This is a genomic window from Falsiroseomonas sp. E2-1-a20, from assembly GCF_051433195.1.
GTDB lineage: Bacteria > Pseudomonadota > Alphaproteobacteria > Acetobacterales > Acetobacteraceae > Falsiroseomonas.
The window spans coordinates 1-52,985 of the sequence record NZ_JBHMFT010000013.1 but is presented as its reverse complement, the minus strand read 5'-3'; the positions used below and the strand labels follow the sequence as shown (position 1 = coordinate 52,985).

Genomic DNA, 52,985 nt, shown 5'->3' with positions numbered 1-52,985 from the left:
CCAAGCTGGTGATCGAGATCGGCGGCGGCCCCGGCCCCGGGCCTGGCCCCGGCCCGGTGCCGGTGCCGGAGCCGGCGTCCCTGGCGCTGTTCGGCCTCGGCCTCGCAGCCCTGGGCGCGGCCCGCCGGCGCCGCCGGCGCGACTGACCGACAGCCGGCCGAGGAACCGCGGCGGGGATGCCCCGCCCGGTTCCGAGGCCGCGGTCCAACCCCGCACTTGCCCGGGGCGCCGCTTGCCGCTGTGATGCGGCACGCGCACAGCCCCGGAGTTCCCCATGCCCCCCCGCTACGTCGTCGATCCCATGCCCGCGCAGATCAGCGCGGAGGTCGTGGCCCTGCTGGAGCAGGCGGAGACCGCCACCGTCGGCCATTGGCGCCATTGGGGCTTCGTCAACCGCGGCATCCAGGGCCTGCTGCGCCGCCGCGTCGCCGGCACCGCCGTGACGGTGCAGATCCCCGGCGCCGATTCGACGCTGCTGCACCACGCGCTGGGCCTGCTGCGGCCGGGCGATATCCTGGTGGTGGACCGCCTGGGCGATGACCGGCATGCCTGCTGGGGCGGCGGCGTGACCGTCGCGGCCAAGGCCGCCGGCGCCCGCGCCGGCATCGTCGACGGCGCCTGCACCGATGTGGAGGAGGTGGAGGCGAGCGATTTCCCGCTGTGGTGCCGCGGCCTGGCCCCCATCACCACGCGCATCTACGACCTGGGCGGGCGGATGAACGTGCCGGTTTCGATCGGTGGCGTCGTGGTGATGCCGGGCGATGCGGTGCTGGCGGATGAATCCGGCGTGCTGGTGCTGCCGCCGGGGGAGGCGGAGGAGGAAGCCCGCCGCGCCATCGCGACGCAGGAACGCGGCCTGGCGACGCAGGCGCGCTGCGCGGAGGGGGCGAAGCTGGGCGAGATCAGCGGCGCCACGGCCAAGGTACTCGCCGGGCTTGCGTGAGGGCGCGGCGCTTGCCATGCAGGGGGCGGCGCTGGGCCTGTAGCTCAATGGTCAGAGCGGGCCGCTCATAACGGCTTGGTTGGGGGTTCGAGTCCCTCCGGGCCCATTCTCAATTTCGCGACATTGCATCGCAAATTGCGAGCAAAGTCATATTTTGACCAAACTGCTGGGTGATCTTGGCAGGAACGGACGCCTCGTTCCTGCAATCGGCATGGCACGCCCTTCGCTTCGGCACCCTCATCCCAGCCGGAGACCGAGCCTTGCCGCTTCCCCGCACGCCCTGGCTTCTCGACGAGCTTCCGGCCGCCGAGGCGCCTTTCCTGTTCGTCCTGCCCCCCACTCCACTGTCGCCCGCCTCGCTGGCGCCGCTCCCTCCGGTGCAGGAGCCAGCGCGCCCGGACGATGCTGCCGAACGCCCGGCCTTGTTGCGGGCGATAGTCGATCCGCTGCCCGCGGCTCCGGCGCCCGGGGCCGGCGTGACGCCTGTCACGGTCCTGGACGCCGCGGCCGCCCGGCCTGAGGCGCCGATCCCTGCTCCGGGCGGCCCCGATCCGATCGGGGCCACGATGCTTCCGCTGCCGGCCTCACCTGGCTGGACCCCCGACGCGCTGCTGCTGCTGTCGTTCGGCCGCGACATTGCGCCGCTGCCGCCGTTCCAGCCCCCTTCGCGCCCGGACGGCGACCTGCACGCCACGCCCGGCCGCGACACCTTCCGCTTCGGCGCCGGCGAGGCCGACCGCACCATCCATGAGTTCGAGCCGGGGCGGGACCGCGTGGAGCTGCGCGAGACCCGCATCGCCGACGTCGTCTTCCAGACCGGCGCCTGGGACCTCCGCCTGCTGTTCGAGGATGGCCAGGCGCTGGGCTTTGCGGGTCTCGGCCACACCGGGCACGATGCGGTGGCGGTGGTGTTCGCCGATGGCGTGCTCTCGGTGGCCGAGATGCTGGACCTCGCCACGGCGCGTCCTGGCGACGCGCCCTGGCCTGTCTGAGGTCACGGCCCGTCTGGGGTCACGGCCCGTCTGAGGTCGCGGTTGGCAGGGCGGGGCCGGGCGGGCTAGAACCCCCCGCTTCACCTCCTGCCCCGGAAGATACGAGCCAATGCCCGCCTGGCAGTATGTCTATGTGATGAAAGACCTCACCAAGTCCTATCCGGGCGGGCGTGAGGTGTTCAAGGGCATCACCCTGTCCTTCCTGCCCACCGTGAAGATCGGCGTGCTCGGCCCGAACGGGGCCGGCAAGTCCACGCTGATGAAGATCATGGCCGGCCAGGACAAGGAATTCGGCGGCGAGGCCTGGGCCGCGGAGGGGGCCCGCGTCGGCTACCTGCCGCAGGAGCCGCACCTCGATGAGACCAAGACGGTCGGCGAGAACGTCATGGAAGCCTTCGCCGAGCTTTCCGGCCAGTTGCGCCGCTTCAACGAAATCTCCGACAAGTTCGCGGAGGAGATGACCGAGGCGCAGATGAACGACCTGCTCGCCGAGCAGGCCGAGCTGCAGGAGAAGATCGAGGCGGCCGAGGGCTGGGAGCTGGACCGGCGCATCGAGATCGCGCTGGATGCCCTGCGCTGCCCGCCCTTCGAGAGCCCGGTGGCGCATCTGTCCGGCGGCGAGAAGCGGCGCGTGGCGCTGTGCAAGCTGCTTCTGGAGAAGCCCGACCTGCTGCTGCTGGACGAGCCGACCAACCACCTGGACGCCGAATCCGTGGCCTGGCTGGAGAAGACGCTGCAGGAATACACCGGCGCCGTGCTGATCGTGACGCACGACCGCTACTTCCTGGACAACGTCACCAACTGGATCCTGGAGGTCGATCGCGGCCGCGGCTTCCCCTACCAGGGCAACTACTCCGCCTATCTCGACCAGAAGCGCAAGCGGCTGCAGCAGGAGGAGCGGGAGGAGAGCACCCGCCAGCGGCAGTTGGCGCGCGAGCAGGAATGGATGGGCCGCAGCCCGGCCGCGCGCATGGCGAAGTCCAAGGCGCGCATCGCCTCCTATGAGGAGATGCTGGCGAAGAGCCAGGAGAAGGCGACCGGCGAGGCCGAGATCGTCATCCCGCCGGCGCCCCGCCTCGGCAACATCGTCATCCAGGCGGAGAAGCTGCGGAAGGGCTACGGCAACCGGCTGCTGATCGAGGATCTGGACTTCAAGCTGCCGCCGGGCGGAATCGTCGGCATCATCGGCCCGAACGGCGCCGGCAAGTCGACGCTGTTCAAGATGATCACCGGCGCCGAGCAGCCCGATGGCGGCAGCCTCATCGTCGGCGAGACGGTCAAGCTCGGCTATGTCGACCAGTCCCGCGACAGCCTGGATGACACGCGCACCGTCTGGCAGGAAATCTCCGACGGGATGGACCAGATCACCATCGGCAAGCGGACGATCCCCAGCCGCGCCTACGTCGCCGCCTTCAACTTCAAGGGCGCCGACCAGCAGAAGCGCGTCGGCGTGCTGTCGGGCGGCGAGCGCAACCGGGTGCACCTGGCCAAGATGCTGAAGCGCGAACACAACGTGCTGCTGCTGGACGAGCCGACCAACGACCTCGACATCGACACGCTGCGGGCGCTGGAGGACGCGCTGGAGGAATTCGCCGGCTGTGCCGTGGTGATCAGCCACGATCGCTGGTTCCTGGACCGGCTGGCGACGCATATCCTGAGCTTCGAGGGCGACAGCCACGTGGAGTGGTTCGAGGGGAACTTCGAAGCCTACGAAGCGGACAAGCGACGTCGACTTGGCGCCGCGGCGGACCAGCCGCACCGCATCAAGTACCGGCCACTGGCCAGGTAGGACGTTGGTCGTCCAGCGCCTCGCGGAGGGCAACGGCATCACCACGCCGCGGCTTTCGCTGCGGCCGGTGGCGCCCGAGAACCTGCCCGACCTGATCGCGCTGAAGGCCGATGAGGACGCCTTCGGCCTCATGCTCCATGGCATCCGCACACCCGAGCGGACGCGGGAGGAGCTTGAGGACGACATGGAGTTCTGGCTGGTGCGCGGCTACGGCACCTGGGCGGTGTACGAACGCGCGACCGGCGACTTCCTCGGCATCACCGGGCTGATGGAACGCCCGGATGGAAGGGGCGTCGCGCTGCGCTTCGCGCTGTGGCCGGCCTGCCGCGGCAAGGGCTATGCGCGGGAGGCGGCGCGGGCGGCACTCGCCTTCGGCTTCCGCCGCGGCCTGGCGCAGATCCAGGCGGTGGCGTGGGAAGGCAACACGGCCTCCCGCCAGGTGCTGGTGGATATCGGCATGGTGGAATGCGACGACTTCCAGCACCGCGGCCGGCGCATGCTGCTGTTCCGGGCGTCGCCGCCCGAGCCGCTCAGCGCCGGTTGAAGAAGCCGACCACCGCCGCGGTCAGTGCCGCGCCGATGGCGCCCTTCTTCAAGGTCTGGCTGCGCAGCAGCGGCGCCAGGATCATCGCCTGGGCCGCGGTGTCGCCCATCTGGCGCATCGCCGCCTGGCGCAGCGCCAGCGCTTCTTCCGCGATCGCATCGCGCGGCGGCTTGCGGGCCATCAGCCCGAAGATGCCGGCCAGCACGAGATCCATCGCCGCGACGATCAGCGCCGCCCAGACCGGCCCCTGCGAGGGGACCAGGGCGGCGAAGCCCGCGATGTGCAGCATCACGAGCAGCATCAGCGCGAACACCGCCGCGACGGCGCCGAAGCCCGCCTGGATGGCGTAGCCCCGGCTGGTCCGCTTCAGGTACAGCCCTTCCGCCTGCCAGGCGGCTCGAACCAGGCTCAGCAGGCGCATCGGGCCGAACACCCTTACTTGCGGTCGGGGTAGACGTAGGTGCGGCTGCCCATCAGCCGGCCCAGGATGTAGCCGCCGAAGGCCGCGGCCGTCACGTACAGCAGCGGCTGCGCGCGGATGGTCTCGGACACCGCGGTGGCATTGTCCTCGATGGTGTCGCGGGCGCGGCGGGAATAATCCTCCACCGTCTCCGCGGCGTGGCCGAGGGCGGGGGTCACGCGCTCCTCCATCAGGCGCTCCACCTGGCTGCGCAGGCGGGCGAGTTCGGCGCGCGCGTCATCGGCCATCCGGCCGCCGGCGGCGGTGGCGTCGTCGCGCAGGTTGCGCATGTCGTTGCCCACGTCCTTGCCGAATTGCGACATGATCCTGGTCCTTTCGAGAATTGGTCGCGCGGTCAACGCCGCGGACCCGTTCCGGTTCCATCTCGTGTTCGCGGAACTTGACCACGCATCGCGCGCGGAGGCGAGACTTCGGCTTCCGGTGGCCTCGCCTGCGCGATAGCCTTGCCGCAGGGCGGCAAAGGGGAACGAAGATGCGCGGGCGGCGGCAATGGCTGGCGGCAGGCGGGGCTTTGGCCCTGGGCGGGCGCGCGGCCCGGGCGCAGAACCCGCGCGACCTGACCGTGGTCTCCTGGGGTGGCGCCTTCCAGGACGCCCAGCGCGACGTGTTCTTCCGCCCCTGGATGACCGCCCGGGACGAACGCATCCTGGAGGAGACCTGGGCTGGCGGCATCGACGACCTGCGCCGCCGCATCCAGCCCGGCCCCAACACCTGGGACCTGGTGCAGGTCGAATCCGAGGAATTGCTGATCGGCTGCGAGGAGGGCCTTTTCGAGCCGATGGACTGGGACGCCATCGGGGGCCGCGAGGCCTACCGGCCCGAGGCGGTCAGCGCCTGCGGCGTCGGTGCCATCCAGTACTCCTTCATCCTGGCCTGGGACCGCCCCCGCGTCGCGACCTCGCCACGCGGCTGGGCCGACCTGTTCGACACCGCGCGCATCCCGGGGCGTCGCGCGCTGCGCCGCGGCCCGAAGACGACGCTGGAGATCGCGCTGCTGGCCGATGGCGTGCCGCGCAACCGGGTCTATGCCGAATTGGCGACGGAGCGCGGCCTGGCGCAGGCCTTCCGCAGGCTGGAGTCGATCCGGGCCGACCTGGCGTGGTGGGAACGCGGCTCCGAGCCGACGCAGTGGCTGGCGGCCGGGGAGGTGGCGCTGACCGCCGCCTATAACGGGCGCATCGCGCTCGCGAATGCGCAGGACGGACGCGACTTCGGCATCGCCTGGCAGCAGAACCTGACCACGCTGGACAGCTGGGTCATCATGCGCGGCAGCCCGAACCGGGCCCGCGCGCTGGCATTCCTGCGCTTCGCCGGGCAGCCCCAGGTGCAGGCCGGCCTGCCGCCGCGCATCCCCTACGGCATGACGGCGCAGGGGGTGGAGGCGCTGCTGCCCGGCCCGCTGCTGGCGCGCCTGCCGACGGCGCCGCCGCACCTGGAGGATTCGCTGCGTATCGACGACCGCTTCTGGGTCGACAACCTGGACCGGCTGAACCGGCGCTTCGAGGCGTTCCTGGCGGGGTAGGGCCCCCGCCCGCCCGCCGGCCCGCTTGCTCAGGGCCGGGCCGGGCCGCGCAGCCAGCCGGGCGCGAACACCCACAGCCCGTCGCGCTGCGCCAGCAGGTCCCGAAGCGGGTCGGCGCGTGCCGCCACCAGGCGGCGCATCGCCTCGTCGCGCAGCACATACAGTGTCCGGCCAGGCGCGCGATCGGTTCCCAATGCGCGCCGAAGTTGGTGGAAGGCACGGCGTGGATGCGCTGGTAGCGCCGTGCCGCCTCGGTCCAGAACGGGTCGCGCAGGCGGGGCGTCGCCACCGCCGGCGCGGCCGCGACCAGCCCGCGCCGCCTGGAGCGCCGCGCACAGCACCATCCAGGGGCCCCAGTATTGCGGGATCTCGAGCAGCGGGCGCAGCGCCTTGGCCAGGATGGCGGCCAGCGGCACCGCATCGACGTAGAAGATGGCGCTCGACAATTCCATGCCGTAGGCCGGGTTCAGCCCGGGCGGCCAGGACCACGGCGCGGGCGCGAAATACTGCCAAGCGACGAGGTAGGCCACCGGGTCCGGCCCCAGCGTTCCGTGCAGCAGCCAGCCGAGATCGTGGATGTCGAGGATGCGCGGCCCCAGCGTCGCGATCGCCGCCAGTCCGCCCCCGAGGCACGCGGCGAGCGCCAGGAGGCGCGCCGGCCAGCCTCGTGCCGATGCCGCCGCGGGCTGCGGTGCGGCCATGGCAGGCATCATCCCGTGCCCATCCCGTTGCTTTTCCTCCCGCCCCGGGCGCGCGGGGCGTGTTCACCGGATCGTGAGCCTGGGGGCGCGTGGCCGCAGGCACAACAGGGTGGCTTGCGGCGAGGATGGTGCTCCTGGCGGAAAACTGAGGTGGCCGGCACCTTGGCGCGCGAAGTGCCCCGGCCCACTGTCCCGGCCCAGGAAACCAGGGAAGCCATCGCATGATCCAGCTGCACCGCCGCCGCCTTCTGGGCGGATTGGCACCCGTCGCCGCCACGTTCGCCCTGCCGGTCTGGGCGACGCCGCGCCCTGCCTTCGCCCAGGCCGCCGCCGGCGCACCACCCTCCGGCCCGCACCGGCAGGCGCCGCTGCCCTACGCCTTCGACAGGAACGAGGCGGCAATCGATGCGCGGACCATGGAGCTGCACTATCGCTTCCACCATGGCGGCCAGGTCAACGGCCTGAACACCGCGCTGCGCGACCATGGCGCACTGGCGCAACTGCCGCTCGACCAGTTGCTGATGAAGCTGAATGAGGTTCCGGACAGCGTGCGGACCGCGGTGCGCAACAATGGCGGCGGCCATGCCAACCACACGATGTTCTGGGAGATCATGGGCGGGTCCGGCGGCACGCCGGAGGGCGAGCTGGCCGAGGCCATCCGCCGCGACTTCACCGACCTCGACACGCTGCGCAGCCGGTTCAACGCGGCGGCGAACGGCGTGTTCGGCAGCGGCTGGGCCTTCGTGACGGTCAACCGCGAAGGGCGCCTCGCCCTGGTCACCAAGCCGGGCCAGGATACGCCGCTGATGGATGGCCAGCGCGCGCTGCTGGGCAACGACGTGTGGGAACACGCATACTACCTGCGCTACCAGAACCGTCGTGCCGAATACACCGGCAACTGGTGGAACGTGGTGGACTGGCAGAAGGTGGCGGCGCGCTACGCCGCGGCGAAGGCCGGCACGCTGACGGTGTGACGCGGAACCCGGGGGAGGGGCCAGCCGTTGGGGCCGGCTCCACCTCCCGGGTCATCGGCATCATGGCGCTCCGCCTCAAGCCCCTGTCGCAACAGGTCCTCGTCATCACCGGCGCCTCCTCCGGCATCGGCCTCGCCACCGCGCGGATGGCGGCGCAGCGCGGCGCGGCCGTGGTGCTGGTGGCGCGCAGCGAGGAGTCGCTGGCCGAGGCGGTGGCGGAGATCCGGAAGGCTGGCGGCCGGGCCGAATATCATGTCGCCGACGTGGCGGATCGGGAGGCGCTGCAGGGTGCCGCCGATCTCGCCACGGAAAAATTCGGCGGCTTCGATGCCTGGGTGAACGATGCCGGCGCCAGCATCTATGGCACGCAGGAACAGACGCCCGTCGCGGACCAGCGCCGGCTGTTCGAGACGAACTACTGGGGCACCGTGCATGGCAGCCTGATCGCGTGTGCGCATCTGAAGCCGAAGGGCGGCGCGCTGGTCAATGTCGGCTCGGTGCTGTCGGACCGGGCGATGATCTACCAGGGCACCTATTCCGCCACGAAGCACGCGGTGAAGGCCTTCACCGATGCGCTGCGGATGGAGCTGGAGGTGGAGGGCGCGCCGGTTTCGGTCACGCTCATCAAGCCGGCGAGCATCGAGACCACCTTCCAGGACCATGCCCGCATCCTGATGGACACGCCCGGCGTGATGGTGCCGCCGCCGACCTATGACCCGCGGCTGGTTGCCCGCGCCATCCTGTTCGCCTGTGCGACACCGCGCCGCGACCTGTATGTCGGCGGCGGCGGCGCGGCGATCTCGGTGCTCGGCAACCTGTTCCCACGCGGCACCGACCTGGTGATGCAGGCGATCGGCCGCAGCAGCCAGACCACCGGCGAGACCGGAAAGCCGGAGCGGCGCGACAACCTGTACCAGGGCCGGCCGGGCGGCGCCGAACGGTCGAGCCTGTCCGGCACGCCGCAGCGCACCTCCAGCCTGCTCCTGGAGGCGCAGATGAATCCGGTTGCGGCACTGGCCGCTGCCGCGGGCTTCGCCGCGCTGGTGGCCGGCGCGATGCTGTCGCGCCGGCGCTAAGCCTGCCTCAGCCCACCGCTTTCTGGCGCGAGGTGAAGAACGGCGTCGGCTTGATCAGGCGGTTTTCCATCTTGATCAGCAGGCCGCGGTCGCCGGCGGCCTTCAGGTATTCGCCCCAGGCCGGGTCGGCGGCCATGGCGCTGCGGCGGCGTTCGCGGTCGCCCTGGTCGGCATAGCCCCACATGTGGACGACGGTGTTCAGCGCGCCTTCCACCGTGGTGTACCAGCCGAGGCAGTTCTCAAGGTACTTGAGCTGGAGCGGCCAGGCCTTCTCCTCATACAGCGCCACGAATTCCGGCAGCTTGTTGGGCAGCGTGGTGTAGATGCGCAGGTCGACGATTCCGTAGGGCGCTGGCATGGGGTGTTCCTCCTTGTCCCGCGGCCACCATGGCCTGCCGGTTCCGGCCGGGGAAGCCGGGTCAGGTGCAACCGCTTCATCATGGCGGTGTCACCGCCACGTCATCCGGTGCTTGTATAGCCCCGCACAGCAAGGGGCTGCACGGATGCTGGAACTGCAGGGCCTGACGCGTCGCTTCGGCGCCGTCACGGCCGTCAACCAAGTGAACCTGGTGGTCCCGGACGGGCAGATGGTCGGCGTCATCGGCCGGTCCGGCGCCGGCAAGTCCACCCTGCTGCGCATGATCAACCGGCTGACCGAACCCTCCGAGGGCCGCATCGCCTATGGCGGGCGGGACATCACCACGCTGCGCGGCGCCGCGCTCCGCCGCTGGCGCACCGACTGCGCGATGATCTTCCAGCAGTTCAACCTGGTGCAGCGGCTGGACGTGCTGACCAACGTGCTGGTCGGGCGGCTGAACCACCGCCCCGGCGTGATGGGCACCGTCACCAGCCTGCTGAAGATGTTCACGCCGATGGAACGCGCCATGGCGATCCAGGCGCTGGACCGCTTCGACCTGGCGGAGGTGGCGCTGCAGCGCGCCGATACGCTGTCCGGCGGCCAGCAGCAGCGCGTCGCCATCTGCCGCGCCCTGTTGCAGGAACCGCGCCTGATCCTGGCCGACGAGCCGATCGCCAGCCTCGACCCGCGCAATGCGAAGACGGTGATGGACGCGCTGCGCCAGGTGAACCGGGAGGACGGGCTGACCGTGCTCACCAACCTGCACCACCTGAACACCGCCCGGCAGTATTGCGACCGCATCGTCGCCATGCAGGCCGGCCGCGTGATGTTCGACGGCACGCCGGCCGAACTGACCGCGGCGCGGGTGCAGGAGATCTACGGCGTCACCGAGGATGAATTCGAGGACCAGGCGGAGGAGCAGGCGAGCACCGCCGAGCGCCCGGGCCTCCTCAAGCAACCCGGCCTCGCCGTCGCCTGAACCGGGCGGCGTGGTCGGCGGAGTTCCCCCCCAAGCTCTCCTGGAGAGACCCGCATGATCACCCGTCGCCTTCTGGTCGCCGGCGCCACGCTGGCGCCCTTCGCCGTGGCCGCCCAGACCGCAAGCCAGACACCCGCGCCGGCCATGCCCACTCCGGGCCGCCGCACCTGGGCGCAGCAGGTGCCGCAGCTGCGCATCGGCCTGCTGGGCGGTGAGAACGAGCAGGACCGGCTCGGCCGCTACGAGGCCTACCGCGCGCTGCTGGAGACCACCTTCGGCATCCCCGTCCGCCTGTTCCCGGCCGCCGACTACTCCGGCGTTATGCAGGCCTTCAGCGCGCGGCAGATCGAGGGCGCGGGCATGGGCGCCTCCGCCTATGCCGGCGCCTGGCTCGATACCAATGGCGGCGTCGAGCCGCTGTGGGTGGCGCGGGAGGCCGATGGCGGCATCTCCTACGTCGCGGTGATGGTGGTGCGCGCCGACAGCGGCATCACCAGCCTGGAGGACATGCGCGGCAAGGCGCTGGCCTGGGCGGACGCCAATTCCACCTCCGGCTACCTGGTGCCGCGCAGCGAGCTGCGCGCCGCCGGCATCGGCACCGAAAGCGGCCAGTACTTCTCCCGCACCGGCTTCGGCGGCGGGCATGAACAGGCGGTGGTGGCGGTTCTGCAACGGCAGTATGATGCCGCCGTCACCTGGGCCTCCGGCCAGGGCGAGGTCAGCCAGGGTTTCACCCGCGGCAACCTGCGCGCCATGGTGGAGAAGGGCATGCTGAACATGGCGGACCTGCGCATCATCTGGACCTCGGCGCCGATCCTGAACGGGCCGATGACGGTGCGGCGCGACCTGCCGCAGGCCTTCAAGGACGATTTCCGCGACTTCCACCTGGCGCTCGCCGGCGCGCATCCGCAGATCTACGCCCAGATTGAACGCGGCGGTGGCCAGGGCTACGCGCCCGTGACGCATGAGATGTTCGAGCCGATCGTGCGCCTGCGCCGCGAGGAAGCGGCCGAACGCCGCCGCCGCTCGTAGTCATGGACGCCGCGCTGCCCGCCGCTGGCCTGCCCGCCGCCGATGTGGTCTCGCGGGCGGAGGCGGCGTTCCGGGCGGCGCGGCGGCTGCGGCGGCAGGCGACGCTGCGCTGGGGCGTGATCCTGCTGGCCTGCCTGTACGTCTCCGCCTGGCTGAGCGAGATGACGCCGGGCGCGCTGGCCGACGGCCTGCCGCGCATCGGCGAGTATTTCTGGCGCATCGTGCCGACCCTGCGATGGGAGACGCTGTTGTCCGACTGGGAGACCGAGGGCAGCCTCGCCTCCTGGTTCTACCGCCTCGACAAATGGGCCTGGCTGATCTTCGAGACCAGCCAGATGGCCTTGCTCGGCACGCTGTTCGGCACTGCCATCGGCTTCGCGCTGTGCTTCGTGGCCGCCCGCAACCTGGCGCCGAACCGGGTGGCGTTCCAGGTCGCGCGGCGCTTCCTGGAATTCTGCCGCACGGTGCCGGAGATCGTCTTCGCGCTGATCTTCGTCTGGGCCTTCGGCATCGGACCCCTTGCGGGGATCCTGGCTATCGTCATCCACACCGCCGGCGCCAACGGGAAGCTGTTCGCGGAGGTGGTGGAGAATGCCGAGGCCTCCGCGATGGAGGGCGTGCGCGCCGCCGGCGGCAACTGGTTCCACCGGGTGCGCTTCGGCGTGCTGCCGCAGGTGGCGCCGAACCTGCTCAGCTACACGCTGCTGCGTTTCGAGATCAACGTGCGCGGCGCCAGCGTGCTCGGCTTCGTCGGCGCCGGCGGGATCGGGGAGGAACTGTATCACGTGATCTCCTTCAACTACTACGAGGAGGTCGGCGCCATCGTGGTCCTCATCATCCTGTCGGTCGCGATGATCGACCTGGTCTCCGAACGCCTGCGGCACGGCCTGATGGCCGGCGCGGCGCGGGGCTGACGGCGATGGCGCTCGCACAGCCGACCCCCGGCCAGATCAAGCAGATCCGCGCGCGCATGCCGGCGGCCTTCGGGCCGACGCCGCGGGTGCGGGCGCTGCGGGCGGCGGCGGGACTCGCCGCGCTCGCCTGGATCGGCTTCCTGTTCTGGTGGTTCCAGATCACGCCGGCCCGGCTGTGGAACGGGCTTTCCGGCCTCGGCACCATCGTCGTGCTGATGATCCCGCCCTCGCCGGGCGAACTGTGGGTCGATATCCTGAAGGGCATCGCCGAGAGCGTCGCCATGGCCTTCCTCGGCACCTTCATCGCCGCCGTCATCGCCGTGCCGCTGGGCTTCCTCGGCGCCAACAACGTGGTGGTGAACACGCTGGCGCATTTTTCCATCCGGCGGGTGTTCGACGGCTTCCGCGGCATCGACCAGTTGATCTGGGCGCTGGCCTATGTCCGCGCCGTCGGCCTCGGCCCGCTGGCCGGCGTGCTGGCGATCGCGACGGCCGACATCGCCGTGCTGGCGAAGCTCTACGCCGAGGCGATCGAGAATGCCGAGCGCCGGCAGGCGGAGGGGATCGAGGCGGTCGGCGGCAGCCCGCTGATGCGCACCCGCTTCGGGCTGCTGCCGCAGGTGCTGCCGGTGATGCTGTCCCAGGCGCTGTACTTCCTGGAGAGCAACACGCGCTCCGCCAGCGTGCTCGGCATCGTCGGCGCCGGCGGCATCGGGCTCGCGATCGCCGAGCGCATCCGCATCCGCGCCTGGGACGAGGTCGCCTTCATCATCATCCTGATGCTGGTGGTGGTGGCCATCATCGACCAGATCTCGGCCCGCATCCGCCGCAGGCTGATCGGGGGCAGGGAGGTTCTGCCCGCACGCTGAATCAGCGCGGCATCACCCGCGCAATGCTGATCTGGCGGCCTTGTTCGGCGATGCGCGGCGGGGCCCCCGCGGCGCTCAGCGACCAGGTGAGGTCCAGCACCTCCCCGGCCAGGGTCACGCGGGCGCCGGGTTCAAGCTCGGCACGGATGCTGCTGACATCGCCCTGCACATGCAGGCTGCGGCAACCGCCGGTCAGGACCAGGGCGTTGCGGTGGCCGCGCACCAGCACGTCGCGGCCGGTGCAGTCCAGGCTCTGGCGCAGGGCGCTGCCCTCGATCAGCAGGGTCTCGCCGGCGGCCGGGCTGGCCAGCAGAAGCAGCAGCCCGGCCAGTCGCCTCACGAACCGCCGCGTTCCGCCTGCGACTGCGCGGCCAGGGCGCGGGCCATCTGGCTCAGCGCCTCCTGGTGCTTCTCGTTGTCGATCAGGGCGAAGTTGCGGGCCAGCTCCAGGCACATGCGCTGGCGTGGGGAGGCCTCGGGGCCGGCATTGTCGCTGGTCAGCCCATCGAAGAACCAGGACACCGGCACGCCCAGCACCTGGCCGATCTCGAAAAGCCGCCCGGCCGAGATCCGGTTCAGGCCGCGCTCATATTTGTGCGCCTGCTGGTAGGTCACGCCGATCAGCTTCGCGAGCTGCTGCTGCGACAGGCCCATCATCACGCGGCGTTCGCGGATGCGGGCGCCCACATGGCGGTCCGCGGCATTCGCGCGCTGTCCCGGACGCTCCCCGGCCACGGCGGGGATGGCCTGTTCCTCGGTCTCGATCGTCGGCATTGCTGGACCTCCGCGGCACCGGCCGCGATACATCTGATGACCTGAACTCTATTGCGCACGGGTTCGCCTCTCGCGCGCATGACAAGGACGTGATGTAGACCGACTTACGTTATTTTTGCGTGTAGGTCGCCCATTCTGCTCGCGTCGGACGCGAGTCTGGCTAATCCCGCTTCTTCGCGGCTTCCATCGCCTTGTAGTGCTCGATCTGCTGCCGCAGCGCCTCGAGCTCCGCCTGCAGCGCGGCCAGGCGGGCGGCATCGGGCTGCGGCTCGGCCTGTTCGGCGGCGGTGCGGAAGGGCGAGAACAGGCTCATCGCGCGTTCCATCATGGCCATGTTCTGCTTGCCCATCTCCTCCAGGTTGGTGAAGGGGATGAAGCCGCCCATGGTCTGTTCGACGGTGCGCCGCACCTGGTCGTGCTGGCGGGAAAAGGCGCCCATCACCGATTCCAGGTAGCGCGGCACCAGGGACTGCATGCTGTCGCCGTAGAAGCCGATGATCTGCCGCAGGAAGGAGGTCGGCAGCAGGTTGCGGCCCTTCGCTTCCTCCTCGACGATGATCTGCGTCAGCACGCCACGGGTGATGTCCTCGCCGGATTTCGCGTCGTAGACCACGAAGTGCCGGCCGTGGCGCACCATCACGGCCAGGTCCTCCAGCGTGACGTAGGAGGAGGATTCGGTGTTGTAGAGCCGGCGGTTGGCGTATTTCTTCACCACCACCGGCGGCATCGCGGCGGTTTCCTCGTTGAGTCCCGCGCCGGTCGGGGGACCGCCCGGCTGGTCGGCATCTGCCCTGCCCTGGGCCTCGGACGGCGGCGAGCCCTTGGCGCCGGCGGGTTTGCGGCCCGCCGCTTGGCCGGCGCCCTTCTGGATCGTATCCTGTGCCATGTTCGCCCTGCTTTCCCCGGCGGTGCTGCCGTCCCTGAATCCTAACATGCGCTGCATCGCAGCGCGAAACACCTGTTTCTCGGATTCCAGCCGGATCGCGTGCAGCCGGTCCTGTCCGCGCGCGTTGGCTGGACTATGATCCCGCGCGGGCTGGCCGTCGCCGGCCCGCATGACGGGCTCCTCAAGGATGGATGATGCACGGCGACGGCGCCAAGGACGGCCGGGATGCGGCGGCGGAGCTGGAAGCGCTGGCCGAGGACTGGATCGCCCTGTGGCAGAGCGAGATCGCCGGGCTGGCGGCCGACCGCGAATCCGCCGAGGCCTGGGCCGCGATGACCGCTGCCTGGGCCGGCCTGGGCGCGGCCTGGCTGCGGGCGGCCAGCGCGCCGCCCTTCGGCCGGCCGCCGCCGGGCGGGCCCGGCTTCCCGCCGAGCTGGCCGATGCCGAACTGGAGCCCACCTTCGTGGCCCGCATGGCCCACGCATGACAGCGCCGCTGCGCCGCCGCGGCCCGCGCCCGCTGCCGCTGCACCTGATCCTGGGCGCCAGCCGGGGGATGGCGGCGATCGCGAGCGCGGGGAGCCTGCCGGGGCTGACCGGATCGCCGAGCTGGAGCGACGCCTGGCCGAACTCGAGCGCGCCGGCGCAGGGCGGCAACAGCCGGGTGTCGCCGGCCGGGCAGGCGGAGATGCGCCGGATCGTCGCCGCCCTCGCCGCCGGAAGCCACCCGCCTGAGGCCTTCCGGGCCGCGGTGATCCGCCGGCTGCTGCGCGCCGACCGCGCGCTGCTGGCCGGCCTCGCCGCCTATCGGCGCCACCCCTACACCCGCACCCTGCCGGACCCGCCGGTGGCCTGGGCCGAGGGCGGGTCGCGGCTGCTGGACTATGCCCCGGATGCCCCTGGCCTGCCGGTGCTGTTCGTGCCGTCGCTGATCAACCGGGCGCAGGTGCTGGACCTGATGCCAGGCCGGTCGCTGCTGCGCTTCCTCGCCGCGCAGGGGCAGCGCCCGCTGCTGCTGGACTGGGGCTGGCCGGAACAGGTCGAGCGCGGCTTTTCGCTGACCGACTACATCGCCGGCCGGCTGGAACGCGCGCTCGCCGCGCTGCCGGGGCCGGTGGTGCTGGTCGGCTACTGCATGGGCGGGCTGCTGGCGCTGGCCGCGGCGCTGCGGCGGCCGGACCGGGTGGCGGCGCTTGGCCTGCTGGCGACGCCGTGGGATTTTCATGCCGATGCGGCGGAGGCCGCGCGGGCGCGTGGCGCCGCCGCGCTGCTGCCGGGGCTGGAGCCGCTGCTGCAGGCCACAGGCGCGCTGCCGGTCGATGCCATCCAGACCCTGTTCGCAGGCCTGGACCCCTTCGGCATCCCGCAGAAGTTCCGCGCCTTCGCCCGCCTCGACCCCGCCTCCGACCGCGCCGCGCAATTCGTCGCTCTGGAGGATTGGCTGAACGACGGCGTGCCGCTGGCCGGCCCCGTGTCGCGGGAGGCGTTGGGCGGCTGGTACGGCGCCAACACGCCGCACCGCCTGGCCTGGCGCATCGCCGGCGCGGTGGTGGACCCGGCGGCGCTGGCGATGCCCGCCTTCTGCGCCGTGCCGCACCGGGACCGCATCGTGCCGCCGGCCTCCGCCCGTGCGCTCGCCGCGCGGCTGCCGCGGGCCACGGTGCACGAGGCCGCCGCCGGCCATATCGGCATGGCCGCCGGCAGCGGGGCTGAGGCGGCGCTGTGGCGCCCCCTGCTGGGCTGGCTGCGCGGCTTGTAGGCGTTGCCGCGCCGCACCACACTGGCTGCGAACGCCAGCCACGCAGGAAGGAGCCGCAGGGCCCATGTCCACCGAGATTGTCATCGCCTCCGCCGCCCGCACGCCCGTGGGGTCCTTCAACGGCGCCTTCGCCAGCCTGTCGGCGCACGCCCTCGGCACCATCGCCATCCGCGCCGCGCTGGAACGCGCCGGCGTCGCGCCGGACCAGGTGGATGAGGTGATCCTCGGCCAGGTGCTGCCGGCCGGCGCCGGCCAGAACCCGGCCCGCCAGGCCGCCATCGCCGCCGGCATCCCGGTGGAGCGGACCGCCTTCGGCATCAACCAGCTTTGCGGATCGGGCCTGCGCACCGTGGCGCTCGCGGCGCAGCAGATCGCCTGCGGCGATGCCGGCATCGTCGTCGCCGGCGGGATGGAGAGCATGACCCAGGCGCCGCACTGCGCGAATCTGCGCGCCGGGCAGAAGATGGGCGACCTCGCCATGGTCGACACCATGATCAAGGACGGGCTGTGGGATGCCTTCCACGGCTACCACATGGGCAACACCGCGGAGAACGTGGCGCAGAAATTCCAGCTGACGCGCCAGGAACAGGACGAGTTCGCCGCCGCCAGCCAGCGCAAGGCCGGCGAGGCGATGAAGGCCGGCCGCTTCCGCGACGAGATCACCCCGGTGACCGTGAAGGGCCGCAAGGGCGACACCGTGATCTCGGAGGATGAATACCCGAAGCCGGAGACCACGCTGGACGTGCTGGCGAAGCTGCGCCCCGCCTTCAGCAAGGAGGGCACCGTCACTGCCGGCAATGCCTCCGGCATCAACGACGGCGCCGCCGCGGTGGTGGTGATGTCGGCCGAGGAGGCGCGCCGCCGCGGCATCACGCCGATGGCCCGCATCGTGTCCTGGGCCACGGCGGGCGTCGATCCCTCCATCATGGGCACCGGGCCGATCCCGGCCAGCCGCAAGGCGCTGCAGAAGGCGGGCTGGGATGTCGCCTCGCTCGACCTGATCGAGGCCAACGAGGCCTTCGCGGCGCAGGCCTGCGCGGTGAACAAGGACCTCGGCTGGGATCCGGCCAAGGTGAACGTCAATGGCGGCGCCATCGCGCTGGGCCACCCGATCGGCGCATCGGGCGCGCGGGTGCTGAACACCCTGCTGTTCGAGATGCAGCGGCGCGATGCCAAGCGCGGCCTGGTGACGCTGTGCATCGGCGGCGGCATGGGTGTCGCGATGTGCGTGGAACGCGCCTGACGGCGCGATGTGCGTCGAACGCGCCTGACGGCGCGATGTGCGTCGAACGCGCCTGACGGCGCGATGTGCGTGGAACGCGGCTGAGCCGCGACGTGCGTCGAGCGCGGCTGAGCGCCGCGCGTCAGGCTCAGAAATCGTTCAGCAGGGCGTCGATGGCGTCCTGCCCCAGGTCGCCGCCGGCCGGGGATTCCACGGTGCGGATGGCGGTTGGGACCGCCACCTGCGGCCGCGGCACCTCCGGCCGGGCGCCGTCCGGGATCATCGTCTCCAGCATCGACTCCACCTGTTGCAGGTGCTGGATGGCGCGGCGGATGCGCTGGCCCGTCACATCCTGGAAGCTGCACGCTTCGAAGATCGCGTTCACCCGGTCCGCGATGGCGGCGACGCCGCCGGGATCGCGACCGGCGGCGACCCAGTCCTGGATCGCCTCCGCGGCTTCCATGATGGTGTTGGCCGCGGTTTCCGTCGCCTGCACCACCGCCTCCAGCTCCAGCCCGCTGTTGCGCGTGGCGGCTGCCGGTACGGCGACGAGCTGGCCGATCTGGTCGTGGATGCGCGCCAGTTCCTGGGCCATGCGCTCCTCGCCCATGTCGGAGATCTCGACGCTGGCATGCAGCTCCGCGCTCAGCTCGGCGAAGCGGCGATCCACGAAACGATGCAGATCGGCGAAGGCTGGCTGAAGCTCGGCCCGCATCGCCTCGCGGAGCGTCTCGGTGGCGCAGATCGTCTCGGACATGGCGATGGTCCCCGGGGCGCTGGCGCCCGTCGGATCGGGTCGCGCTGACGCACCATCATGCCAGCGTCCGGTGAACAAGCGGTTGCCGACGCCTGGCGCATGTTCAAGTCCGGCGTACACGCCGGACGGCTCGGAAAATGCGCCTAGGGCCGTTTCACCTGCGCCATGCACAGGTGAAACGGCCCTAGCTGTTGATTTGGCGCATTTTCCGAGCCGTCAGGCGTATCCGCCTGACTTGAAAATGCTCTAGATCTGCTGGTGCGGACTGCCGGACCGGATGGCGACGCGGCCCGACATCGCCGGCGCCACCACGCGGCGGCGGACCGAGACGGCGCCGGCCGGCATGGCGGAGAACAGGTCCTTCTCCGCCTCGATGATCGCGACGCCGGCGAGGCGCGGGCAGACCGCGCGACCCAGCTTCTCGAACGGCGTCGCGGCGGCGCCGAGGAAGCGCAGGCCGAAGGGCGGCATGAACAGCGCTGCCTCCCGCCGTTCGACCCGGAACAGGTGGCGCGCCAGCAGGCGGGAGAGCTGGCCACGGGAATAGGGCTGGCCATGGCCGAAGGGCGTGCGTTCCAGATGCGCCCAGAGTCCGACCCGGTTCGGCACCACCACGATCATCCGGCCATCGTCGCGCAGCACGCGCCAGACCTCGCGCAGCATGCGGCGGGCATTGTCCGCCGCCTCCAGCCCATGCACCAGCAGCACGCGGTCGAAGCTGGCATCGGCGAAGGGCAGCGCCTCCTCCTCCGCCACCAGGGCGGCGGACCGGGCGCCGGCGCCGGGCCAAGGGGGGAGCCAGGGGGTGGGGGCGCCGTTGGCGTGCGCGCCATGGGCCGGGGTCAGCGCGATGCAGCGCCCGGCCTCCCGTCGCCACAGGCCGAGATAGGGCGCCGCATGCCCGATGCCGAGCACGGCCTGGCCGGGCAGCGCCGGCCACAGCACGGCCAGCCGGTCCCGCACCAGCCTTGCGGCCACGGCACCGCCGGCCGAGGCATAGAATGCCGGCAACCCCGCGGCATGGAATGCCGGCAAACCATGGACCTCGGTCGTCATGCCGGGGATATAGGGGGGATCGGTCCCGGTTTGGACCGGCATGGTTCAGGAACCTGGCCACTTTGAAAGGGATGCGCGCGATGTCGGTGAAGGTGGAAGCGGTTCCCTGCCTCGAGGACAACTACCTCTGGCTGCTGCGGGATGTCCCGACCGGCGCCATCGGCATCTGCGACCCGGGCGAGGCCGGCCCGGCGATCGCCGCGGTGGAAGCCGCCGGCGGGCGCCTCGATGCGATCCTGCTGACCCACCACCACGGCGACCATATCGATGGCGTGGCCGAGCTGCGCGCCCGCTTCCCCGAGGCGCGGCTGATCGGCGGCGCGCCGGATGCGCACCGGCTGCCGAAGCTGGACCAGGCGGTGGGGGAGGGCGACATGATCACCTTCGGCGCCGCGCAGGCGCAGGTGATGCACCTGCCAGGCCACACCACCGGCCACATCGCCTTCCACTTCGCCGCCGACCATTTCCTGCTCTGCGGCGACGTGGTGTTCGCACTCGGCTGCGGCCGGCCGCTGGAGCCGGGCGGCATGGAGGCGCTGTACCGGTCCTTCCAGCGCCTGGCCAAGCTGCCGCCGGAAACCCGCTTCTGCTGCGGCCATGAATACACCGAGGCCAATGCCCGCTTCGCGCTGACCATCGAGCCCGGCAACAAGGCGCTGCGGGCCGAGGCCGAGGCGGCCGGTGCGCTGCGCGCCGCCGGCCGGCCCACGGTACCGACGACGCTGGCGCAGGAGTTGGTCGCCAACCCGTACTTCCGCGCCCGCGACCTGGCGGAATTCACCGCCCGGCGCGAAGCCAAGAACCATTTCCGGGGATAACCGACGCCCATGAAGCTGCACCACGCGCCGACCAGCCCCTTCGCCCGCAAGGTGATGGCCTGCGCCATCCTGCGCGGCATCGAAACCCGCATCGAGATCGTGCCGACGGACCCGCACGCCTCCCCGGCCTCGCTGCTGCTGGACAACCCGCTGTCCAAGGTGCCCACGCTGGTCACCGACGACGGCCGCCCGGTCTATGACAGTGGGGTGATCTGCGAATACCTCGACACGGTGGGCGAGGCGGCGCCGCTGTTCCCGCCGACCGGCAGCATGGCGCGGCTCTCGGCCCAGGTCTGCCACGCGCTGGCGGACGGCATCATGGATGCGGCGGTGGCGCGGCGGATGCGTTTCGGCAAGCCGATGGACGACACGCGCCTGGCCTACATCGCCCGCCAGAAGGCCGCGGTGGCGCGCGGGCTTGCGGCGCTGGAGGCCGATCCGCCCGAGGCGCTGTCCCATGTGGGTGAGGTCGCGGTGGCCTGCGCGCTCGGCTACCTGGATTTCCGCTTCGCCGACGAGCCCTGGCGCGCGGCGCATCCGCGGCTGGCCGACTGGTTCGAGAAGGTCTCGCGCGAGCCGGCCCTGGCCCGTACCGCGCCGGGCTGAGCGACATGGACCTGCGCGATCCCGCCGTGACCGGCGCGGAGGTGGTGGCGGCCCTTGGCCTCGCGCCGCATCCGGAGGGTGGCCATTTCCGCGAGATGTGGCGCGACCGGCCGGAGGGAGGCGGGCGTGGCGTGGGCACGGCCATCCACTTCCTGCTCGATGCCGGCGAGCGCAGCCACTGGCACCGGGTCGATGCCGCCGAATGCTGGTTCTGGCAGGGCGGCGGGCCGTTGCTGCTGTCGCTGTCGCGGGACGGAACAACCGTGGATCAGGAAATCCGCCTCGGCCCGCAGGATGCGGCGCTGATGGGCGTGGTGCCGCAGGGTTGGTGGCAGGCGGCACGGCCGGCCGTGGATCGCTGGTGCCTGGTGTCCTGCACCGTCAGCCCGGCCTTCGAATTTGCCGGTTTTGAACTGGCCCCGACAGGCTGGGAACCCGGCGCATGAGTACCTCCCTCGCCTGGGACGAGCGGTACGCGGGCGGCAGCTTCCAGTTCGGGGAGGCACCGAACCGCTACCTGGAAAGCCTGGCGCCCAGGCTGGGGCAGGGGCAGGGGCTGGGGCAGGGGCTGGGGATGCGGGCGCTGGCGATCGGCGATGGGGAGGGGCGCAACGGCGTCTGGCTCGCGGAACGCGGGTTGGAGACGACCTCGCTCGACTGGTCGCCGGTCGGGCTGGGAAAGGCCCGGGCGCTGGCCGAGGCGCGCGGCGTGGCGCTGGCGACGGTCGCCGCCGATGCGGCGGGCTGGGCGTATCCGGCGGAGGGCTTCGACCTCGTCGCCTGGATCTTCCTGCACCTGCCGCCGGAGGATCGCGCGGCGGCGGCGGCGGGCGTGGTGCGGACGCTGGCGCCTGGCGGGTTGCTGGCGCTGGAATGCTTCTCCCCCGCCCAGCATGGCCGCCGCAGCGGCGGGCCGAAGATCCCGGAGCTGCTCTGGACCCGCGCCATCGCGGAGGATCTGTTCGGCGGGCTGGAGGTGCTGGAGCTGTTGGAAGGCACCGTGCTGCTCGACGAGGGGCCGCGCCACCAGGGCCATGCGGAGGTTGTCCGCGGGCTTTGGCGCAAGCCGGTCTGATTCAGCGCGCGCGGGCGGCGATGAAGCCGCCGCCGGCCACCATCAGCGTCGCCAGCGCGACCCGCGTGCTGAACCGGCCTTCGCCAGCCGCGATCAACAGCAGGGTGGAGGCCACCGGCACGGCATAGGCGAGTGTCCCCAGCAGCCGAGGGTCACCGCGCTTCATGCCGACATCCCACAGGAAGAAGGCGGCCCCGACCGGCCCGAGGCCGAGCAGCAGCACCGCAAGCGCCTGCTGGCCACCCGGCAGCACCGTCGTCTCGAAGGTCAGGTGCGCCAGCGCCGCCAGAAGGGCTGTGCCGAGGCAGAAGCCGGCCACCGCCTCGGTCGGCACCCGCGCCAGGCGCTCCGTGCCGGCGGTGACCGAATAGACCGCCCAGACCACGGCGCCGCCTACCGCGGCGAGCAGGCCCGGCACGGCGTCCGGTGGGAAGGACGCGCCGGTTCCGACCAGCAGCGCGCAACCCGCGAAGCCCAGGCCGACACCGGACAGGCGCGCCGGCCCCAGCCGCATCCCGCGCAGCGGCGCGGCCAGCAGCACGATCAGCAGCGGCCAGAGGTAGTTGATGAGGTTCGCCTCCACCGCCGGCGCCAGGGCGAGCGCGGTGAAATACAGCGCATGGTAGCCGAACAGCCCGCCGACGCCGTGCAGCCAGGCGAGGGGCGGCTGCCGCAGCGCGCCGAGCCCGCCGCGCAGGGCCACGACCGCCAGCCCGACCAGGCCCCCCACCGCGAAGCCCATGGCGGTGAGTTGCAGCGGCGGCAGCCCGGCCGCCAGGCGCGAGAACAGGCCGAGGAAGGCCCACAGCGCCAGCGCGCCGCAGCCGGCGAGGGTGGCGGAGGACATGCCCGGCTTCTAGAGCATTTTCAAGTCAGGCGGATACGCCTGACGGCTCGGAAAATGCGCCAAATCAACAGCTAGGGCCGTTTCACCTGTGCATGGCGCAGGTGAAACGGCCCTAGGCCAGGCAGCCGCCGTTGCGAAGCCGTGCCTGGATCTCCGCGTTCAGCGGTTGGTGCGGCCGCGATGGTCCTCGGGCACCGCTCCGGTGCGGTCCGGGTCGTTCATCACACCACCCTCGAAGGTGTTGTCGCCCTCGATCGGCTCCGGGTCCGTGGCGTGGCCGAACACCCCCTTGGCGTCCCGATGGCCGGGTTGCGCGCGAGGTCGGAGGGCGGCCGCGGCACGTCGCCGCCCGGTCCCTGCTGCCGTTCCGCCTGGTTCTTCGGGTGCTTGTTGCTCATGGCGTTGCTCCTCCTGGCACGGAGGAAAACGAGGCAGCTGGCCGCCTGTTCCTTGCGCCGCCGCTCAGCCGGGTAGCCTGGCATAGGGCAGCGGCCGCAGCGTGGTGGCGTGGATCGAAATGTCGCGCCAGACATCGCCGGTGACGTAGGGGTCGCCCTCCAGCCAGTTGCGGGCGGCCTCATGCGTCACGTGCCGCGTCACCGCGATGGAGCCGATCATGCGGCCTTCCTGACTGTCCAGGATGGCGCCGCCGAACAGCAGGGTGCCGCGGGCCGCCATCGGCTGCACCCGCTCGAAATGCGCCGGGCGGGCGGCGAGGCGGCGCTCCAGCGCCTCCGCATCCGTGTCGTCCCAGGCGATGATGATGCTGTGGGTGCGGCCGGTGGGCGGTGGCGAATCGGGCGCCGGCCAGGGCTGGTAGGGCAGCGGCGCGATGCGGAAGGGGTGGCTTTCCACCTTGCGCCAGACGTCGGAGTTGGCGAAGGGCTCGCCGGCCAGGTAGGCGTCGCGCGCCGCCGCATCGCCGGCCACCACCATCAGCGAGCCCAGCCCGCGCCCGGCTTCGTCGTGCAGCGGCAGGCCGAGCAGCAGGCGCCCGGCCGCCGCCTCCGCCGTGATGTGCGCGACATGGCGGTCGCGGGCGGCGGCGCGCCGGGCCGGCGCGCCTTCGTCGTCGCCGTCCCAGGCGAGGATGGCATGGGCCATGCGGCGCAGCTCCCCTCAGCTCTGGCCTCAGTACATGTGCTGCCCACCATTGATCGACAGCGTCGACCCGGTGACGAAGTCGGCGTCGTCGGCGGTCAGGAAGGCGACGCCGCGGGCGATGTCGTGCGCGGTGCCGAGGCGGCCGCGCGGGATGCGGGCGATGATCTTCTCCAGCACGTCCGGCGGCACGGCGCGCACCATCTCGGTGTCCACATAGCCGGGCGCCACCGCGTTCACCGTGATCTGGTTGCGCGCGCCTTCCTGGGCCAGCGCCTTGGTGAAGCCGTGGATGCCGGATTTGGCGGCGGCGTAGTTCACCTGGCCGAGCTGCCCGGCCTGGCCGTTGATCGAGCCGATGTTGACGATGCGGCCGAACTTCCGGCTGCTCATGCCGTCCCAGACCGCCTTGCACATGTTGTAGCAGGAGCCGAGGTTGGTATCGATCACGTCATCCCACATCTGCCGCGTCAGCTTGCGCATCATGGCGTCGCGGGTGATGCCGGCGTTGTTCACCAGGATCTCGACCGGGCCGACCTCGGCCTCGATCTTCGCCACCGCGGCGATGCAGGCGTCGTAGTCGCCGACGTCGAACTTGTAGCAGGGGATGCCGGTGCTGTCGGTGAAGGCCTTCGCCGCCGCGTCGTTGCCGGCGTAGGAGGCGACGACGGTGCGCCCGGCTTCCTTCAAGGCTTCGCTGATCGCGGCGCCGATGCCCCGTTGCCCGCCTGTCACCAATGCCACACGTGCCATGCCGGCTTTCCTCCCTGTTCTGTGCCCCGGGGCGGCCGCGCCAGGTCCGGACCGGCCACCGCTTCCTGTTCCAACGCCGTGGCGCTGCATGCCCATCCTCACCCGGCCTGCTTCGCCGCGCAATTCCTGGCTTTGCCGGCCGATCCCAGGCCCGGGTTTCAACGGCGAAGTCAGCCGCCTTTATCGTTGGATGAACGCGATGAACATTGGCGGTTGAAAAGGATACAAAGTTTTTGCGGCTTCACGTCGGCGTGAGGTCCGTGGCATATCCTGCAGCGGCCATGCCTCAACCTGTGCGCCCCAGGACCCAGACCATGTCGAGACAGCAGCCTGCCCCGGCCGACGCCGAGACCGACCGGAACGCCCTGATCCTGATCCTGGAGTATGTGGAGGCGGAATGCCGGCGGCTCGGCGCCGACGCCGCCGCCCAGCATGCGGCGCTGGCCGCGGCCATGATGCCGGGCCTGGGCGCGCCGGCGGGTATTCGCCTGAACTGACGTCCCGCCAGCGGCGGCCTCAGCGCCGCCGCAGCAGGAACAGCGCCTGCTCGCCGAACAGGTTCGCAAGCCAGGGCGAGCGTTTCCAGGGGGATCGCAAGCCCTTCTCGTCCACCGCCAGCCAGCGTTCCACGACATAGTCCTCCATCGCGCACAGCTCGAAGAAGTCGCGGATGGTGCAGGGGTGGATGTTGGGCGTCTCGTACCAGGGGCGGTCCCAGGTCTCGTTGTCCGGCATCCGGCCGGACAGCAGCAGCCGCAGGCGCAACTCCCAGTGGCCGAAATTGGGGAAGGACACGATGGCGCGGCTGCCGATGCGCAGCATCTGGCGCAGCACCTCCCGCGGCCGCTCCACCGCCTGGAGGGTGCGGCTGAGCACCACGTAGTCGAAGGCGCCATCCGGGTAGAAGGCGAGGTCGGCGTCGGCATCGCCGTGGATCACCGGCAGGCCGGCGGCCACTGCCTCCGTCGCCTCCGCCATGTCGATCTCGATGCCGCGGGCGTCGGCGCGCTTCTCCCGCGTCAGGTATTCGATCAGCACGCCGTCGCCGCAGCCGATGTCGAGCACGCGGGCGCCCGGGTCGATCATCTCCGCGATCAGGCGGAGGTCGAGGCGCATGTTCTTGGCGACGAAGCGTACTTCCACCGCGTCCGGCACCCGCATCCCCGTTCCTGGCTGACCCCGTTCGTCTAGCTTCCGGCCGCGGCGCCGTCCAGCTTGCCGGCGGAGCAGGCTCTCCCGATGACGATCCCCTTGGCGATGCCGAAAACGTAGAGGCCTGCACGATCACATGAGGCGGAGAACGCCCGATCGCTGCGTTGGCGGGATGTTTGGCTGCGCGGTAAGACAGCCTCGAAATTGCGGCAGCGGAGCAGCCTGTGCGGATAGCGATGATTGGTGCCGGCTATGTGGGTCTCGTCTCTGGGGCCTGCTTCGCCGAATTCGGCATGCATGTGCATGTGGTGGACGCCGATCCGTCCAAGATCACGGCGCTGAACGCCGGCCGCATCCCGATCTACGAGCCCGGGCTGGACCGCCTGGTGGCCGACAACGTCAAGGATGGCCGCCTGGTGTTCGGCACCAACCTGGGTGCGGCGATGGAGGGCGCGGATGCGGTCTTCCTCGCCGTCGGCACGCCGTCGCGCCGCGGCGACGGCCATGCCGACCTGTCCTTCGTCTTCGCTGCCGCCGAGCAGGTGGCGCGCGCCGCCACGGGTCCGATCGTGCTGGTGACGAAGTCCACCGTTCCGGTCGGCACCGGCCGCAAGGTGAAGGAGATCGTCACGCGCATCCGGCCCGAGGTCGAGATCGCGGTCGCCTCCAACCCCGAGTTCCTGCGCGAGGGCAACGCCATCGGCGACTTCATGCGGCCGGACCGCGTGGTGGTCGGCACCGAGGAGGGCGAGGCCGGGGAGCGGGCGCGGGAGTTGCTGCGGCGGATCTACCGGCCGCTGTTCCTGATGGAGACGCCGATCGTCAACACCTCGCTGGAGACGGCGGAGCTGACGAAGTATGCGGCGAATGCGTTCCTGGCGATGAAGATCTCCTTCATCAACGAGATCGCCGACCTGTGCGAGAATGTCGGCGCCGATGTGCACGACGTGGCGCGCGGCGTCGGGCTCGATGGCCGCATCGGGCGCAAGTTCCTGCATCCCGGCCCGGGCTATGGCGGGTCCTGCTTTCCGAAGGACACGCTGGCGGTGGCGCAGACGGCGCGAGACTTCAACAGCCCCTTACTGCTGATCGAGGCGACCATCGCGATCAACGACGCGCGCAAGGGGCAGATGGCGGACCGCATCATCGCGGCCTGCGGCGGCAGCCTGGCGGGGAAGACGGTGGCGGTGCTGGGACTGGCCTTCAAGCCGGAGACGGACGACATGCGCGACGCGCCGTCCCTGGTGGTGCTGCCGAAGCTGCTGGAGGCGGGCGCGCGGGTGCGGGCCTACGACCCGGTGGCGATGGACCACGCCCGGACCATGCTGCCGGAGGGCATCGAGTATGCCGAGGGCGCGATGGACGCGGCGCAGGGTGCCGATGCGCTGGTGGTGCTGACGGAGTGGAACGAGTTCCGTGCGCTGTCGCCGGCCGGACTGCGCCGCGCGATGCGCGGCAACGTCATCGAGGATCTGCGCAACGTCTATGAGCCGGCGGCGATGCGGGACGCCGGCTTCAGCTACCGCTCCATCGGCCGGCCGTAGCGGGGCAGTTCGGCGCGGCTACTCGTCGCGCCGGGGCCGCGCCAGCAGCCGGCCCATCGCCTCCCCGATCGTCAGGTCGCCGGCCAGCAGATCCGCCACCGCGGCGCAGATCGGCAACTCGACGCTCGCCTTCGTCGCACGCGCGACCAGGGCGGGCGCCGTCTCCACGCCTTCCGCCACGCCGACGCGGCCGGCCAGCACCGTCTCCAGCGGTGCGCCGCGCGCCAGTTCCATGCCGAGCGAGGTGTTGCGGCTGCCCGGCCCCGTGGTGGTCAGCAGCAGGTCGCCGAGGCCGGACAGCCCCGCGGCGGTCTCCGCCCGCCCGCCGAGCGCCACCGTCAGCCGCGACAATTCCGCGAGGCCGCGCGTGACCAGGGCGGCGCGGGCATTCTCCCCGAGCCCGGCGCCGATCACCGCCCCGGCCGCGATGGCGATGACGTTCTTCGCCGCGCCGCCGACCTGCACGCCCATCGGGTCGTCGCCGCCATACAGCCGGAAGCCGGCGGTGCCGAGCAGATCCGCCGCCAGGCCGCGCAGCCCGGCGTCGCGGCTGGCGACCACGGCGGCGGCGGGCAGGCCGCGCGCCACCTCATGCGCGAAGTTGGGGCCGGACAGCACGGCGGCGGGGGTGTGCGGCCGGGACTGGTGCAGGATCTCCAGCGGCAGGCAGAGCGTGCCGCGCTCGACGCCCTTGGCGCAGACCACCAGCGGGCAGGTCGAGTCCGGCAGCGTCGCCAGAACCTCCCGCAGGTGCTGCACCGGGACCACCAGCAGGGCGAACAGCGCCTCGGACAGCGCGGCGGCGGCATCGGCGGTGACGGTGATGGCCGGGCTCAGCGGGATGCCGGGCAGGTAGCGCGCATTCTCCCCGGCCCCGGCGAGGGCGGCGGCGCGGTCCGGATTGCGCGCCCAGAGGCTGACGGCGTTGCCGGCGCGGGCGGCCTGCAGCGCCAGGGCGGTGCCCCAGGCGCCGGCGCCCAGCACCGCGATGCGTCGTCGTGCGCGCTGCGGCATGCGTTTTCCCCTGGTTCCTATTCCGGCGTGATGCGCGTGACGGAGCATGCGGCGCCGGCCTCGCCTTGTGCCAGATGCGGCAGCAGGGCCGCCAGGATTGCCTCGGCGCGTTGGGCGAAGCCATGCGGCGGATTGGCGACCAGCAGGCCGCAGCCATTCAGGCGGGTCGGGTCGGTCGGCTCCCGCAGCAGCAACTCGGCCGTGATGCAATCCGGCACCTGGGCGTCGCGCAGCGCGGTGTGGAAGGCACGCGGCGGGGCGCGATGCTTGATCGGGTACCAGGCGGCGACGATGCCGGCGCGAAAACGGTGGCGCAGCCGGGCGAGGGTGGCGGCCGCGCGCTCGAACTCGCCCGGCTGCTCGAAGGGCGGGTCGATGAGGACCAGGCCGCGGCGTTCGGGGAAGGGGGTCAGCGCCTCCACCGCTTCCCACGCATCGCGGCGATGCACCGCCACCTGGGAGTCGCCACGGTAGCGGCTGCGCAGGGTCGCGTGATCCTCCGGGTGCAGTTCGCACAGCACGAGTTGGTCGTCCTGGCGCAGCAGGGCGCGGGCCAGGTCGGGGGAGCCGGGGTAGATGTCGGGGAAGCCGGCGGCGCGGACCAGCCCAGTGTAGTCGGCGAGCGGACCCTCGGTGATGTCGGCGACCCGGCCGATGCCGGCCCGCCACTCCCCGGTGCGCTCGGCCTCGGCCGAGGCCAGGACGTAGCTGCCGATGCCGGCATGGGTGTCGAGCACCCGGAACGGCTTCGCCTTCATCCGCAGCGCCTGCAACAGCGCGACGAGCAGGGCATGCTTGGCAACGTCGCAGGCGTTGCCGGCGTGGAAGGCGTGGCGGTAGTTCACGAAGCTGCGGGTAGCGCCGCCGCTCGGGCGACGCAACCCGCAGGGAGGAGGCTCAGTAGCGGCGCGGCGCCGTCGCGGCGCCTCCGACGGCACCCACGCCGCCGCCGATCAGCGCGCCGGTGCCGGCATTGCCGGACAGCGAGCCGACCGCGGCACCGGTGCCGGCGCCCAGCAGGCCACCACTGACCGCACGCTGGCCGGGCGTCTGGCCGCAGGCGGCGACGGCGAAGGTGAGGCCGAGCACGACGGCGAGCCGGGGGATCATGGACATCGAAACCTCCTTCAATATTCCTGTCCCGCCAACGCATCAGATCCGGCCCGGTTCTCCCGGAGCGCGCCGGAAAGTTCCGCCAGCGGCCAGCGCGGCCGCGGTGGATGGTCCAGCGGCTCGGTCAGGCCCAGGCGCAGGCGTTCGATCCCGGCCCAGGCGATCATCACGGCATTGTCGGTGCAGAGCCGGATGGGCGGCGCCACCAGCGGCAGGCCGGCTCGCGCTGCCACGGCGGCCAGCGCCGCGCGGATGCCGGCATTGGCGGCGACGCCACCGGCCACCACCAGCGCCGTGGCGCCGGGCGCCATCGCCAGGGCATGGGCGGCCCGGTCGGCCAGGGTGGCGCTGACGGCGGCCTGGAAACCGGCGGCGAGGTCGGCGCGGGCGCCTTCGTCCAGCCCCTTTGCCGCGATGTTCGCCACCGCGGTCTTCAGGCCGCTGAAGGAGAAGTCGCAGCCGGCGCGGCCGAACAGCGGGCGGGGCAGGGTGAAGCGCTTCGCGTCGCCCCCGGCCGCCAACCGTTCCAGATGCGGCCCGCCGGGCCAGGGCAGGCCGAGCAGCTTGGCGGATTTGTCGAAGGCCTCCCCCACCGCGTCGTCCAGCGTGGTGCCGAGCCGCCGGTGCCGGCCGACGCCCTCCACCAGCACGCATTGGCAATGCCCGCCGGACAGCAGCAGCAGCAGGTAGGGGAAGTCGAGCCCGCCCGGATGCACGCCGGGCAGCCGCGGGGTCAGTGCATGGCCCTCCAGGTGGTTGATCCCGAGGAAGGGGATGCCCTGGGCGATGGCGATCCCCTTGCCGAGCGTGGCGCCGACGATCAGCCCGCCGATCAGCCCCGGCCCGGCCGTCGCCGCCACCGCCGCCAGCCCGGACGGCGTGATGCCGGCCTGGTCCAGCACGCGGCGCACCAGCGCCGGCAGATGTGCCAGGTGCGCCCGCGCCGCGATCTCCGGCACCACGCCGCCATACGGGGTGTGATCCTCGAGCTGGGAGAGCACCGCCTCGGCCAGGATGGTGCCGTCGGCGCGCAGGATCGCGGCGGCGGTTTCGTCGCAGGAGGATTCGAGGCCCAGCACCAGCGCGTCCGCGCGCATTGGCACCAGCGCGTCCGCGCGCAGCAGATCCGTCATCAAGGCACCTTCCGAAGTCCGGGGCAGGGGCCTAATAGGCCGCATGTCCGCCATCCATCCCATCGCCACCCCCGCGCAGGGGCAGGTCCGGCCGCATTTCCGCAACCTGCCGCTGCGCGTCGGCACCCGCGGCTCGCCGCTGGCGCTGTGGCAGACCCGGCACTTCCTGTCGATCATCACGCGCTTCTGCCCGGTGCTGCGGGACGCGAAGGCCTTCGAGGAACACGCCATCGCCACCTCGGGCGACCGCATCCAGGACAAGCGCCTGGCGGATATCGGCGGCAAGGGGCTGTTCGCCAAGGAAATCCACGAGGCGCTGCTGGATGGCCGCATCGATTTCGCGGTGCACAGCCTCAAGGATCTGGAAACCGAGATGCCGCCCGGCATCGTTCTGGCCTGCACGCTGCGACGGGAGGATGCGCGGGATGCGGTGATCCTCGGCCCGCGCTGCGGCACGCCGGACCCCTCCGACCCCTTCGCGGCACTGCCGGCGGGCGCCGTGATCGGCACCGCCTCCGTCCGCCGGCAGAGCCAGATCCTGCATGCGCGGCCCGACCTGCGGATCGAGATGATCCGCGGCAACGTGCAGACCCGGCTCGGCAAGCTGGCGCAGCCGGAGGGTCCGGCGGCGACGCTGCTGGCCCTGGCGGGCCTCCGGCGGCTGGGGATGGAGGAGCGTGCTTCCGTCGTCCTCGACCCCGATTCGATGGTGCCGGCGGCCGGCCAGGGCATCGTCGGCGTCACCGCGCGGGCCGATGACGTGGATTTGCTGGAATTGCTGTCGGCGATCGAGGACCGCGAGGCGGCGGCGGTCAGCCGGGCGGAGCGCGCCCTTCTGGCGGCGCTCGATGGCTCCTGCCGCACGCCGATCGGCGGCCATGCGCGGCTGCTGAGCGACGGAAGGTTGCACCTGACCGGGCTGGTGGCGCGGCCGGATGGGTCCTTCCTGCTGAAGCGCAGCGCCCAGGGCGCGGTGGCCGATGCGGTGGCGCTGGGCCGTGAACTCGGCGAGGGCCTGCGCCGTGACAGCCCCGCCGACATCTTTGGCTGATATCTTTGGCTGATTTGGGCGCGGTGCTGGTGACCCGCCCGGAACCGGGCGGGGCCGAGACCGCGGCGCGGCTGCGGGCGCTGGGTTTCCGGGCGCTGGCGATGCCGGCACTGGTGCTGCAACCGCGCCCCTTCCCGATTCCGCCGTGCCGGGCCGTGCTGCTGACCAGCCGCGCCGCGGCCCGCGCCCTGCCGCCGCAACCGCCGGGACTCGCGCTGCTGGCGGTGGGGGAGGCGACGGCGGAGGCGGCGCGGGCCGCCGGTTGGGTGGGCGCCGTGGCGGCCGGCGGCACGGCGGAGGATCTGGCCCGACTGACCGCGGAGCGGCTCGACCCCACCGCCGGGCCGGTGCTGCTGGCCGTGGGCCAGGGCTATGCGCTGGATCTGGCGGCCGATCTGCGTCGGCGCGGCTTCCGCGTGCTGCGCCGCATCGCCTACGCCGCCACGCCCGCGACGAGCGTGCCGGCGCCCGTGCTCGCGGCGCTGCGAAGCCGCAATGGACCCGGGCAGGTACTGTTCCACTCGCCTCGCTCGGCGGCCTGTGCCATCACTCTGCTTCGGGAGGCAGGCCTTTCCGCGACGCTCGCGGACATGGCAGCGCTGGCGATCAGCCCCCGGGTCGCGGATGCGGCCCGCGTGGCGCTCGCCCCGCTGGCGTGGCGCGAGATGCGCGTGGCTGGGCGGCCATCCGAGGATGCCTTGCTGGCGCTGCTCGGCCCCGGGGAGACCCGGCAAGGGCAGCCCGAACCCGACGCCGTGCCGTACTGACGCGGACCCGCTGAGCTGCCAGGAGAGCCATGAGCCCGACCCCGCCCCCCTCCTTCTCCGAGCGGCTCCGACGGTTCCGCATGGACCCCGCCGCCCTGCCGATCCTGGTCGCCGCCGTCGTGCTGGTCGGCGCCGTCGCCTGGCTGCTGGCGCGCCCGGTGCCGCAGGACCGCGCCGAGGCCAGCCCGGCCGTCGCGGCGCTGCAACAGCGCCTGGCGGCGCTGGAGACGGCCGTCGCGCGGCAGCCCGCGCTGGAGGGGCTGACCAGCCGCCTCGCCACGCTGGAATCAGCCACCGGGCCGGACCTGGCGCCGCTGGCCGGCCGCATCGCCGCGGTGGAACGCGCCGCCGCCGAACTCGCCGCGCGTCCGGTGACGGACCCGGCCGAGCTGGCACCGCGCCCGGCGCTGGATGCGCTGACGCGCCGCGTCGATGGGCTTGCGCAGCGCGCCGAGGCCGCCATCGCGCAGGAGGAAGCCCGCGCCACCGCCAGCTCCGCCCGGATCGAGGGCGTGGCGCAGGAGCTGGCCGCCCGCGTCGGCACGGCCGAGCAGGCTTTGACGCAGGCGACGGAACGGCTCGGCGGCGTCGAGACGACGCTGACCCGGCGGCTGAGCGAGATCCAGGAGCAGGTTGCCGCGCAGCGCGCGACGCTGGAGGAGCAGGCGGGGCGCATCACCGAGCTGCAGGGCCAGGCGCAGCGCCTGTCCGCCTTGGAAGGCCGCGCCGGGCGTCTGGCCACTCTGGACCAGCTTCGCGCCGCGCTGGAGACCGGGGCTCCGCTGGGTGGCGCGCTCGGCACGCTGCGGGAGCCGCCGGCGGCGCTGACCCGGTTTGCGCAATCCGCGCCTCCCACCGAATCCGCGCTGCGCCTGCGCTTCGAGGAGGCGGCGCGCGCCGCCATGGCCGCCAGCGACCCCGGCCGGCAGGGCCAGGGCGTGATGGACAGCGCGCTGTCCCGCCTGTCCGGCCTGGTCACCGTGCGCCGCGGCGAGGAGGTGGTGTTCGGCGATGCCGCCGCCGCCGAGATCGAGAAGTCCCGCCGCGCCCTGGAAGCCGGCGACCTGGAAGGCAGCCTGGCGCCGCTGCAGCGCCTGTCGCCGCCGGCGCAGGAGGCGATGCGACCCTGGGTCGAGCAGGCCCGCGCCCTGATCGAGGCCCGCGCCGCGCTGCGCAGCCTGGCCGCGGGCTGAGGGCCGCACGATGCGTCATGCCCTGATCTACCTCGTTCTTCTGGCTGCCGGCATCGCCGGCGTGCTGTGGCTCGCCCAGGTGGGCGGCGATGTCGCCGTCCGCGTCGGCGATGCCGAGATCCTGGTCGGCCTGCCGATCGCGCTGCTGCTGCTGGCGGTGCTGTTCCTGGTGCTGCACCTGATCCTGGCCGGCATCGCGGCCCTGCGGCGGCTGCCCGGCAGGCTGCGCGCCCGCAAGGCGACGAAGCGCCGCGCCGAGGGCGATGCCGCCCTGACCCGCGCGCTGGTGGCGCTGGCCGCCGGCACGCCGGATGCCGCGCGCATCGAATCCAAGCGCGCCCGCAAGGGGCTCGGCGATACGCCGCAGACGCTGCTGCTGGCCGCGGAAGCCGAGCGGCTGGCGGGGCGTGAGGATCAGGCGACGGAGATCTTCCGCCAGCTTGCCGCCAGCCCGGAGGCCCGCTTCCTCGGCCTGCGTGGCCTGCTGCGGCAGGCGATCCAGCGCGAGGACTGGTCGGCGGCGCAGCGCCTGGCGCGCGAAGCCGAGGCGGCCCAGCCCGGCGCCGCCTGGCTGCGCCAGGAACGCGAGACGCTGGCACTGCGCATGCGGGACTGGCGGGAGGCGCTGACCCTGGCGCCGCCGGGCGCCGGGCAGGCGGCGCTGGCACTGGCCGCGGCCGGGCAGGAGCCCGACCTGACCCGCGCGGCGGAGCTGGAACGGCAGGGCTTCGCGGCCGACCCGGCCTTCGCGCCGGCGGCGCTGGCCCATGCAAGGCGCCTGCGCGACAGCGGCAGCCCGCGCCGGGCGCGCACCGTGCTGGAACAGGCCTGGGCGGCACGGCCGCATCCGGACCTGGCGCAGGAGTATTTCCGCGACGATGCGGATGCGCTGGCCCGGATGAAGTCGGCCGAGGCATTGGCGAAGGGCAGCCCGCGCCATGCCGAGAGCCGGCTGCTGGTCGGCCGCGCGGCGCTGGAGGCCGGGCTGACCGGGCGGGCGCGGCAGGAACTGGACGCGCTGGTCTCCGGCGGCCAGGCCGACCGTCGCGCCTACCTGGCGCTGAGCGACCTGGAGGAGGTGGAGCACGGCGAAACGCCCGAGGGCCGCGCCGCCCAGGCCCGCTGGCTGCGCCAGGCCGCCACTGCCGCGCCCGAGCCGCGCTGGCGCTGCGCCTCCTGCGGCACGGACCATGCGGCATGGCAGCCGGTATGCCCGAGCTGCCAGGCGGTGGGCACCATCAACTGGACCAGCCCGCAGACGCTGCCGGCGACTGTCGGCTGAGCCGATCCTGGCGCCACCGAAACTCGGAACGGGTTGTCGGTCGGCGCCGGGACGGCTATAGGCGCTGCGCGTGACGGGCCGACATAGCTCAGCGGTAGAGCAACTGATTCGTAATCAGTAGGTCCCCGGTTCAATCCCGGGTGTCGGCACCATTCTTTTCAAAACCTTAGATGCTATAAGTGGCCGGATCGGTCATTTCTATCATTCCTGCGGACCCCTTGCGGACCCGCTCCGGCAAAGTGTGGCCACGCCCTTCCGGGGAGATAGCCCCGACCTGTGCCCCTTCGCCCAAGAGCCGCGTAGGCAAATGGCCTGGAGCAAGCGCGTCAGCGCTGCGGGCTCTCAGTTCCCCCCTCCAACCCGGCTCTAAACCGGGCGGCGCCAGCCTCAAAGATGACTTCATGCCGCTCAATCTGCGCCTCCCATTCTGCCCACAGGCGCTCATAGGTCGCGTGGCGCATCCACTTGGGGCGGCGCGGCAGAGGAGCTTCCGCATGCCTGTAATGCCCGCCCAGCCGCCGATGCAGCCGCGCAAGCCGCCCGTGGCTGCGCTGCATGTCGTCCCCCCGCTGCGAGGCATAGGCGAGGCGATAGGCGCCCGCCCCCCGGCTCAAAAAGCGAATGCCGCCATCCGGCAGATAGATCTTCGTGCACCGCCTCCCCGTCGCCAGGCAAACCCACCACCACCGGACCCCACCGAAGCGACAGGGCGTTGCCTCCATCATCACCGTCTGCTGCTGCAGGCCGGTAGGGCGATGGTAATGCGCCACGTCGAAGCCTAGTCGTGCCGAGCCATGATCGCTGCCGAGAGACAGATGCACATCCACAGTCGCCCAAGGGGCCGCCTCGCCCTGCCGCGTCCAGTTCCAGCGGATTGCGCTTGCCTCAGCTATCTGCCCCTCCGCTATCGGCCCTGCCTGCTGTCGGCGGATCTCGGCAGTGACGGGCCGCATCACCGCGCACACGTCCAGCACCACTGAGGCGCAGCCCTCAACTGTCGCCAGCCCTCCGCGCCTTCCGCTGTTGAAGCCGCCCATCGCGCCACCCCCGCCGGATTATCCGAAATCGTTTGGCTAAGTGGGCGGCCGGCTGGGCATGAGCCAGGGCCAAAGAGCTTGCCGCCAGAGGTCACCCGGCCACGCCACGTCGTCAGGCGCCAGCCGGGTCACGCAGGGCTTACTATGCTGTCGCCACAGAAGCTTCCCAGCCGTCGTGGAACAGCGGGGAACGTGTGGAACATCCTTGAATGACCTAGGATTTCTCGTGTTCCCCGTGGCGCGCAGCAAATGGGAACGCAGGGAACAGCCGCTCAGTGGGCATTAACAGTTCGCTATGCGGATGGTCCTTATCTGTGGATTTCCGCCTTTGGCTGTCCTCGCGGACATTTCCTGCGCCATTAAACACGCGTACGAACACTCGCCCGCCCGACGCGCCGCTCGGCAGCCAGTGTGCCAGCGCGAACTCCTTGGAGTCCGTGCCGTTCAGAAAGACCTCGCCGACGGCACAGACGCGATACGCAGCCAGCACTACGACAACGTGCAGGAAGCCGTCGGAGCGGCGCTCGTCGTCCGTGGCGGGATGTAGGAACACGACGGGGCCGAAGGTGCGGCAGCACCCGTCGACGATCTGGTGCTCGGTGATGAGCTGGCGAAAGGACTTGTGCTCCTGGCACCCGGCGTGCGCGGATCGAAGCCGCCGGGCCTGGTGTGCGTTCCCGGCGTGACGTTGGCGCTGCGGGCGGCGGAGGGCGACTTGGGGCGGGAGACGGCGGAGACCACCAGGGCGGCGCCGGCGGCCGCCACGGCGCCCAGAACGCCGCCGCTACCGACGGCCGAGGCGGCGGCTCCCGCGGCGGCAGCGATGCAGGGTATGGCAACGGGCATCGCCGTGTAGCCTCGCCTCACGGCAGCTTGGCCAGCTAGGGGGGAGATCCGTCCTTATCTTGCGTCACCTTAGAGAGGGCGGCGGGGATGCCCCGCTTAACCTCACCTGTTATAACGCGGCCTGCGCCGCAGAGCGCCCGGACTGCGTCGGACACGCGCGCCATGCTCCCGCGGGTCGCCCATAAGCGTAGATTCCGCGAGGCCTCGGCTGCCGGCCGAGCATCCGCGATGGCGCCCCGGACGGCATCGACGTTCCATGCTCGGGTACCGCCCCCGAGCACGGCGACCGTCCATCGCGCCTCGGGCCAGGCGAAATCTATCTTCGCTGCGGCGAGCGCCGCTGCGCCGGAGACCTCCTTCGGTCGTTTCCCATCTGCCAGATCATAGGGTGGTGACTACTCCCTAGCCGGTTCCAAGCGGTCAAGGTGTGTGCCCACAAAGACGATGGGCGGGACGGAGCGGGCGGGGTGCTTCGCCGACCACGCCCGTAGCGCCGTCAGTGCACGCATGTCCGCCCCGCGGTCGGCCCGGTGCAACGCGACCGGCCACAGCAAGACGTCGGCAGCGACGAACGTCTCGACGTCGGGCGGTTCGCCTGCAGCCAGCCCCCGTGTGTCGGTGACCACGAGGGGGCCGTGGATCGGGTGGTCGATTGGGAATTCCAAAGCCCGACCGGTGTGGATGACGTTCCCGGCGAGGGCCCGAGCCTCGCCGGAGAGCGCGTTGACGAGGCTCGACTTTCCCGCGTTGACTTGGCCGACAACGGCCGCACGCAGACTCTCGCGGCTCGCCTCGGGTGCCTCTGCCGACCCCGAATCCACGTCGAGCCGGGATGCTTCCTCGAGTTCGCGTGCGTCCATCCGCGCCGCCCCGGAGTAAAGGCGTATGGCGGCTTCGCCCACCTCCGCGACCAGGATCTGAGCGACACGCCTCATCGCGTATCCCGCCATCCCTTGGCCAGCGAGATTCGTTCCGGCGCGCTGCGCCTCCTGAATGAGGGCGTTTACGGGGTTCCAGAGGAAGCGGCCGACCCGGTAGCCCGTCATCACGCGATCGGCCCAGACCATCAGCCCCGCGCTGCTCTCGAGAATATCGAAGCGCACATCCCTCAGGATTGGAAAGTCGGCGAGAAGTCTTCGGCGGATGTCATGGGCAGTCTGTTCGGTGACCAGGAGCAGTTCGGGGAGCGTCACCCGCAGTGTCGGCGCCTTCTCGCCCGGGTGAAAGGCGGATGCCACCTCGTGCGCGACCTTCTCAGCAAGTACACGCGCCGCGTCAGCGTCTGCGATGTCGGAAGCCTTCGCACTCTCGACAATCCGAGCGATCGTCGTCCGCGCCTCAAGTTCACCTGATGACGCCCCCTGTCGCGAACCCTTCAGCGAGATGGGCGGCAGGTCGGGCTTCCAGAGACCCGCGGCCCAGACGCCCAGGAACACGCCGACTGTCCATGCCATGAGCCACCAAGCCGTCCAGCCGCGTTCCCAAAGCCAAGCGATGCCGAGCGGGATAAGCAGCAGCGTCGGTCCCGCGAACAGCACCGCCCGCAGGATCGTCCGCCACCACGGCCGGAGCGCCCGCAGGCGCCGCCTTAGCCGCCCTGGTTTCGTTTCCACCATGCCACTGCCTCCTCGAAGCCACGTCGCCATGCGGAGCGCACGGCTTCCTTGTCGGGCTGCTCGCCGCGGCCAAGCGCTCCGAACCAGACCATGCCGGCCTCTCCGGCCGCCCAGGTCACCGTAAAGGCCGCCGCCGCGGCAGCAGCGGTACCGGGGCCGATTCCAGCTTCAGGACCTGCCGGATCACGGCGGAGGCCCCTGCGCTCGCGAGAATGCCTGGACCAAGCACCGCCAGGAACCTCCAGACGAGGCCGAAGGTCCAAGGCACCCCGCAGCGTGCAGCGATCGCGCGGAGCATCAGCCCCTGTCCCGTCGTCGCCCCGGCTAAGCCCAAGAACGGGAGCGGCGGAGCTTCCGCAGCCGCGGCCAGGAGCGCCCAAGGCAGGATGACGCGCAGGCGCGCCCCTGTTAGCGGGTCGCGCATCTCCCGAAGGGCGTCGGCGGTCTCGGGCTGCGTCGGGCCGAGGGCGTTGAGCAACGCCTCTGCACCGTAGTCTCGGGGCTCGAAGCCTTGCGCGGCGCGCGTCAGGTCCACGGGCACAAAAGTTGGCGGCTCGCCGGGGACTGACGCGAAAATCTGCCGCTGGGCCGCGAGAGCCCGCGCCAGGTCCTGCGGAAGACCGGGGAGCCCGAAGTCGGCCGGAGTACCGTCGAATGGATAGGGAAGCAGGTGCCGCATGCCAGTCGGGTAGAGGTCGTGCAGCCGGGTCTGGGCGACGATCACCGGCCAGTCTCGGTGGCGCCGCCTGATCTCGGTCAGCGCCTGCATCAGCGCGCCAACTGCTAGGTCCTCGGCCCGGGCAACGACGAGGATGACATGGGCTTGGTCCTCGGCCTGGGCCATCGCCCTACGAGCCTCTGCCTCAGCGTCGCCGTCGTCCGCTCCAATACCGGGGGTGTCGAGAAAAAGCAGGATCGGTGGCGCTGGCGGCGGCGGCCAAGCGTGCAGCCGCGGCTCCCGGGTGGTCCGTTGGAAGCCCAGGCCGACGCCCTCCTCACCTGTTCCCGTCAGGCAAGCAGCGATGCTCGTCTTGCCAGCCTGTGCTTTTCCGAGCAGCCAGATTACGGGCGCCTTCGCGGCCGCTTCCGTCCTGGCTCGATCCCCGGCGTCGTCGGAACCGCCGCGCGTGTATTTCGTTTCATTCATGAAAATAGACTGCACGTCGCCATGAGGACCGGCAACTACCTGGTCCCGCGCCCGTGCCGGGACGGTTCGTCCGGTGCTGCACAGCGACAATCAGGTAATGGCGCCGAAGGGCAGCGCCGCGGACGGGCCGGCCCTTGCGCGCATCTCCGCCGCGGAGATCGAGGGCTGGGCCATCGCGCAGGTCAGGGGCTTGCTCCGGCAGCCGGAGGTGGTGCTCGGGGCCTGGCGCGCGGCACGGGCCTCGGCGCCCGACGTGACGGAGGACGAGGCGCGCCTGGCGCTGGAGAGGCTCGACCCACTGTGGGAGGAACTCTTCCCGGCAGAGCAGGCGCGGATCATCCGCCTGCTGGTCGACCGAGTGGACATCGGCAGTGGCGGCGCCGACGTTCGGCTGAAGCTGGAGGGGCTGGCCAGCCTGGCGCGGGACCTGGCCCCGCCACCCGCCGAAGCAGCGAAGGACGCAGCGTGCCCGGCGCCGCGCAAATGCTGACCGTGCGGGTGCCGCTGGCGGTCCGGAAGCAGCGGGGTGGGCGGAAGCTGATGATTGCGCCTGCCAGCACGACGAACCGGGGCGCCTCGGCTGCGGACACCACGCTGGTGAAAGCGCTGGCCCGGGCGTTCCGGTGGAGGCGGATGATGGAGACCGGGCGCTATGGCACCATCAACGAGCTGGCGGCGGCGGAGATGATCAACTCGTCCTATGTCTCGCGCCTGTTGCGCCTGACGCTGCTGGCGCCGGGCATCGTCGAGGCGATCCTCGACGGGCGGCAGCCGGAGCCAATGACCCTGCCGGCGCTCATGGAGCCGTTCCCGGTGGAGTGGGAGGAGCAGCGCGAGGAACTCGCAGGCAGCTGAGCAGGGGCCCCCGTGCTGTGACCGACCTAAAAGAGCGGGGCGCGGCCCCCAGTCTCTGGGCGCGCCCTGTTCGCGGCGCGCGGTGTAGAGGAACAGCCGCACCCCGGCCTTCAGTTGGTGGTGCTGGGCCGCCGAAGTGGTTGTCATGACGGACAGCACGACGACGGCGCCACTCGCTAATCCATTTTACTACGGTAGTAGGAGCGGTTCCGGATCTCACGTAGGCCGCGACGTCGAGGTTTGGGTGTGGGAGGTCCGGCGCCGAAACTGGTCGATGGACCTTGTAGCTGCTGTCGATGTCATTCCAGATCGGGTTGACCGGCGGCCGAGCTTCTCCTTCGCGTCGAAGCGGGAGTCGGACAGGAACCGGGCGCGGGTCAGCAGCATGGAACTCAGCGTAATCGGCATCATCGCATCGTAATGCGAACGGCATCCGCGCCGATCGCGAGCATGAGTCCAGCACGCCGGGCTCGAAGCCGCAGGATCACCCCAGCTTCGTTCTGCAGCCACATTTCTCCTACGCTTGCGGTCCCGGCGACGGCACCCACCCGCACCTGGGCGTAGGTACCAGGGAACCGGGCTCGATCCTCGAGGTTGAATACGTCGCCCTCTGCCTCGACGGTCGAGGCGCCGATGCCGCCTACCCCGAGAGCAATGATCCCGAACGGCACATCCTGCCCGCGGAAACGCAGTACGCCATTTCCGCCACCACCACTTCCAAGGAAGCCAGCCTGCACAAGGCTCATGCTCACGGTCGCGTCCGGAGTTTGATCCCGCACCGCGGCCGGTCCGACCGCGCCAGTTCGCGAGCAGGCACCGAGCAGGGCAAGTGCAGCAAGCGCACCCGTCTGATTGAGGAAGCGACGACGACCGGATGGGTGAGTCATGAGCGTGGCTTCCTCAAATTGTAGCCCTACCTGGAAGGCGGGTCTGCCGAACGCGAAGTCCAGAGCCGCGCCGCCGCGACAACTGGAAGGAATATCCGAAGATCTAACGCCACATCGCGCCATGCGAGAGGTTGAGCCGCGTACCGATGAACGTAGCCCGAATGGCGCGGCGTGCATGGCTATTCCGGGACCATCGCACGCGGCACGGCCTGGTAGGCGTCGGCCGCGGCGACCTTGGTACGCAGCTTCGTCCCCGGCACGATCTCGAAACGCGGGTCGAAATCCACCATGAGCCCCGCAAGTTGCGCATGTCCCAGGACAGCCTGGCGCTGAAATCATGGCGCATGTCGCCGACTGGGAACCAGTAGTTCCGGTCGGGCGCGGGGATGGACAGGATCATCGGCTCGGAGCGCAGGTCCATGAAGGCGCGGTCGTAGATCGTGTCGTTGTTCGGTGTGATCACCCTGTCGTCTTCGTGGTTGATCAGCCGCTCAAACCGAAAGAACTCGTTCACCCTGCGGTCATGGCCGCGGGTAGGGTCGACGGACGTCTCCCAGCGCGTGCGGTAGAGGTCCATCATCGGGGAGGCCCAGATGTAGACCCGCACGCCGATGGCGTGGGCAAGTTCCTCATCCTGCGCCATTTCGGCGGCGCGGGCCCGCGCAGGCGTGACGAGCGGCAGGGCCGTGGCGAGCGGTAAGGCCGGGGCGTGGCGACGCGGCAGCATAGCGTTCTCCTTGTTCGGCGGCCGCACGCCCAAGATGCACGGACACTGCAGTTAGCTCCGACCTTCGCCGCAGTTCAGGCATGCCGCACAGTCAGCCGATAGCGGCAACAGCGTCACTGCTCTGCGCCTGCAGTTAAAAGCGCAGGGTCACGCCGAGAACTGGGCCATGGATCGTCATGTCCCAGCGGAACCCTCCGTCGGAATAGTCTTGCGACAGGGCGCGATAGCCAGCCAGCGCCGTCGCCTCCTTCCCCAAGAGGGAAAAGCGGTAGCCGACCGTAGCGAGTGCCTGCCAGGCGAAATCCGATCCCACGCCAAAGCCGCCGACATCGGCCTGGACGGCGTAGTCCCAGTTGGTTGCGAAGCGGCCGCGCATGCGCATACCGACGAATGGCTCGAACCAGGAGTTGCGCTGATCCGCGGAAGGGCCACCGTTGATCGCGATTTCGTTCCGCACCGACGTCACGCGACCGCCGGCGAGGGCATCGAGCACCCATAGCCCGTCGCCGCTCGCAGCAAGCTCGGCCGTCCCGCCGAAATCCACCACCAGTAGGCTGCTGTCCGCGCGAGCCGTGAAGGGGCCGGCCGAAACACGGTCGAAGCCGAGGCTGACATAAGCGGCGTCGAGGAAGAGGCCGAAGCCGCCAGAGCGCCCCTCGACCCGCCCCATGAAGGGGACAACGCTGTCCGACTTGTCGATGGTGTTGCTGAAGCTGCTCTCGACTGACGCCGTGAGGGGGCCGGCGCCAACGCGTCCGTCTATGGACTGGAGCCAGCCATAAAGGGTGAGGTCGAAGGTCGGCCGCTCGGACGGGGTCGCCTGGGCCGCCGCGCCATGCGGCACGACGAGCGTCAGCAGACCCGCTGCGGCGAGGATTGTGGTGCGCATGGCTACTCCGGGATCATCGCGCCGGTGATGGCCTGGTAGGCGTCGGCGTGCGCGACCGGCGCCCCGACCGGCCGCGTCCCCGGCAGCACCTCGAAGCGCGGATCGAAGTCCACCATCAGCCCGGCGAGCCGCGTCAGGACGCCGACATCCCCCTGCACCCGCGCAGTGCCGTCGGCGATCAGCGCCTCCAGCGTCCGCTGCCCGGCCAGCACCTGCTCGAGGTCGGAGCGGTTGACCGTCAGCGTCAGGTCGGCGCGTTCGGCCTGGAAGCCCTCGATGTTCGTCAGCGTCGCGTTGGCGAGTTCGACGATGAAGCGCTCCCCATTGTCGGGTGTGACGAGGTTCATGGTGAAGCGCATCCCCTCGGCCCGGCGCGAGTCCATCCGGATGGCGAGGAAGTTCAGGAACAGCTCGGTGGACATCGCGCGGATCGTGTCCGGGCTGGTGGACTTGCCTCCCTCCGCCGTCGAGATGCCGCTCCGGAGCTCATAGGCGCCATTGAGGAAGGAGTTCCGCAGCCCCGGATTTTCCTGCTGGTAGCCGATCTGCTCCCACACATCGGCCAGCAGTTCGCGCCCCGGTCCGTTCTGCGGCTCGGCAAACACCAGGCGGTTCAGGATCTCGCTCGCGTGCTGATAGCGCCCCTCGTCGTGCAGCGTCCGGGCGCGGGCGATGATGCGCTCGGCGCCGCCCATCATGTCGACGTAGAGCGTCGCCGCATCCTCCGGCGCCAGCGGGATCAGCGTCGCCGGGTTGCAGTCCCAGAAGCCCAGGAAGCGCTGCACCACGCCGCGCGCATTGTGCTCGGGGGAGCCGTGGTAGCCGCGCGCATGCCAGGTCTGCTGCAGGCCTTCCGGCAGCTGGTAGACCTTGTGGATCTGGTTGATGGTGACGCCCTGGTTCGCGTAGTGCAGCACCTGGTTGTTCATGCTGGCGTAAAGGTCGCGCTGTGCCCGCAGCACCTCCTGCACGCGCGCATTGCCCCAGCGCGGCCAGTGGTGGGACGCGAACAGCACCTCCGCCTCCTGGCCGAAGCGGTACAGCGCCTCGCCGATGTATTTCGACCAGCGCAGCGCATCGCGGATCTGGGCCCCGCGCAGCGTGTAGATGTTGTGCAGCGTCGCCGTCACGTTCTCGGCCATCCACAGCGCCTTCATCGTCGGGAAGTAGGTGTTCATCTCCGACGGCGCCTCGGTGTCCGGCGTGTTCTGGAACACCATCGGCACGCCATCCACCTCGAACTCCTCGATGTCGCGCTCGACGATGCGGTTCGGAGCGATCAGCCCGACGGCGCCGTTCGACGCGCCCTGGCCCAGGCCCTGGCTGACGAAGCCGTGCGGCGCGATGGTCAGCAACTGCCCGTATTGGTAGCCGAGACGCCGGTTCATCGCGTTCCCGGCATAGACGTTCTCCGAGATCAGGTTGGCCATGAAGCCGGCCGGCGCGATGATCGGGATGTTGCGGGCGCGAATCTCCTCCTCGTTCAGCAGGCCGCGGATGCCGCCCCAGTGGTCCACATGGGTGTGCGAGTAGATCACCGCCGAGATCGGCCGCCCCTCGCCGCGCTGCTGCTGGAAGAAGCGCCAGGCGGCGCGCGCCGTCTCGGCCGAGATCAGTACGTCCAGCACGACCCAGCCGGTGCGGCCACGGATGAAGGTCATGTGGGAGAGGTCGAACCCGCGCACCTGGTAGATGCCGGGGACGACCTCATACAGGCCGTAGTTCTGGTTCAACCGTGCGATGCGGTGCAGCGAGGGATGGATGCTGTCGAAACTCTCGCGCTGATCGATGAAGTTGAAGCGGTCCATGTCCCAGGCGACGCCGCCGGAATCGTTAGGGATCCGCCGTTCCGTCATGGGTGCGACGAGGCCGCGCCGGTTCTCCTCGAAGTCGCGCGTGTCCGCGAAGGGCAGCGTGCGGCGCGCCTCCTCGAGCACGGCGACGGTGTGGCGGGACGGCGCCTTGCCCAGTGGGTGAAAGTGGCCGGCGAGTGGCGTAGCGGCGGGTTGCGCCTGAGCAGCACTGTCCTCCAGCAGCAGCTTTCCGGCGACCGCAAAGGCCGCCCCGGTGACAGGCAATGCGTGCAGTAGATCGCGGCGCGCGGTCATGGGAAGCCTCGTTGTTCCGGGCGGCGGTCGTCTAGGCGCCGCTGCCGTTTCAAAGAGCGGGGAGACACCCGCGTGAGCATGTGCACCACGACGTTGCGCCAGCCCTCCGCGGCTCGGCAAGCACGATCACGCAACAGAACTTGCCAGTGGGACGCGCCGCACAGGCGTGAGACAGCGCGGCGGATCCAACACGCGATACGACCCTGCGTGCAGTTCGGTCCGGAGATGGATGCTTTCCGCCGAATGAGGATTCGCGACGTGGCCCACCCAGCTTACGCCTATTCCATCCCCACCTGCTGGCTGCGCAGCATCGGCGTCGTCATCCATGTCGCGGTCGCGTTGAGTGCGGCGCTGATTCGGCGGCGAGACAATGGTGACGCCGGCGTCAGGCGCGTCTAGTCGTGGCAGGCGAAGCACCGGATGGCGGCCCGTCCCGGCGCTGAACGGCGTACCGTGCAGATGGGCACGCTGCGACGACACCAGCGGGACGACTGCCGGTATGGCCTGCGAGCCGGGCTTCCTGGCTCCTGCGCGCGCCGCGAGGCTCCATCCGCGGCAAGTTTGGCGACGCTTGGCATCTATGGGCTATTCTCGGGATTCCGCGATCTAGCGATCATTGGCCGATGCCGGAAAATGTGCATCTTGCACGCGCCGAGCAAACGACTTTGGCAGCGAGCTGCGTCGGATGCTTCTGCGCCCGCAAAGATAACGCATGTTTGGTGAGCTTCGATCGGAGTCGCAGATGCCCGCAAATGAGCTTTCGCGCCGCTTCCTGCTCGCCACCGCCGCTGGTGCCGGCGTCTCGGGCTGCGCGATGCCGGTGCGGAACCCGGCCGTGCCGCGCCGCCTCACCCTCGGCGCGACGGTGCTCGGCCTGCCGAACGAGCGCTTCTACCCGCAGCAGGGTGTCGCACCCCTCGAGCGCGAGGTGATGACGACGCTTGAGCGCGGCCAGATCTTTCGCGGCGCTGCGCCGGGCGTGCGGAACCAGAAATTGAACCTGCTCGCTGTCTCGGGCGGCGGGGAGGACGGCGCCTTCGGCGCCGGCCTGCTCTGCGGCTGGTCCGAGGAGGGCACGCGCCCCGTCTTCGATCTGGTGACGGGGGTCAGCACAGGAGCGCTGACCGCACCTTTCGCCTTCCTCGGTCCGGCCTATGATCACGCCCTGCGGGACGTCTACACCAACCTGAGTGCCAGCGACATCCTGCGACAGCGCTGGTTCACCGCGGCGATCTTCGACGATGCGCTGGCCGACAACACGCCGCTGCTCGGCACCATCACACGTCATCTCAATGACGCAATGTTAGCTGACATTGCGAAGGCATATCGCGATGGCCGCCTGCTCCTGATCGGCACGACCAACCTTGATGCGCAGGTGCCGGTCATCTGGAACATCGGTGCGATCGCGGGCAGCGGTCACCCAATGGCTGCGACGGTGATCCGACGAATCCTGCTGGCCTCGGCCGCCATCCCTGGCGCCTTCGCGCCGGTGATGTTCGACGTCACGCTGGACGGGACGGGCTATCAGGAGATGCATGTGGATGGCGGCGCCTTCGCGCAGGCCTTCCTCTACCCGCGTTCCCTCTCCCGGGACCGGCGCGAACGGATGCGGCGTGGCCAGCCAGTCGTGCCGATCACCGCCTACGTGATCCGAAACGCCCGGCTCGACCCCCAGTGGGCGACGGTCAACCGTCGCACCATGGGCATCGCCGGCCGTGCGATCAGCACCATGATCGCCGCGAGCGGTTTCAACGACGTCCTGCGGATCTACGACACGTCCCGGCAGGATGGGGTCGGCTTCAATCTCGCCTTTATCGGGCCGGATTTCGAGGGCGAGCTCAACTCGCCCTTTGAGCAGAGCTACATGCGCGCGCTGTTTGCCTATGGCTTCGAGCGCGGGCGGGCCGGCTATCCCTGGTCTGGGGCCCCGCCGAGCCTGACCGACACGCCGGCAACCGCCGGATAGAAGCCGCCGCGCGGAGCAAGAGACTTCGGAGAATAACTACCTTCGCGCTTGGTGCGCGACTTAGAATGGCCAGCGGCGGAGGGATTGCTGAATCCAGACTACGCCACGGCCCAGATCCACGCCGACCATGCGGCCAGCGGGTAGGTGAATCTGCAACTCGTTGAGCAGTATTGAGTCGTCCGTGAAGAACTCGGTTTCAGCGCCCGGCGAGCTGTGCTGAGGGCAGTGGAAGCGCCGGCCTGCTGATCGCGATGAGGCTGAGGAGGAACGCAAGAAGGCGGATCAGCCAGGCACGGAGGAGGCGGAGGTTGTGGCCGGCGGCGGCGAGGGTGACGTTGATGGCGTCACCGCTGGCGCCGGCGAGGAAGTTGCGGCCGAGATGGCCATCACTCTTCAGATGGCCGATCACCGGCTCGATGCCGGCGCGCCGCCTGATCTCGCGACGTATGGTCGGCGTGACGCCGCGCTTCTGGCCGGAGACGAACACGCACTGCTTGTCGGCATCGTGGCCGCGATAGCCGCGGTCGACATAGGCGCGCTCGACGGGCGCGCCGGTGATGCGCTCGGCCTGGGCGATCTGGGCGGCGAGGGTGTGTCCGTCGAAGGGATTGCCCGGCAGCGAACGGGCGCGGATCACGAACTGCCCGCCTGGTGCGGGGCGGTTGGTGGTGGCGAGGGAGACCTTCACGCCGAACTCGAAGCGCGTGCGCCGGGGCGATTGTTCAGGATGGCATTTGACCGAAGTGTCTGAATGAGGATATGGCCGCTTTTCAAACGGCGTCGTTGAGGTTGGGCTCGTATTCTTGAATCCCCAATGAAATTCATGATCCATGGTTGCGTAGGTCTTTTTTGGTCGACCGATATGTTCTCTGCAGCGCCGCCATGCGACGACGTGCGACTTCCTGGGCAATCCGGTCTTTCGTCAGCCCTATCGCCGCTAGTTCCTGGCTTAGCTTCTGGAAATGTTCCCACCGGTCTTCGTCGAGGAGGCCGCCGTCCAACGCGCGGCGTACCGCACAGCCTGGTTCGCTGCCGTGCGCGCAGTCTCGAAACCGGCAATTTTGCGCCAGGTCTTCTATGTCGCCGAAGACCGTGCTGAGACCTTCATCCGCGTCGATCAAGCCGACTTCGCGTATGCCCGGCGTGTCCAAGATGAGTCCACCGCCAGGCAGTAGAACGAGTTGGCGATTGCTCGTTGTGTGACGCCCTCGGGCATCCGCAGCCCGGATGTCCTGCGTTGCCATCCGTTCATCGCCCAACAAAGCATTTACCAATGTAGACTTGCCGACGCCCGATGAGCCGATCAGCACACATGTCTCGCCCGGCGCGATGTGTTCCATCAGGCTGGTCATGCCCAGGCCCTGGCGCACCGAAACGACCAGTACCGTGCAGCCCGGCGCCAGGGCGGCAATCTGAGCGGCCTGGGTCTCAGGTTGCTCGCACAGGTCGGCCTTGGTCAGCACTACCACCGGCCGGGCTCCGCTCTGCCAAGCAGCAGCGAGGAAGCGCTCAAGCCGGCGTGGATTGAGGTCGGCATTCATCGAGGTGACCACGAAGGCTACGTCGATATTGGCGGCGATGACCTGCAGCGTCTGCACGCTGTCTGCCGCCCGGCGCACGAAGGCCGTGCGGCGGGGCAGGATGGCATGGATAGTGGCCGTGCCATCGATGGCATTTGCTGACAGGGCCACCCAGTCACCGGCGGCGGGATGGCCCGCCTCCCGCGCCTCATGGCGCAGGCGTCCGGAAAGTCTGGCCCACAGGCTGCCGAGATCCGTAATCACCGCGTGGGCTTCGCGCTGTTGGACGATAATACGCCCTGGGAGATGGCCAGCGCGCCCGTGCGGCTCGAATGCCGCCCGCATCGCATCAGACCAGCCATAGTGTTCAATCAAAAGCAGCACTCTCAGTTGGGATGGGCTCTCTAGCACGACCAGTGTCCAAACCGGGACCCATATGCGACGGCCCGGAATCTCCTCGGCCCAACGCTGCACGGGTAGAGGTGTATTTCGTCGACTCTGGCGCACCACAATGCCTTTTCGATAAGCCGTCAATCTCGAGGTCGGCGCCCCCAACTCGCGGCCGACTTCGGCACAATACGCCGAACCGAGAAATTCCTTCGACTAGACGTAGTACAGGCTTCTCGGCGATGGCTTCGCGACGGCACAGCGCGGCGATGCGCTCCTCGCCGCGGAGGCCTTCGAGGACGATCCGGATCTTGTTCTCGGCCGAGTGGTGTTTGCGGATCGTGCGGCGGGTGTCACGCACGACCTTCTCAGTCGGCGGCTTGACGACGGGGGCGAAGGATTTCTGGCTCATCGAAATTCATAGGGGAGCGAAGATGAGGGAGAAATCCTCCGCTCCTCAACTTCGCTTATCTATCCCAAGGGTGCTGACGTTGGATACCTGTTGCGCGTCTGGCGGTTCTCGGTCTTTGGTGACGGGTGGGGCCACGATGGTGCGTCGCGCCGGCTCCCGCTTTGGGCACGGCTCGGCCGGGGGCGCCGCTTGTGGCCCGACCGGCTGCCCATCTACCCGGACCTGGAATACGTCTGGGCGCGCGTAGTGCCCGACCACGTCGCACACCGCCTTCGCCGCCATGACTGCCTCTAGTGAGACGTCTGCCATAAGGATCGTCTCGCCCTTGGCGGGCCCGGCGATCACCTCGCCTCGCGGGTCGATGATGATGCTGTCGCCGGTCATGTCCGGGCCGCACAGCGCCCGGAACCGTTCCGGGACGTCCTCGCGCCGCCGCAGACCACCAACGCAGGTCACGTAGCAGGCGCCCTGGGCGGCGAAGGCGCGCGACAGCAGCGTCTGGCGCGGCCAGAGAAAGCCCCCACGCTGCGCCTCCGGAGGCTCCCAGCCCGGCCAGCCCGCGACGTGAACCTGTGTGCCCTGCGCCATCAGCGCATAGCCCGGCAGCAGCATCATGTGCTCGTAGCAGTTCAGCGCGCTCACCCGCGCGTAAGGCCGCTGGTGGGCCTGCAGGCCGGAGCCATCGGGACCGTCGCCTCAGATGGTGCGCTCCCGATGGGTTGGCTTCAGCTTGCGGTGGCGGCCGAGGATCGCGCCCTCGTGGCCTCCGATCAACAGCGCCGTGCACCAGACCGTTCCGAGCGTGCGCGGGTCCCGCTCTACTACCGCAATCAGGACGTCGATCCCGGCATTGCGCGCCGTCCGCCACAGCTCGTCGGTCTCCGGGCCGGGGATCTCGACGGCGCCTGCGATATACTCGGCACTCGGCCGCCAGAATACCTCATCTATCGGCGCGCCGAGGAAGAACGGGAAACCCGGGAGCCACGCCTCGCCGAATGCGGCGAGAGCCGCCCCGCGTTCGGCCGCCTCCCGGATCAGCCGGCAGGCCTTGTCCGTCGAGGCGGCCGGATGAAGGAAGGCCGGGGCGGCCTGAACTGCGGCGAGACGAAAGGATGGGAACCGGGTCATTCGTGCCGCCTACTTGCACCCACTGCCGAACAAGACCTCAACCGGCACCTCGACGGGACCCCCGGGACCTGCGCCGTTTTCCAGCTCGCGCCGGACGTCCTCCCGAACGGCACGGCGGACCTCCTCTGGCAGCGTGACCAGCGCCTGCCCGGATGAGCCACCGCCCCGCTCGAACGGCCCGAAGTACGCGTCAAAGGAGGGCAGCGTGAAGCTGTAGGCCTCGGTGAAGATTTCCACATCCTGGAAGCCCGCGCTCTCGAAGAGGAAGCGTAGCCGCCGTTCGTCGCCAATTGAGAAGGTGCGGGCGGTCGCCGCCGCCAGAGACGGCACATAACGCGCCACGGCAACGTTGATTCTCGCGTTGTAGGACCGCTCTGGGGTAGTCGTGACGGAGGCCGCCGCACGTCCACCGAGGCGGAGCACGCGGCGGAACTCAGCGAGGCCAAGCGCGGGATCAGGGAAGAACATCAGCCCAAGGCTGCACAGCACCGCGTCGAAGCTATCGGCCGGGAAGGACAGGGCCTGACCATTCTCGACCGTCGCGAAAGCGTTCGGCGCCAGGCCGAGGCGCTGGCGCGCCTTCTCGACCATCTCAGGCGAAATATCGGTAGCCACCACCAAGCCCTCGGGGCCGACGACAGCCAGAGCGGCCTCGGCTGCGATGCCGGTTCCGGTTGCCACATCAAGGACCCGCCGCCCTGGTGTGAGTCGCGCGGCCCGCAGCAGATACGGAACAAAATGCGCCGATACGTGCGAGAACGCGCAGTCGTACTCGGCGGCGGCCTCCTGCCTGTAGGCCAATTCGCGGGTCATGCGCAGCATCCCTGGCCAGACGCCCAAGAATAGACTGTTCGTGGGTCCGAGAGCGGACGCCTTATCGTGAACGGCCGCCAGGTAGACGGCCTCGACCTTCAGCGCCTTCATGAAGCTCTCGGCCTTGGCGTTGTCGTACGGGTTGCCACGACTGCTCATCGACCCACCCGTCCCGTTGGCGGTCAGCAGCACGGGGTAAAGCTTCGGCGCAAATTGTGATCCGCGGTCGGAATGAGGAATGCAGCCCTCGGGTGGGCTGCGCACGTGGCTCGCCACCCTGGACCGAGGACGGTCCCAGAGGATCAGGATTAGCGAAGCTGCTCAGGGCACTTCCGCCCCCAGCGGCGCCGCCTTCCCCCGAAGCAGGCTCATGAACAGCTTCAACGCCTTCGGCAACGCGTCCGACGGCGGATCGGCTGCATGCCATTCGGGGAAGTGCCCGTCGCTCGCCATGCGCGCCAGGCCGTAACCAAGGGCGCGTGTGAGAAGGACGAGGTGAGCGACGTCGAGGTCCGGTGCGAGTGTCCCGTCCGCTTGGGCTTGCTTGAAGAGCTGCACCATGATGCTACGAACGTCGTCGTTGGCGCGCTGGATGCTGTCGGATGATGCGATGTCGACGAGGGTGCGCGAACTGATGACCGCGAAGTGGGTCGGGTTCTCCAGCGCCCATCGCAAATAGGCGGCACCGAGAGCTTCGAGGCGGGCTAGCGGCGCTTCGGCCGGCGCGGCCTCCAGCGCCGCATCCACCGCAGCCTTGAGACGGTCCATCGCCTGCTCGGCGACCGCGGTCATAAGCGCGGTCTTGGTGGCAAAATGGCGGAAGGGCGCACCGGGCGACACGCCAACCCGACGCGCCGCTTCGCGGACCGAGACATGCTCGACCCCGCGTTCCTCGATGATGGCCACCGTCGCGGCGACGAGTGCCTCCGTCAGGTTGCCGTGGTGGTAGCGGTTCGATGTTTCCACCGGAGGTGTCTTGAGTGGCCTGGAGTTCGACATGGCCCGACTGCCATAGCACGCAGGGACGTTCATCGTCCGCCCGAATGAAAGCAGTGATCACATTATCCCTGCGCTAGCTCCGGACGCCATGTAATCAGTGATTACCAACCAAGAAAATCAGCCATTCTCCAACATCTCGCGCAAGCCGTCATCCTCAGCCTGTCAGCTGGGCTCAGCACCGTTCCTGCTGCGGCCCAGGAGGCCGCCACGCTGGCCATCGTCTGGCCGACCGAGGCAATGGTCGTGCCGCTCGGCACTGACACCGAGCGCGTTATCGGCGTAGTCGTGCGAAGCAACTTCACGCTGCGCGCGGTCGGTCAATGCGGGGCTGAGCCGCGCTGCGGCCACATCCACATGAAAATCGATCCGGACGGCAACACCTGCAACATCCCCGGTCGGCCCTACAACAGCATGAACAGTGACTTCGGCGGCGACCTGATCAGCGCCCGCTTCGGCCACTGCCCGACCGCGACCGGTGAGCACGTCATCGGCGTGCTCCTGGCCGACGACCATCATCGACCAATCCTGGTGAACGGCCATCCCGTATCGGCGCTGGTCAGGGTGACGACCCG

General features: G+C 70.4%; 60 protein-coding genes, 2 tRNA genes and 4 pseudogenes (1 of these 66 running past the window's edge). 33 read left to right on the top strand and 33 right to left on the bottom strand.

Going from position 1 to position 52,985, the window contains the following annotated elements:
• The 6 genes from ACFHPP_RS16745 to ACFHPP_RS16720 form a co-directional block, all read left to right on the top strand.
• A protein-coding gene (locus ACFHPP_RS16745; protein WP_437164380.1) for a DUF1194 domain-containing protein crosses the window boundary here: on the top strand, positions 1 to 146 show its 3' end. The gene continues 646 nt to the left of window position 1, outside the view; the window shows 146 of its 792 coding nt (coding positions 647–792); its start codon lies off the left edge, out of view; the stop codon is at positions 144 to 146.
• 128 nt (positions 147 to 274) lie between these two features.
• Positions 275 to 943, top strand: a complete 669-nt coding sequence (locus tag ACFHPP_RS16740) for an RraA family protein (protein ID WP_437164379.1) — start codon at positions 275 to 277, stop codon at positions 941 to 943.
• Positions 944 to 976: 33 nt separating this feature from the next.
• A tRNA-Ile gene (locus ACFHPP_RS16735) sits at positions 977 to 1,049 on the top strand.
• Between the two features lie 154 nt (positions 1,050 to 1,203).
• Entirely contained in the window at positions 1,204 to 1,935 is a 732-nt protein-coding gene (locus tag ACFHPP_RS16730) for a hypothetical protein (RefSeq protein ID WP_437164378.1), read from the top strand.
• Between the two features lie 109 nt (positions 1,936 to 2,044).
• Positions 2,045 to 3,724, top strand: coding sequence for an energy-dependent translational throttle protein EttA (gene ettA, locus ACFHPP_RS16725; RefSeq protein WP_437164377.1), 1,680 nt, complete (start codon positions 2,045 to 2,047; stop codon positions 3,722 to 3,724).
• 4 nt (positions 3,725 to 3,728) lie between these two features.
• On the top strand, positions 3,729 to 4,268 hold the full coding sequence (locus ACFHPP_RS16720; RefSeq protein ID WP_437164376.1) for a GNAT family N-acetyltransferase: 540 nt from the start codon (positions 3,729 to 3,731) through the stop codon (positions 4,266 to 4,268).
• On the opposite strand, the gene ACFHPP_RS16715 is transcribed toward ACFHPP_RS16720, so the two are convergent.
• Both ACFHPP_RS16715 and ACFHPP_RS16710 read right to left on the bottom strand, forming a co-directional pair.
• Entirely contained in the window at positions 4,255 to 4,689 is a 435-nt protein-coding gene (locus ACFHPP_RS16715) for a phage holin family protein (RefSeq protein WP_437164375.1), read from the bottom strand. The two genes, ACFHPP_RS16720 and ACFHPP_RS16715, sit on opposite strands and share 14 nt — an antisense overlap.
• Positions 4,690 to 4,703: 14 nt before the next feature.
• Positions 4,704 to 5,051, bottom strand: a complete 348-nt coding sequence (locus tag ACFHPP_RS16710) for a hypothetical protein (RefSeq protein WP_430670095.1) — start codon at positions 5,049 to 5,051, stop codon at positions 4,704 to 4,706.
• 170 nt (positions 5,052 to 5,221) lie between these two features.
• Here ACFHPP_RS16710 and ACFHPP_RS16705 point away from each other — a divergent pair, with 170 nt between their 5' ends.
• Entirely contained in the window at positions 5,222 to 6,271 is a 1,050-nt protein-coding gene (locus ACFHPP_RS16705) for an extracellular solute-binding protein (protein WP_437164374.1), read from the top strand.
• Positions 6,272 to 6,300: 29 nt separating this feature from the next.
• Here the strand turns inward: ACFHPP_RS16705 and ACFHPP_RS16700 are convergent, their stop codons facing one another.
• The gene (locus tag ACFHPP_RS16700) at positions 6,301 to 6,972 is read right to left on the bottom strand and encodes a DUF6311 domain-containing protein (protein ID WP_437164373.1); all 672 of its coding nucleotides are present in this window, start codon (positions 6,970 to 6,972) and stop codon (positions 6,301 to 6,303) included.
• 221 nt (positions 6,973 to 7,193) lie between these two features.
• Between ACFHPP_RS16700 and ACFHPP_RS16695 the strand changes: the two genes are divergently transcribed.
• Positions 7,194 to 7,946 (top strand): superoxide dismutase, encoded by a 753-nt coding sequence (locus tag ACFHPP_RS16695; protein ID WP_437164372.1) that lies wholly within the window; start codon positions 7,194 to 7,196, stop codon positions 7,944 to 7,946.
• Positions 7,947 to 8,008: 62 nt separating this feature from the next.
• Positions 8,009 to 9,022 carry an SDR family oxidoreductase gene (locus ACFHPP_RS16690; RefSeq protein ID WP_437164371.1) on the top strand — a complete coding sequence of 338 codons (1,014 nt, stop codon included), beginning with the start codon at positions 8,009 to 8,011 and terminating at the stop codon, positions 9,020 to 9,022.
• A 7-nt stretch (positions 9,023 to 9,029) separates the two neighbouring features.
• On the opposite strand, the gene ACFHPP_RS16685 is transcribed toward ACFHPP_RS16690, so the two are convergent.
• Positions 9,030 to 9,380 (bottom strand): NIPSNAP family protein, encoded by a 351-nt coding sequence (locus ACFHPP_RS16685; protein ID WP_437164370.1) that lies wholly within the window; start codon positions 9,378 to 9,380, stop codon positions 9,030 to 9,032.
• Between the two features lie 145 nt (positions 9,381 to 9,525).
• Here ACFHPP_RS16685 and phnC point away from each other — a divergent pair, with 145 nt between their 5' ends.
• Genes phnC through phnE (ACFHPP_RS16665) form a run of 4 tightly spaced genes read left to right on the top strand, consistent with a single transcriptional unit; the run spans position 9,526 to position 13,174 of the window.
• The gene (gene phnC / locus ACFHPP_RS16680; RefSeq protein ID WP_437164369.1) at positions 9,526 to 10,359 is read left to right on the top strand and encodes a phosphonate ABC transporter ATP-binding protein; all 834 of its coding nucleotides are present in this window, start codon (positions 9,526 to 9,528) and stop codon (positions 10,357 to 10,359) included.
• 54 nt (positions 10,360 to 10,413) lie between these two features.
• Positions 10,414 to 11,391 carry a phosphate/phosphite/phosphonate ABC transporter substrate-binding protein gene (phnD, locus tag ACFHPP_RS16675; protein WP_437164368.1) on the top strand — a complete coding sequence of 326 codons (978 nt, stop codon included), beginning with the start codon at positions 10,414 to 10,416 and terminating at the stop codon, positions 11,389 to 11,391.
• Between the two features lie 2 nt (positions 11,392 to 11,393).
• Entirely contained in the window at positions 11,394 to 12,305 is a 912-nt protein-coding gene (gene phnE, locus ACFHPP_RS16670) for a phosphonate ABC transporter, permease protein PhnE (protein WP_437164367.1), read from the top strand.
• A 5-nt stretch (positions 12,306 to 12,310) separates the two neighbouring features.
• Positions 12,311 to 13,174: a phosphonate ABC transporter, permease protein PhnE gene (gene phnE / locus ACFHPP_RS16665; protein WP_437164366.1), complete on the top strand. Its 864-nt coding sequence runs from the start codon at positions 12,311 to 12,313 to the stop codon at positions 13,172 to 13,174.
• Position 13,175: 1 nt separating this feature from the next.
• Here the strand turns inward: phnE (ACFHPP_RS16665) and ACFHPP_RS16660 are convergent, their stop codons facing one another.
• The 3 genes from ACFHPP_RS16660 to phaR all read right to left on the bottom strand — a co-directional run bounded on the left by ACFHPP_RS16660 (position 13,176) and on the right by phaR (position 14,675).
• Entirely contained in the window at positions 13,176 to 13,514 is a 339-nt protein-coding gene (locus ACFHPP_RS16660; protein WP_437164365.1) for a hypothetical protein, read from the bottom strand.
• The gene (locus ACFHPP_RS16655; protein ID WP_437164364.1) at positions 13,511 to 13,948 is read right to left on the bottom strand and encodes a helix-turn-helix domain-containing protein; all 438 of its coding nucleotides are present in this window, start codon (positions 13,946 to 13,948) and stop codon (positions 13,511 to 13,513) included. Before ACFHPP_RS16655 ends, ACFHPP_RS16660 begins: the two co-directional genes overlap by 4 nt.
• A 160-nt stretch (positions 13,949 to 14,108) precedes the next feature.
• The gene (gene phaR, locus ACFHPP_RS16650; RefSeq protein ID WP_437164490.1) at positions 14,109 to 14,675 is read right to left on the bottom strand and encodes a polyhydroxyalkanoate synthesis repressor PhaR; all 567 of its coding nucleotides are present in this window, start codon (positions 14,673 to 14,675) and stop codon (positions 14,109 to 14,111) included.
• Positions 14,676 to 15,025: 350 nt separating this feature from the next.
• Between phaR and ACFHPP_RS16645 the strand changes: the two genes are divergently transcribed.
• From ACFHPP_RS16645 to ACFHPP_RS16635, 3 genes are all read left to right on the top strand, one after another.
• Complete coding sequence (locus ACFHPP_RS16645) at positions 15,026 to 15,568, top strand: hypothetical protein (protein ID WP_437164363.1); 543 nt, start codon at positions 15,026 to 15,028, stop codon at positions 15,566 to 15,568.
• A complete protein-coding gene (locus ACFHPP_RS16640; RefSeq protein ID WP_437164362.1) occupies positions 15,522 to 16,592 on the top strand; it encodes an alpha/beta fold hydrolase in 1,071 nt (356 codons plus the stop codon). The genes ACFHPP_RS16645 and ACFHPP_RS16640 overlap by 47 nt, the downstream gene beginning before the upstream one ends.
• Before the next feature lie 64 nt (positions 16,593 to 16,656).
• Positions 16,657 to 17,835, top strand: a complete 1,179-nt coding sequence (locus ACFHPP_RS16635) for an acetyl-CoA C-acetyltransferase (protein ID WP_437164361.1) — start codon at positions 16,657 to 16,659, stop codon at positions 17,833 to 17,835.
• A 127-nt stretch (positions 17,836 to 17,962) separates the two neighbouring features.
• Here the strand turns inward: ACFHPP_RS16635 and ACFHPP_RS16630 are convergent, their stop codons facing one another.
• Both ACFHPP_RS16630 and ACFHPP_RS16625 read right to left on the bottom strand, forming a co-directional pair.
• Complete coding sequence (locus ACFHPP_RS16630; protein WP_437164360.1) at positions 17,963 to 18,571, bottom strand: hypothetical protein; 609 nt, start codon at positions 18,569 to 18,571, stop codon at positions 17,963 to 17,965.
• 246 nt (positions 18,572 to 18,817) lie between these two features.
• Positions 18,818 to 19,669: a class I SAM-dependent methyltransferase gene (locus ACFHPP_RS16625; RefSeq protein ID WP_437164359.1), complete on the bottom strand. Its 852-nt coding sequence runs from the start codon at positions 19,667 to 19,669 to the stop codon at positions 18,818 to 18,820.
• A gap of 38 nt (positions 19,670 to 19,707) precedes the next feature.
• On the opposite strand from ACFHPP_RS16625, the gene gloB reads away from it, so the two are divergent.
• The 4 genes from gloB to ACFHPP_RS16605 are packed head-to-tail and all read left to right on the top strand — an operon-like array spanning position 19,708 to position 22,126.
• On the top strand, positions 19,708 to 20,445 hold the full coding sequence (gene gloB, locus ACFHPP_RS16620; RefSeq protein WP_437164358.1) for a hydroxyacylglutathione hydrolase: 738 nt from the start codon (positions 19,708 to 19,710) through the stop codon (positions 20,443 to 20,445).
• Positions 20,446 to 20,454: 9 nt separating this feature from the next.
• Positions 20,455 to 21,051, top strand: a complete 597-nt coding sequence (locus ACFHPP_RS16615) for a glutathione S-transferase N-terminal domain-containing protein (RefSeq protein WP_437164357.1) — start codon at positions 20,455 to 20,457, stop codon at positions 21,049 to 21,051.
• Positions 21,052 to 21,056: 5 nt separating this feature from the next.
• A complete protein-coding gene (locus ACFHPP_RS16610; RefSeq protein ID WP_437164356.1) occupies positions 21,057 to 21,497 on the top strand; it encodes a cupin domain-containing protein in 441 nt (146 codons plus the stop codon).
• Complete coding sequence (locus ACFHPP_RS16605; RefSeq protein ID WP_437164355.1) at positions 21,494 to 22,126, top strand: SAM-dependent methyltransferase; 633 nt, start codon at positions 21,494 to 21,496, stop codon at positions 22,124 to 22,126. Before ACFHPP_RS16610 ends, ACFHPP_RS16605 begins: the two co-directional genes overlap by 4 nt.
• Before the next feature lies 1 nt (position 22,127).
• On the opposite strand, the gene yddG is transcribed toward ACFHPP_RS16605, so the two are convergent.
• The 4 genes from yddG to phbB all read right to left on the bottom strand — a co-directional run bounded on the left by yddG (position 22,128) and on the right by phbB (position 24,827).
• On the bottom strand, positions 22,128 to 22,973 hold the full coding sequence (yddG, locus tag ACFHPP_RS16600; RefSeq protein ID WP_437164354.1) for an aromatic amino acid exporter YddG: 846 nt from the start codon (positions 22,971 to 22,973) through the stop codon (positions 22,128 to 22,130).
• A 159-nt stretch (positions 22,974 to 23,132) separates the two neighbouring features.
• The gene (locus tag ACFHPP_RS16595) at positions 23,133 to 23,258 is read right to left on the bottom strand and encodes a hypothetical protein (RefSeq protein WP_437164353.1); all 126 of its coding nucleotides are present in this window, start codon (positions 23,256 to 23,258) and stop codon (positions 23,133 to 23,135) included.
• A 177-nt stretch (positions 23,259 to 23,435) separates the two neighbouring features.
• Entirely contained in the window at positions 23,436 to 24,077 is a 642-nt protein-coding gene (locus ACFHPP_RS16590; RefSeq protein ID WP_437164352.1) for a YciI family protein, read from the bottom strand.
• A gap of 27 nt (positions 24,078 to 24,104) precedes the next feature.
• Positions 24,105 to 24,827: an acetoacetyl-CoA reductase gene (phbB, locus tag ACFHPP_RS16585; protein WP_430670069.1), complete on the bottom strand. Its 723-nt coding sequence runs from the start codon at positions 24,825 to 24,827 to the stop codon at positions 24,105 to 24,107.
• 314 nt (positions 24,828 to 25,141) lie between these two features.
• Here phbB and ACFHPP_RS16580 point away from each other — a divergent pair, with 314 nt between their 5' ends.
• Entirely contained in the window at positions 25,142 to 25,324 is a 183-nt protein-coding gene (locus ACFHPP_RS16580) for a hypothetical protein (protein ID WP_430670067.1), read from the top strand.
• A gap of 19 nt (positions 25,325 to 25,343) precedes the next feature.
• Here ACFHPP_RS16580 and metW read toward each other — a convergent pair whose 3' ends face one another.
• Entirely contained in the window at positions 25,344 to 25,943 is a 600-nt protein-coding gene (gene metW / locus ACFHPP_RS16575) for a methionine biosynthesis protein MetW (RefSeq protein ID WP_437164489.1), read from the bottom strand.
• Positions 25,944 to 26,203: 260 nt separating this feature from the next.
• Between metW and ACFHPP_RS16570 the strand changes: the two genes are divergently transcribed.
• Complete coding sequence (locus tag ACFHPP_RS16570) at positions 26,204 to 27,523, top strand: UDP-glucose dehydrogenase family protein (RefSeq protein WP_437164351.1); 1,320 nt, start codon at positions 26,204 to 26,206, stop codon at positions 27,521 to 27,523.
• An 18-nt stretch (positions 27,524 to 27,541) separates the two neighbouring features.
• Here ACFHPP_RS16570 and ACFHPP_RS16565 read toward each other — a convergent pair whose 3' ends face one another.
• From ACFHPP_RS16565 to tsaD, 4 genes are read right to left on the bottom strand one after another with little or no spacing between them, the layout of a single operon-like run.
• Positions 27,542 to 28,537: an NAD(P)H-dependent glycerol-3-phosphate dehydrogenase gene (locus tag ACFHPP_RS16565; RefSeq protein WP_437164350.1), complete on the bottom strand. Its 996-nt coding sequence runs from the start codon at positions 28,535 to 28,537 to the stop codon at positions 27,542 to 27,544.
• Positions 28,538 to 28,554: 17 nt separating this feature from the next.
• Positions 28,555 to 29,382 (bottom strand): 23S rRNA (adenine(2030)-N(6))-methyltransferase RlmJ, encoded by an 828-nt coding sequence (locus tag ACFHPP_RS16560; RefSeq protein WP_437164349.1) that lies wholly within the window; start codon positions 29,380 to 29,382, stop codon positions 28,555 to 28,557.
• Between the two features lie 52 nt (positions 29,383 to 29,434).
• Positions 29,435 to 29,653: a YMGG-like glycine zipper-containing protein gene (locus ACFHPP_RS16555; RefSeq protein WP_437164348.1), complete on the bottom strand. Its 219-nt coding sequence runs from the start codon at positions 29,651 to 29,653 to the stop codon at positions 29,435 to 29,437.
• 11 nt (positions 29,654 to 29,664) lie between these two features.
• On the bottom strand, positions 29,665 to 30,783 hold the full coding sequence (gene tsaD, locus ACFHPP_RS16550; RefSeq protein WP_437164347.1) for a tRNA (adenosine(37)-N6)-threonylcarbamoyltransferase complex transferase subunit TsaD: 1,119 nt from the start codon (positions 30,781 to 30,783) through the stop codon (positions 29,665 to 29,667).
• 43 nt (positions 30,784 to 30,826) lie between these two features.
• Here tsaD and hemC point away from each other — a divergent pair, with 43 nt between their 5' ends.
• From hemC to ACFHPP_RS16525, 5 genes are all read left to right on the top strand, one after another.
• Positions 30,827 to 31,834 carry a hydroxymethylbilane synthase gene (gene hemC / locus ACFHPP_RS16545; RefSeq protein ID WP_437164346.1) on the top strand — a complete coding sequence of 336 codons (1,008 nt, stop codon included), beginning with the start codon at positions 30,827 to 30,829 and terminating at the stop codon, positions 31,832 to 31,834.
• Positions 31,835 to 31,863: 29 nt separating this feature from the next.
• Positions 31,864 to 32,601, top strand: coding sequence for a uroporphyrinogen-III synthase (locus ACFHPP_RS16540; RefSeq protein WP_437164345.1), 738 nt, complete (start codon positions 31,864 to 31,866; stop codon positions 32,599 to 32,601).
• A 29-nt stretch (positions 32,602 to 32,630) separates the two neighbouring features.
• Positions 32,631 to 33,794, top strand: a complete 1,164-nt coding sequence (locus tag ACFHPP_RS16535) for a COG4223 family protein (RefSeq protein ID WP_437164344.1) — start codon at positions 32,631 to 32,633, stop codon at positions 33,792 to 33,794.
• 10 nt (positions 33,795 to 33,804) lie between these two features.
• Positions 33,805 to 35,076 carry a heme biosynthesis HemY N-terminal domain-containing protein gene (locus ACFHPP_RS16530; RefSeq protein ID WP_437164343.1) on the top strand — a complete coding sequence of 424 codons (1,272 nt, stop codon included), beginning with the start codon at positions 33,805 to 33,807 and terminating at the stop codon, positions 35,074 to 35,076.
• Between the two features lie 77 nt (positions 35,077 to 35,153).
• Positions 35,154 to 35,228, top strand: a tRNA-Thr gene (locus ACFHPP_RS16525).
• 174 nt (positions 35,229 to 35,402) lie between these two features.
• Here the strand turns inward: ACFHPP_RS16525 and ACFHPP_RS16520 are convergent.
• Complete coding sequence (locus ACFHPP_RS16520) at positions 35,403 to 36,113, bottom strand: hypothetical protein (protein ID WP_437164342.1); 711 nt, start codon at positions 36,111 to 36,113, stop codon at positions 35,403 to 35,405.
• 214 nt (positions 36,114 to 36,327) lie between these two features.
• Positions 36,328 to 36,666, bottom strand: a complete 339-nt coding sequence (locus tag ACFHPP_RS16515; RefSeq protein ID WP_437164341.1) for a hypothetical protein — start codon at positions 36,664 to 36,666, stop codon at positions 36,328 to 36,330.
• A 39-nt stretch (positions 36,667 to 36,705) separates the two neighbouring features.
• On the opposite strand from ACFHPP_RS16515, the gene ACFHPP_RS16510 reads away from it, so the two are divergent.
• On the top strand, positions 36,706 to 36,969 hold the full coding sequence (locus ACFHPP_RS16510; protein WP_437164340.1) for a hypothetical protein: 264 nt from the start codon (positions 36,706 to 36,708) through the stop codon (positions 36,967 to 36,969).
• Positions 36,970 to 37,354: 385 nt separating this feature from the next.
• On the opposite strand, the gene ACFHPP_RS16505 is transcribed toward ACFHPP_RS16510, so the two are convergent.
• Positions 37,355 to 38,575 (bottom strand): GTPase, encoded by a 1,221-nt coding sequence (locus ACFHPP_RS16505; RefSeq protein ID WP_437164339.1) that lies wholly within the window; start codon positions 38,573 to 38,575, stop codon positions 37,355 to 37,357.
• Positions 38,576 to 38,690: 115 nt separating this feature from the next.
• Positions 38,691 to 39,722, bottom strand: a complete 1,032-nt coding sequence (locus ACFHPP_RS16500) for a GTPase (protein WP_437164338.1) — start codon at positions 39,720 to 39,722, stop codon at positions 38,691 to 38,693.
• Positions 39,723 to 39,795: 73 nt separating this feature from the next.
• Here ACFHPP_RS16500 and ACFHPP_RS16495 point away from each other — a divergent pair, with 73 nt between their 5' ends.
• Positions 39,796 to 40,212 carry a hypothetical protein gene (locus tag ACFHPP_RS16495; RefSeq protein WP_437164337.1) on the top strand — a complete coding sequence of 139 codons (417 nt, stop codon included), beginning with the start codon at positions 39,796 to 39,798 and terminating at the stop codon, positions 40,210 to 40,212.
• Positions 40,188 to 40,577, top strand: coding sequence for a hypothetical protein (locus ACFHPP_RS16490; protein ID WP_437164336.1), 390 nt, complete (start codon positions 40,188 to 40,190; stop codon positions 40,575 to 40,577). Before ACFHPP_RS16495 ends, ACFHPP_RS16490 begins: the two co-directional genes overlap by 25 nt.
• Before the next feature lie 407 nt (positions 40,578 to 40,984).
• Here the strand turns inward: ACFHPP_RS16490 and ACFHPP_RS16485 are convergent, their stop codons facing one another.
• The 4 genes from ACFHPP_RS16485 to ACFHPP_RS16470 form a co-directional block, all read right to left on the bottom strand.
• Positions 40,985 to 41,464 carry a hypothetical protein gene (locus ACFHPP_RS16485; protein ID WP_437164335.1) on the bottom strand — a complete coding sequence of 160 codons (480 nt, stop codon included), beginning with the start codon at positions 41,462 to 41,464 and terminating at the stop codon, positions 40,985 to 40,987.
• Between the two features lie 103 nt (positions 41,465 to 41,567).
• On the bottom strand, positions 41,568 to 42,191 hold the full coding sequence (locus tag ACFHPP_RS16480) for a DUF1254 domain-containing protein (protein ID WP_437164334.1): 624 nt from the start codon (positions 42,189 to 42,191) through the stop codon (positions 41,568 to 41,570).
• A 133-nt stretch (positions 42,192 to 42,324) separates the two neighbouring features.
• Positions 42,325 to 43,080 carry a hypothetical protein gene (locus ACFHPP_RS16475; RefSeq protein WP_437164333.1) on the bottom strand — a complete coding sequence of 252 codons (756 nt, stop codon included), beginning with the start codon at positions 43,078 to 43,080 and terminating at the stop codon, positions 42,325 to 42,327.
• Positions 43,081 to 43,082: 2 nt separating this feature from the next.
• A complete protein-coding gene (locus tag ACFHPP_RS16470) occupies positions 43,083 to 45,188 on the bottom strand; it encodes an alkyl/aryl-sulfatase (RefSeq protein ID WP_437164332.1) in 2,106 nt (701 codons plus the stop codon).
• Between the two features lie 258 nt (positions 45,189 to 45,446).
• Here ACFHPP_RS16470 and ACFHPP_RS16465 point away from each other — a divergent pair, with 258 nt between their 5' ends.
• Together ACFHPP_RS16465 and ACFHPP_RS16460 are read left to right on the top strand one after the other, a co-directional pair.
• On the top strand, positions 45,447 to 45,587 hold the full coding sequence (locus ACFHPP_RS16465; protein ID WP_437164331.1) for a hypothetical protein: 141 nt from the start codon (positions 45,447 to 45,449) through the stop codon (positions 45,585 to 45,587).
• Between the two features lie 313 nt (positions 45,588 to 45,900).
• Entirely contained in the window at positions 45,901 to 47,154 is a 1,254-nt protein-coding gene (locus ACFHPP_RS16460) for a patatin-like phospholipase family protein (RefSeq protein WP_437164330.1), read from the top strand.
• A gap of 196 nt (positions 47,155 to 47,350) precedes the next feature.
• On the opposite strand, the pseudogene ACFHPP_RS16455 reads toward ACFHPP_RS16460, so the two are convergent.
• The 7 genes and pseudogenes from ACFHPP_RS16455 to ACFHPP_RS16425 form a co-directional block, all read right to left on the bottom strand.
• Positions 47,351 to 47,857 (bottom strand): annotated as a pseudogene (locus tag ACFHPP_RS16455) (IS5/IS1182 family transposase); the annotation flags it as partial.
• 118 nt (positions 47,858 to 47,975) lie between these two features.
• Complete coding sequence (gene rsgA, locus ACFHPP_RS16450; protein ID WP_437164329.1) at positions 47,976 to 49,058, bottom strand: ribosome small subunit-dependent GTPase A; 1,083 nt, start codon at positions 49,056 to 49,058, stop codon at positions 47,976 to 47,978.
• A gap of 222 nt (positions 49,059 to 49,280) precedes the next feature.
• A pseudogene (locus ACFHPP_RS16445) lies at positions 49,281 to 49,473 on the bottom strand (hypothetical protein); the annotation flags it as partial.
• 45 nt (positions 49,474 to 49,518) lie between these two features.
• Positions 49,519 to 50,601: pseudogene (locus tag ACFHPP_RS16440) on the bottom strand (carbon-nitrogen hydrolase family protein).
• Between the two features lie 9 nt (positions 50,602 to 50,610).
• Positions 50,611 to 51,414 (bottom strand): class I SAM-dependent methyltransferase, encoded by an 804-nt coding sequence (locus ACFHPP_RS16435; RefSeq protein WP_437164488.1) that lies wholly within the window; start codon positions 51,412 to 51,414, stop codon positions 50,611 to 50,613.
• A 78-nt stretch (positions 51,415 to 51,492) separates the two neighbouring features.
• Positions 51,493 to 51,663 (bottom strand): annotated as a pseudogene (locus ACFHPP_RS16430) (IS3-like element ISMco1 family transposase); the annotation flags it as partial.
• Between the two features lie 72 nt (positions 51,664 to 51,735).
• Positions 51,736 to 52,380 (bottom strand): TetR/AcrR family transcriptional regulator, encoded by a 645-nt coding sequence (locus ACFHPP_RS16425; protein ID WP_437164328.1) that lies wholly within the window; start codon positions 52,378 to 52,380, stop codon positions 51,736 to 51,738.
• A gap of 270 nt (positions 52,381 to 52,650) precedes the next feature.
• Here ACFHPP_RS16425 and ACFHPP_RS16420 point away from each other — a divergent pair.
• A partial coding sequence (locus ACFHPP_RS16420) for a hypothetical protein (protein ID WP_437164327.1) occupies positions 52,651 to 52,985 on the top strand: 335 nt, incomplete at its 3' end.

Excerpts from the sequence above, each read along its gene's own strand:
- ACFHPP_RS16700 (WP_437164373.1), bottom strand. The coding sequence starts at position 6,972 with ATGGCCGCACCGCAGCCCGCGGCGGCATCGGCACGAGGCTGGCCGGCG.
- ACFHPP_RS16475 (WP_437164333.1), bottom strand. The coding sequence starts at position 43,080 with ATGCGCACCACAATCCTCGCCGCAGCGGGTCTGCTGACGCTCGTCGTG.
- ACFHPP_RS16630 (WP_437164360.1), bottom strand. The coding sequence starts at position 18,571 with ATGTCCGAGACGATCTGCGCCACCGAGACGCTCCGCGAGGCGATGCGG.
- phnE (WP_437164366.1), top strand. The coding sequence starts at position 12,311 with ATGGCGCTCGCACAGCCGACCCCCGGCCAGATCAAGCAGATCCGCGCG.
- ACFHPP_RS16615 (WP_437164357.1), top strand. The coding sequence starts at position 20,455 with ATGAAGCTGCACCACGCGCCGACCAGCCCCTTCGCCCGCAAGGTGATG.
- ACFHPP_RS16610 (WP_437164356.1), top strand. The coding sequence starts at position 21,057 with ATGGACCTGCGCGATCCCGCCGTGACCGGCGCGGAGGTGGTGGCGGCC.
- ACFHPP_RS16480 (WP_437164334.1), bottom strand. The coding sequence starts at position 42,191 with ATGCTGCCGCGTCGCCACGCCCCGGCCTTACCGCTCGCCACGGCCCTG.
- ACFHPP_RS16485 (WP_437164335.1), bottom strand. The coding sequence starts at position 41,464 with ATGACTCACCCATCCGGTCGTCGTCGCTTCCTCAATCAGACGGGTGCG.
- tsaD (WP_437164347.1), bottom strand. The coding sequence starts at position 30,783 with ATGACGGATCTGCTGCGCGCGGACGCGCTGGTGCCAATGCGCGCGGAC.
- ACFHPP_RS16505 (WP_437164339.1), bottom strand. The coding sequence starts at position 38,575 with ATGGTGGAAACGAAACCAGGGCGGCTAAGGCGGCGCCTGCGGGCGCTC.
- ACFHPP_RS16500 (WP_437164338.1), bottom strand. The coding sequence starts at position 39,722 with ATGAATGAAACGAAATACACGCGCGGCGGTTCCGACGACGCCGGGGAT.
- ACFHPP_RS16565 (WP_437164350.1), bottom strand. The coding sequence starts at position 28,537 with ATGCCGCAGCGCGCACGACGACGCATCGCGGTGCTGGGCGCCGGCGCC.
- phnE (WP_437164367.1), top strand. The coding sequence starts at position 11,394 with ATGGACGCCGCGCTGCCCGCCGCTGGCCTGCCCGCCGCCGATGTGGTC.
- ACFHPP_RS16520 (WP_437164342.1), bottom strand. The coding sequence starts at position 36,113 with ATGGGCGGCTTCAACAGCGGAAGGCGCGGAGGGCTGGCGACAGTTGAG.
- ACFHPP_RS16710 (WP_430670095.1), bottom strand. The coding sequence starts at position 5,051 with ATGTCGCAATTCGGCAAGGACGTGGGCAACGACATGCGCAACCTGCGC.
- ACFHPP_RS16640 (WP_437164362.1), top strand. The coding sequence starts at position 15,522 with ATGCGCCGGATCGTCGCCGCCCTCGCCGCCGGAAGCCACCCGCCTGAG.
- ACFHPP_RS16695 (WP_437164372.1), top strand. The coding sequence starts at position 7,194 with ATGATCCAGCTGCACCGCCGCCGCCTTCTGGGCGGATTGGCACCCGTC.
- ACFHPP_RS16435 (WP_437164488.1), bottom strand. The coding sequence starts at position 51,414 with ATGACCCGCGAATTGGCCTACAGGCAGGAGGCCGCCGCCGAGTACGAC.
- ACFHPP_RS16605 (WP_437164355.1), top strand. The coding sequence starts at position 21,494 with ATGAGTACCTCCCTCGCCTGGGACGAGCGGTACGCGGGCGGCAGCTTC.
- ACFHPP_RS16705 (WP_437164374.1), top strand. The coding sequence starts at position 5,222 with ATGCGCGGGCGGCGGCAATGGCTGGCGGCAGGCGGGGCTTTGGCCCTG.
- ACFHPP_RS16530 (WP_437164343.1), top strand. The coding sequence starts at position 33,805 with ATGCGTCATGCCCTGATCTACCTCGTTCTTCTGGCTGCCGGCATCGCC.
- ACFHPP_RS16590 (WP_437164352.1), bottom strand. The coding sequence starts at position 24,077 with ATGGCCCATGCCATCCTCGCCTGGGACGGCGACGACGAAGGCGCGCCG.
- phnC (WP_437164369.1), top strand. The coding sequence starts at position 9,526 with ATGCTGGAACTGCAGGGCCTGACGCGTCGCTTCGGCGCCGTCACGGCC.
- phaR (WP_437164490.1), bottom strand. The coding sequence starts at position 14,675 with ATGCCGCCGGTGGTGGTGAAGAAATACGCCAACCGCCGGCTCTACAAC.
- ACFHPP_RS16460 (WP_437164330.1), top strand. The coding sequence starts at position 45,901 with ATGTTTGGTGAGCTTCGATCGGAGTCGCAGATGCCCGCAAATGAGCTT.
- ACFHPP_RS16555 (WP_437164348.1), bottom strand. The coding sequence starts at position 29,653 with ATGTCCATGATCCCCCGGCTCGCCGTCGTGCTCGGCCTCACCTTCGCC.
- ACFHPP_RS16580 (WP_430670067.1), top strand. The coding sequence starts at position 25,142 with ATGTCGAGACAGCAGCCTGCCCCGGCCGACGCCGAGACCGACCGGAAC.
- ACFHPP_RS16470 (WP_437164332.1), bottom strand. The coding sequence starts at position 45,188 with ATGACCGCGCGCCGCGATCTACTGCACGCATTGCCTGTCACCGGGGCG.
- ettA (WP_437164377.1), top strand. The coding sequence starts at position 2,045 with ATGCCCGCCTGGCAGTATGTCTATGTGATGAAAGACCTCACCAAGTCC.
- hemC (WP_437164346.1), top strand. The coding sequence starts at position 30,827 with ATGTCCGCCATCCATCCCATCGCCACCCCCGCGCAGGGGCAGGTCCGG.
- ACFHPP_RS16690 (WP_437164371.1), top strand. The coding sequence starts at position 8,009 with ATGGCGCTCCGCCTCAAGCCCCTGTCGCAACAGGTCCTCGTCATCACC.
- ACFHPP_RS16740 (WP_437164379.1), top strand. The coding sequence starts at position 275 with ATGCCCCCCCGCTACGTCGTCGATCCCATGCCCGCGCAGATCAGCGCG.
- ACFHPP_RS16645 (WP_437164363.1), top strand. The coding sequence starts at position 15,026 with ATGATGCACGGCGACGGCGCCAAGGACGGCCGGGATGCGGCGGCGGAG.
- phbB (WP_430670069.1), bottom strand. The coding sequence starts at position 24,827 with ATGGCACGTGTGGCATTGGTGACAGGCGGGCAACGGGGCATCGGCGCC.
- ACFHPP_RS16685 (WP_437164370.1), bottom strand. The coding sequence starts at position 9,380 with ATGCCAGCGCCCTACGGAATCGTCGACCTGCGCATCTACACCACGCTG.
- phnD (WP_437164368.1), top strand. The coding sequence starts at position 10,414 with ATGATCACCCGTCGCCTTCTGGTCGCCGGCGCCACGCTGGCGCCCTTC.
- ACFHPP_RS16655 (WP_437164364.1), bottom strand. The coding sequence starts at position 13,948 with ATGCCGACGATCGAGACCGAGGAACAGGCCATCCCCGCCGTGGCCGGG.
- ACFHPP_RS16625 (WP_437164359.1), bottom strand. The coding sequence starts at position 19,669 with ATGCCGGTCCAAACCGGGACCGATCCCCCCTATATCCCCGGCATGACG.
- yddG (WP_437164354.1), bottom strand. The coding sequence starts at position 22,973 with ATGTCCTCCGCCACCCTCGCCGGCTGCGGCGCGCTGGCGCTGTGGGCC.
- ACFHPP_RS16535 (WP_437164344.1), top strand. The coding sequence starts at position 32,631 with ATGAGCCCGACCCCGCCCCCCTCCTTCTCCGAGCGGCTCCGACGGTTC.
- ACFHPP_RS16715 (WP_437164375.1), bottom strand. The coding sequence starts at position 4,689 with ATGCGCCTGCTGAGCCTGGTTCGAGCCGCCTGGCAGGCGGAAGGGCTG.
- gloB (WP_437164358.1), top strand. The coding sequence starts at position 19,708 with ATGTCGGTGAAGGTGGAAGCGGTTCCCTGCCTCGAGGACAACTACCTC.
- metW (WP_437164489.1), bottom strand. The coding sequence starts at position 25,943 with ATGCGCCTCGACCTCCGCCTGATCGCGGAGATGATCGACCCGGGCGCC.
- ACFHPP_RS16635 (WP_437164361.1), top strand. The coding sequence starts at position 16,657 with ATGTCCACCGAGATTGTCATCGCCTCCGCCGCCCGCACGCCCGTGGGG.